Source organism: Microlunatus soli, assembly GCF_900105385.1.
GTDB lineage: Bacteria > Actinomycetota > Actinomycetes > Propionibacteriales > Propionibacteriaceae > Microlunatus > Microlunatus soli.
This window is the reverse complement of the sequence record NZ_LT629772.1, coordinates 2,978,411-3,036,081: the sequence shown is the minus strand read 5'-3', so window position 1 is coordinate 3,036,081 and position 57,671 is coordinate 2,978,411. Positions and strand designations below refer to the sequence as shown.

Annotated in this window: 51 protein-coding genes and 1 tRNA gene (2 of these 52 running past the window's edge); 27 read left to right on the top strand and 25 right to left on the bottom strand. The window is 68.2% G+C overall.

Going from position 1 to position 57,671, the window contains the following annotated elements; translation table 11 throughout:
• The 4 genes in view from BLU38_RS13935 to BLU38_RS13920 are tightly spaced (at most 46 nt apart) and all read right to left on the bottom strand, a layout consistent with a single transcriptional unit that may run on beyond the window.
• On the bottom strand, positions 1-513 hold the 5' portion of the coding sequence (locus BLU38_RS13935) for a sulfatase family protein (RefSeq protein WP_157683451.1). The gene continues 927 nt to the left of window position 1, outside the view; the window shows 513 of its 1,440 coding nt (coding positions 1-513); its start codon is at positions 511-513; its stop codon lies off the left edge, out of view.
• A gap of 46 nt (positions 514-559) precedes the next feature.
• A complete protein-coding gene (locus BLU38_RS13930; protein ID WP_231920336.1) occupies positions 560-1,465 on the bottom strand; it encodes a carbohydrate ABC transporter permease in 906 nt (301 codons plus the stop codon).
• Positions 1,462-2,436 (bottom strand): carbohydrate ABC transporter permease, encoded by a 975-nt coding sequence (locus BLU38_RS13925; protein WP_231920335.1) that lies wholly within the window; start codon positions 2,434-2,436, stop codon positions 1,462-1,464. Before BLU38_RS13925 ends, BLU38_RS13930 begins: the two co-directional genes overlap by 4 nt.
• Complete coding sequence (locus BLU38_RS13920) at positions 2,433-3,977, bottom strand: ABC transporter substrate-binding protein (RefSeq protein WP_091525695.1); 1,545 nt, start codon at positions 3,975-3,977, stop codon at positions 2,433-2,435. Before BLU38_RS13920 ends, BLU38_RS13925 begins: the two co-directional genes overlap by 4 nt.
• Positions 3,978-4,444: 467 nt before the next feature.
• On the opposite strand from BLU38_RS13920, the gene BLU38_RS13915 reads away from it, so the two are divergent.
• The 9 genes from BLU38_RS13915 to BLU38_RS13875 all read left to right on the top strand — a co-directional run bounded on the left by BLU38_RS13915 (position 4,445) and on the right by BLU38_RS13875 (position 14,193).
• Positions 4,445-5,224, top strand: coding sequence for a GntR family transcriptional regulator (locus BLU38_RS13915; RefSeq protein ID WP_172836142.1), 780 nt, complete (start codon positions 4,445-4,447; stop codon positions 5,222-5,224).
• A gap of 429 nt (positions 5,225-5,653) precedes the next feature.
• Positions 5,654-7,681, top strand: a complete 2,028-nt coding sequence (gene gyrB / locus BLU38_RS13910) for a DNA topoisomerase (ATP-hydrolyzing) subunit B (protein WP_091532425.1) — start codon at positions 5,654-5,656, stop codon at positions 7,679-7,681.
• Between the two features lie 125 nt (positions 7,682-7,806).
• Positions 7,807-10,527: a DNA gyrase subunit A gene (gene gyrA, locus BLU38_RS13905; protein ID WP_091525691.1), complete on the top strand. Its 2,721-nt coding sequence runs from the start codon at positions 7,807-7,809 to the stop codon at positions 10,525-10,527.
• Between the two features lie 2 nt (positions 10,528-10,529).
• Positions 10,530-11,609, top strand: a complete 1,080-nt coding sequence (locus BLU38_RS31720; protein ID WP_157683450.1) for a DUF3566 domain-containing protein — start codon at positions 10,530-10,532, stop codon at positions 11,607-11,609.
• A 145-nt stretch (positions 11,610-11,754) separates the two neighbouring features.
• Positions 11,755-11,831: transfer RNA gene (locus tag BLU38_RS13895), tRNA-Ile, on the top strand.
• A gap of 96 nt (positions 11,832-11,927) precedes the next feature.
• Entirely contained in the window at positions 11,928-12,482 is a 555-nt protein-coding gene (locus BLU38_RS13890) for a DUF1990 family protein (RefSeq protein ID WP_091525686.1), read from the top strand.
• Positions 12,483-12,526: 44 nt separating this feature from the next.
• Positions 12,527-12,973, top strand: a complete 447-nt coding sequence (locus tag BLU38_RS13885) for a DUF192 domain-containing protein (protein ID WP_197680114.1) — start codon at positions 12,527-12,529, stop codon at positions 12,971-12,973.
• A 163-nt stretch (positions 12,974-13,136) separates the two neighbouring features.
• On the top strand, positions 13,137-13,610 hold the full coding sequence (locus BLU38_RS13880; RefSeq protein ID WP_197680113.1) for a MarR family transcriptional regulator: 474 nt from the start codon (positions 13,137-13,139) through the stop codon (positions 13,608-13,610).
• 13 nt (positions 13,611-13,623) lie between these two features.
• A complete protein-coding gene (locus tag BLU38_RS13875; protein WP_091525684.1) occupies positions 13,624-14,193 on the top strand; it encodes a hypothetical protein in 570 nt (189 codons plus the stop codon).
• Between the two features lie 7 nt (positions 14,194-14,200).
• On the opposite strand, the gene BLU38_RS13870 is transcribed toward BLU38_RS13875, so the two are convergent.
• The 8 genes from BLU38_RS13870 to BLU38_RS30900 all read right to left on the bottom strand — a co-directional run bounded on the left by BLU38_RS13870 (position 14,201) and on the right by BLU38_RS30900 (position 22,128).
• Positions 14,201-15,121 (bottom strand): SDR family NAD(P)-dependent oxidoreductase, encoded by a 921-nt coding sequence (locus BLU38_RS13870; RefSeq protein ID WP_091525682.1) that lies wholly within the window; start codon positions 15,119-15,121, stop codon positions 14,201-14,203.
• Positions 15,118-15,582, bottom strand: coding sequence for a MerR family transcriptional regulator (locus tag BLU38_RS13865; protein WP_197680112.1), 465 nt, complete (start codon positions 15,580-15,582; stop codon positions 15,118-15,120). Before BLU38_RS13865 ends, BLU38_RS13870 begins: the two co-directional genes overlap by 4 nt.
• A 76-nt stretch (positions 15,583-15,658) precedes the next feature.
• On the bottom strand, positions 15,659-16,111 hold the full coding sequence (locus tag BLU38_RS13860; protein WP_091532420.1) for a DUF4913 domain-containing protein: 453 nt from the start codon (positions 16,109-16,111) through the stop codon (positions 15,659-15,661).
• Positions 16,112-16,116: 5 nt separating this feature from the next.
• Entirely contained in the window at positions 16,117-17,922 is a 1,806-nt protein-coding gene (locus tag BLU38_RS13855; protein WP_091525680.1) for a type IV secretory system conjugative DNA transfer family protein, read from the bottom strand.
• Positions 17,919-19,550 (bottom strand): type IV secretory system conjugative DNA transfer family protein, encoded by a 1,632-nt coding sequence (locus BLU38_RS13850; RefSeq protein ID WP_231920334.1) that lies wholly within the window; start codon positions 19,548-19,550, stop codon positions 17,919-17,921. Before BLU38_RS13850 ends, BLU38_RS13855 begins: the two co-directional genes overlap by 4 nt.
• A complete protein-coding gene (locus BLU38_RS13845) occupies positions 19,547-21,052 on the bottom strand; it encodes an SCO6880 family protein (RefSeq protein ID WP_172836141.1) in 1,506 nt (501 codons plus the stop codon). The genes BLU38_RS13850 and BLU38_RS13845 overlap by 4 nt, the downstream gene beginning before the upstream one ends.
• 64 nt (positions 21,053-21,116) lie before the next feature.
• The gene (locus BLU38_RS13840) at positions 21,117-21,425 is read right to left on the bottom strand and encodes a hypothetical protein (protein ID WP_091525678.1); all 309 of its coding nucleotides are present in this window, start codon (positions 21,423-21,425) and stop codon (positions 21,117-21,119) included.
• Entirely contained in the window at positions 21,352-22,128 is a 777-nt protein-coding gene (locus tag BLU38_RS30900) for a DUF6668 family protein (protein WP_157683449.1), read from the bottom strand. The genes BLU38_RS13840 and BLU38_RS30900 overlap by 74 nt, the downstream gene beginning before the upstream one ends.
• A gap of 234 nt (positions 22,129-22,362) precedes the next feature.
• Between BLU38_RS30900 and BLU38_RS13830 the strand changes: the two genes are divergently transcribed.
• The 3 genes from BLU38_RS13830 to BLU38_RS31215 all read left to right on the top strand — a co-directional run bounded on the left by BLU38_RS13830 (position 22,363) and on the right by BLU38_RS31215 (position 27,635).
• Positions 22,363-23,412, top strand: coding sequence for a C40 family peptidase (locus BLU38_RS13830; protein ID WP_091525674.1), 1,050 nt, complete (start codon positions 22,363-22,365; stop codon positions 23,410-23,412).
• Positions 23,409-24,092, top strand: coding sequence for a hypothetical protein (locus tag BLU38_RS13825; protein WP_091525672.1), 684 nt, complete (start codon positions 23,409-23,411; stop codon positions 24,090-24,092). Before BLU38_RS13830 ends, BLU38_RS13825 begins: the two co-directional genes overlap by 4 nt.
• A gap of 132 nt (positions 24,093-24,224) precedes the next feature.
• Entirely contained in the window at positions 24,225-27,635 is a 3,411-nt protein-coding gene (locus BLU38_RS31215) for an LAGLIDADG family homing endonuclease (protein WP_172836140.1), read from the top strand.
• Positions 27,636-27,655: 20 nt separating this feature from the next.
• Here BLU38_RS31215 and BLU38_RS13810 read toward each other — a convergent pair whose 3' ends face one another.
• The 3 genes from BLU38_RS13810 to BLU38_RS13800 are packed head-to-tail and all read right to left on the bottom strand — an operon-like array spanning position 27,656 to position 30,234.
• Entirely contained in the window at positions 27,656-28,438 is a 783-nt protein-coding gene (locus BLU38_RS13810; protein ID WP_091525670.1) for an ABC transporter permease, read from the bottom strand.
• 33 nt (positions 28,439-28,471) lie between these two features.
• Positions 28,472-29,239, bottom strand: a complete 768-nt coding sequence (locus BLU38_RS13805; RefSeq protein WP_091525668.1) for an ABC-2 family transporter protein — start codon at positions 29,237-29,239, stop codon at positions 28,472-28,474.
• Positions 29,227-30,234, bottom strand: a complete 1,008-nt coding sequence (locus tag BLU38_RS13800) for an ABC transporter ATP-binding protein (protein WP_091525666.1) — start codon at positions 30,232-30,234, stop codon at positions 29,227-29,229. Before BLU38_RS13800 ends, BLU38_RS13805 begins: the two co-directional genes overlap by 13 nt.
• Before the next feature lie 89 nt (positions 30,235-30,323).
• Here BLU38_RS13800 and BLU38_RS13795 point away from each other — a divergent pair, with 89 nt between their 5' ends.
• Positions 30,324-31,040, top strand: a complete 717-nt coding sequence (locus BLU38_RS13795; protein WP_172836139.1) for a MerR family transcriptional regulator — start codon at positions 30,324-30,326, stop codon at positions 31,038-31,040.
• 9 nt (positions 31,041-31,049) lie between these two features.
• On the opposite strand, the gene BLU38_RS13790 is transcribed toward BLU38_RS13795, so the two are convergent.
• Complete coding sequence (locus tag BLU38_RS13790; protein ID WP_091525662.1) at positions 31,050-31,853, bottom strand: SDR family oxidoreductase; 804 nt, start codon at positions 31,851-31,853, stop codon at positions 31,050-31,052.
• Positions 31,854-31,922: 69 nt separating this feature from the next.
• Positions 31,923-32,093 (bottom strand): aldo/keto reductase, encoded by a 171-nt coding sequence (locus tag BLU38_RS31715; protein WP_231920333.1) that lies wholly within the window; start codon positions 32,091-32,093, stop codon positions 31,923-31,925.
• Between the two features lie 621 nt (positions 32,094-32,714).
• Here BLU38_RS31715 and BLU38_RS13780 point away from each other — a divergent pair.
• The 7 genes from BLU38_RS13780 to BLU38_RS13750 all read left to right on the top strand — a co-directional run bounded on the left by BLU38_RS13780 (position 32,715) and on the right by BLU38_RS13750 (position 40,427).
• The gene (locus tag BLU38_RS13780; RefSeq protein ID WP_091525660.1) at positions 32,715-33,536 is read left to right on the top strand and encodes a M55 family metallopeptidase; all 822 of its coding nucleotides are present in this window, start codon (positions 32,715-32,717) and stop codon (positions 33,534-33,536) included.
• 80 nt (positions 33,537-33,616) lie between these two features.
• Complete coding sequence (locus BLU38_RS13775; protein WP_091525658.1) at positions 33,617-35,179, top strand: ABC transporter substrate-binding protein; 1,563 nt, start codon at positions 33,617-33,619, stop codon at positions 35,177-35,179.
• Positions 35,180-35,204: 25 nt separating this feature from the next.
• Positions 35,205-36,137, top strand: a complete 933-nt coding sequence (locus BLU38_RS13770; protein ID WP_091525656.1) for an ABC transporter permease — start codon at positions 35,205-35,207, stop codon at positions 36,135-36,137.
• Positions 36,134-37,066 (top strand): ABC transporter permease, encoded by a 933-nt coding sequence (locus tag BLU38_RS13765; RefSeq protein WP_091525654.1) that lies wholly within the window; start codon positions 36,134-36,136, stop codon positions 37,064-37,066. Before BLU38_RS13770 ends, BLU38_RS13765 begins: the two co-directional genes overlap by 4 nt.
• Complete coding sequence (locus tag BLU38_RS13760; RefSeq protein WP_091525652.1) at positions 37,063-38,112, top strand: ABC transporter ATP-binding protein; 1,050 nt, start codon at positions 37,063-37,065, stop codon at positions 38,110-38,112. Before BLU38_RS13765 ends, BLU38_RS13760 begins: the two co-directional genes overlap by 4 nt.
• Positions 38,109-38,954, top strand: coding sequence for an ATP-binding cassette domain-containing protein (locus BLU38_RS13755; protein WP_157683448.1), 846 nt, complete (start codon positions 38,109-38,111; stop codon positions 38,952-38,954). Before BLU38_RS13760 ends, BLU38_RS13755 begins: the two co-directional genes overlap by 4 nt.
• A 57-nt stretch (positions 38,955-39,011) precedes the next feature.
• On the top strand, positions 39,012-40,427 hold the full coding sequence (locus tag BLU38_RS13750) for a serine hydrolase domain-containing protein (protein ID WP_157683447.1): 1,416 nt from the start codon (positions 39,012-39,014) through the stop codon (positions 40,425-40,427).
• A gap of 42 nt (positions 40,428-40,469) precedes the next feature.
• Here the strand turns inward: BLU38_RS13750 and BLU38_RS13745 are convergent, their stop codons facing one another.
• Positions 40,470-42,290, bottom strand: a complete 1,821-nt coding sequence (locus BLU38_RS13745) for a DUF2207 domain-containing protein (RefSeq protein WP_091525646.1) — start codon at positions 42,288-42,290, stop codon at positions 40,470-40,472.
• Positions 42,291-42,513: 223 nt separating this feature from the next.
• On the opposite strand from BLU38_RS13745, the gene BLU38_RS13740 reads away from it, so the two are divergent.
• Positions 42,514-43,503 (top strand): RNA polymerase sigma-70 factor, encoded by a 990-nt coding sequence (locus BLU38_RS13740; protein ID WP_172836138.1) that lies wholly within the window; start codon positions 42,514-42,516, stop codon positions 43,501-43,503.
• 118 nt (positions 43,504-43,621) lie between these two features.
• Here BLU38_RS13740 and BLU38_RS13735 read toward each other — a convergent pair whose 3' ends face one another.
• Positions 43,622-44,245 (bottom strand): DinB family protein, encoded by a 624-nt coding sequence (locus tag BLU38_RS13735; RefSeq protein WP_407939684.1) that lies wholly within the window; start codon positions 44,243-44,245, stop codon positions 43,622-43,624.
• Positions 44,246-44,983: 738 nt separating this feature from the next.
• On the opposite strand from BLU38_RS13735, the gene BLU38_RS13730 reads away from it, so the two are divergent.
• On the top strand, positions 44,984-46,369 hold the full coding sequence (locus BLU38_RS13730; RefSeq protein WP_091525642.1) for an NAD(P)/FAD-dependent oxidoreductase: 1,386 nt from the start codon (positions 44,984-44,986) through the stop codon (positions 46,367-46,369).
• Positions 46,370-46,472: 103 nt separating this feature from the next.
• Complete coding sequence (locus tag BLU38_RS13725; protein WP_091525640.1) at positions 46,473-47,225, top strand: SDR family oxidoreductase; 753 nt, start codon at positions 46,473-46,475, stop codon at positions 47,223-47,225.
• An 80-nt stretch (positions 47,226-47,305) separates the two neighbouring features.
• Here BLU38_RS13725 and BLU38_RS13720 read toward each other — a convergent pair whose 3' ends face one another.
• The 4 genes from BLU38_RS13720 to BLU38_RS13705 all read right to left on the bottom strand — a co-directional run bounded on the left by BLU38_RS13720 (position 47,306) and on the right by BLU38_RS13705 (position 53,047).
• Entirely contained in the window at positions 47,306-49,810 is a 2,505-nt protein-coding gene (locus BLU38_RS13720) for an ABC transporter permease (RefSeq protein WP_091525638.1), read from the bottom strand.
• A complete protein-coding gene (locus BLU38_RS13715; RefSeq protein WP_091525636.1) occupies positions 49,810-50,565 on the bottom strand; it encodes an ABC transporter ATP-binding protein in 756 nt (251 codons plus the stop codon). The genes BLU38_RS13720 and BLU38_RS13715 overlap by 1 nt, the downstream gene beginning before the upstream one ends.
• 158 nt (positions 50,566-50,723) lie before the next feature.
• Positions 50,724-51,395 carry a response regulator gene (locus BLU38_RS13710; RefSeq protein ID WP_091525634.1) on the bottom strand — a complete coding sequence of 224 codons (672 nt, stop codon included), beginning with the start codon at positions 51,393-51,395 and terminating at the stop codon, positions 50,724-50,726.
• Positions 51,392-53,047, bottom strand: coding sequence for a sensor histidine kinase (locus tag BLU38_RS13705; RefSeq protein WP_172836136.1), 1,656 nt, complete (start codon positions 53,045-53,047; stop codon positions 51,392-51,394). Before BLU38_RS13705 ends, BLU38_RS13710 begins: the two co-directional genes overlap by 4 nt.
• 197 nt (positions 53,048-53,244) lie before the next feature.
• On the opposite strand from BLU38_RS13705, the gene BLU38_RS31710 reads away from it, so the two are divergent.
• Complete coding sequence (locus BLU38_RS31710; protein ID WP_231920332.1) at positions 53,245-53,373, top strand: DLW-39 family protein; 129 nt, start codon at positions 53,245-53,247, stop codon at positions 53,371-53,373.
• A gap of 15 nt (positions 53,374-53,388) precedes the next feature.
• Here the strand turns inward: BLU38_RS31710 and BLU38_RS13700 are convergent, their stop codons facing one another.
• Complete coding sequence (locus tag BLU38_RS13700) at positions 53,389-54,306, bottom strand: ketopantoate reductase family protein (RefSeq protein ID WP_091532412.1); 918 nt, start codon at positions 54,304-54,306, stop codon at positions 53,389-53,391.
• Positions 54,307-54,415: 109 nt separating this feature from the next.
• Between BLU38_RS13700 and BLU38_RS13695 the strand changes: the two genes are divergently transcribed.
• The 3 genes from BLU38_RS13695 (at position 54,416) to BLU38_RS13685 (ending at position 57,116) form a co-directional block, all read left to right on the top strand.
• On the top strand, positions 54,416-54,898 hold the full coding sequence (locus BLU38_RS13695) for a winged helix-turn-helix transcriptional regulator (protein WP_091525630.1): 483 nt from the start codon (positions 54,416-54,418) through the stop codon (positions 54,896-54,898).
• A 255-nt stretch (positions 54,899-55,153) separates the two neighbouring features.
• Positions 55,154-56,638 (top strand): sulfatase family protein, encoded by a 1,485-nt coding sequence (locus tag BLU38_RS13690; RefSeq protein WP_091532410.1) that lies wholly within the window; start codon positions 55,154-55,156, stop codon positions 56,636-56,638.
• A 229-nt stretch (positions 56,639-56,867) separates the two neighbouring features.
• Positions 56,868-57,116, top strand: coding sequence for a DUF2630 family protein (locus BLU38_RS13685; RefSeq protein ID WP_091532408.1), 249 nt, complete (start codon positions 56,868-56,870; stop codon positions 57,114-57,116).
• A gap of 23 nt (positions 57,117-57,139) precedes the next feature.
• Here BLU38_RS13685 and BLU38_RS13680 read toward each other — a convergent pair whose 3' ends face one another.
• Positions 57,140-57,671: the end of an MFS transporter gene (locus BLU38_RS13680; protein WP_091525627.1), read on the bottom strand. 671 nt of this gene lie beyond the right edge of the window; the window shows 532 of its 1,203 coding nt (coding positions 672-1,203); its start codon lies beyond the right edge, outside the window — the gene reads right to left on this strand; its stop codon occupies positions 57,140-57,142.

Here is a 57,671-nt window from a genome sequence, read left to right as displayed (position 1 = left end):
GCAGAACGGCTGCCCGTCGGGCTGCTGGTCGAGCCAGTCCAGGCTGAGATCGGTGACGATGTCGGTCGCGTAACCCGACACCTGACGCTCGCCTTCGGCGGTGATCATCACCGGATCGTTGTAGTCGCCCTGGCCGGGGAACACCTGCCAGGCATCGAAGTCCTCCGCCCGGGGCAGATTCTCCGGTCGATGGCCGAGATGCCACTTGCCGAACAGTGCCGTCCGGTAGCCGGCCTGTCGCAGGCAGCCGGTGAAGTTGGGCACCCGATACTCGATCTCGTCGAAGATCGACTTGACGCCGTTGACGTGGCTGTAGGTGCCGGACAGGATCGTCGCCCGGGACGGCGAGCAGATCGAGTTCGTGCAGTAGCAGGCGTCCAGCCGGGCGCCGTCGGCGGCGATCCGGTCCATGTTGGGGGTGCTGTTGACACGACTGCCGTAGGCACTGATCGCATGCGCGGCATGATCATCGGTGAGGATGAAGACGATGTTCGGACGGTCCGGGTCGGACACTTTTCTCCTTCGTGGCTGGTGATGACGGGTGGAACGGGAGCCTGGCTCACTGTTTGACGGCGCCGGCCAGGCCTTCGACGAAATAGCGTTGGAAGAACAGGAAGACCACGATCACCGGCACCAGGCTGATCGTGCTGGCAGCCGACATCTGCGCGTAGTCGGTCATGTTCTCCCCCTGGAAGCTGTACACCCCGACGGCCAACGTCTGCAGATCGGGTTGGCTCAGGGTCAGCACCAGCGGCAGCAGGAAGTCGTTCCAGCTGGCGATGAACTGCAGGATGATCACGGTTGCGGTCGCCGGTGCCGCCAACGGCAGGAAGATGGTGAAGAAGATCCGGAAGTAGCCGGCACCGTCGATCTTGGCCTGTTCCTCCAAGGCTGCCGGCAGCTGCGCGAAGTATCCTGCGTAGAGCAGTAACTGGATGATGTGGGCCGACCCGCTCTCGGCGATGATGATGCCGAACAGGGTGCCGTCCAGATGCAGCGAGTCGATCAGATCGAAGATCGGGATGATCGTGTAGCCCTGCGGCAGGATGGCCAGCCCGGCCAGCGTCGCGATGACGATCTTCTTGCCCGGGAAGCGATAGCGGCCCAGGACGTACCCCATCGAGGCGGTGGTCAGCACGACGATGATCACGCCGCCGACCGACACCACCACGCTGTTGATGAAGAATCGGCCGATGTTGCCGTTCACCCACGCCTCGGCGTAGTTGGAGAAGAAGAACTTGGTCGGGAAGATCCCCAGGTCGGCGAACACCTTGCTGTTCGGCTTGACCGAGGCCGACATCATCCAGATGAACGGGTAGATCCATATCAGGCTGACCGGGGTCAGGACGACATAGGTGATGATCCGACGGATCCTGCCCGGCCGCTTCCGGCGGCGCGGCGGCGCGTTGCCGGCGGACGACGATCGAACGGACTTCGGCGTACTCGCGATCGTGCCGGTGGTCATCGGCTCTCCTCCCGATCCGAGCCGGCGGCCCGGACCCGCCGGACGGCCAGCAGTTGGACGATGCCGAAGATCATCAGTGTGACGCCGAAGATCACGCCGGCCGCCGAGGCGTAACCCAGCCGCTGCACCGACTGGGCACCGGAGGCACCGAACGCATTGCGGTAGATGTAGAGCTCCATCAGCTCGGAGGCGAAGGTCGGTCCGCCGCCGGTGAGTGCCTGCAGGAAGGCGAAAACCTGCAGGTTGCCGATCGCGACGATCAGGGTGATCATCACCCCGAACGGCGTCAGCAGCGGTGCGGTGATGTTCTTGAACTGGCTCCACAGCCCGGCACCGTCGACCTTGGCGGCCTCGTACAGTTCGCTCGGGATGGTCTGCAGTCCGGCCAGCCAGTAGATCATCGGCTGCCCGCACCACTTCCAGATGAAGATCCCGATCGAGGTCCACAGCACTGTTCGCGGATCACCGAGGAAGTCGATCGAGCTGTCGGTGATCTTGAGCAGCATCAGCACCTGGTTGACCGGACCGTTGAAGGCGGAGAACACGAAGCTCATCACGATCGCCACGACGGCGGTGGTGGTGACCACTGGGATGAAGATCAACGTCCGGTAGACCGTCCGCAACCGGAGCGAAGCATCGTTGAGCAGCAGGGCGAATCCGAGTGACAGCGCGAGTTCGATCGGCGTGGCGACGGCGGCGAAGACGAGGGACCGGCCGAAGGCGTTCCAGAAGTAGCTGTCACCGATCGCCTCCCGGTAGTTCTGCAGTCCGATGAAGGTCATGTCGGAGGAGAACCCGTCCCAGCGGAACAGGGAGTAGTACCACGACATCACCATCGGATAGACGGAGAACAGCGCGACCAGGATCGCGCCGGGCAGCATCAGCAGGTAGCTGTGTCGCGCGTCCCAGAAGGCACTCCAGCCACGGTGCCGTTGGCCGACCTCACGGTCCAGGGCGAAGAAGGCCGTCACTTGTACAGGCCCACGTACGGTTTGGTCGGGTCCCAGTCGGAGAAGACGTAGTCGTCCCGGGAGACCTTGGCTCCGCTCTTCTTGGCGGTCGCGATGGCGGTGTCGATCGCCTTGTCGGCACGGTCCTGCAGAGCTTTCAATTCCTTCTTGATGTTGGTCGCCTTGCCGGTGAACAACGCGGTGCAGACGTCGTGCAGTGCCGGTTGGGGTGCGACGAGCGCCTGGCTGACCTTGATCATGTCGGGGTTGCGCACCGTGGGGGACGGGCCGAGCAGACCGTATTGCTTCATCCAGCCGTTCACCTTGGCGTCCAGCGGCTTGGGCTTCAGGCTCGGCGTCGGGAACACCGCCGGATCACCGGAGCCGGCGTAGTAGGCCCAATGGGTCTGGCCGTCGTCGGAGAAGATGTACTCGAACGCCTTGCCGGCAACCTCGGCGGACTTGCTGCTGGCCGCGACGCAGTAGTTGTTTCCACCGCCGGGCAACAGGTTGAACGGCGACACCTTGCCGGCTTCCTGGACCGGTGCCAGAGCGACGTCCAGCTTCAGGTCGGGGAACTCCTTGCCCCACAGCCCGATGTTCCACGGTCCCTGGAAGATGAACGCCGACTGACCCTGCGGGAACCGTTCCCGAGCACCGGGTGCATCGAGGCTGACCGACCCGGGCAGGAAGCAGCCGTCCTTCTGCAGCCCGAGATACCAGTCGATCACGTCGGCCAGGATCGGATCGGTGTAGGTGAGCTCACCGGTCCGGTAGTTGATCGAGCCTTCCGGGTTGTTGTCGACGCCGCCGACCATCCCGGACAGCCGGGCGATCATCGAACAGGCGGCGTTCATCCCGTTCGGCTGAGCGAGGTAGTCGACCAGCCCGTAGTACTTGCCGGCGCCCTTCTTGGTCGCGGCCCGGACGGCGCTGCCGAAGCTGTCCAGGGTGAAGTCCTGACCGGTGTCGACGTCGGCCTGGGCGGCGAGATCGGCGTTGATCAACACGATCGTCCCGAGCGCCGGTTTGGTGATCGGTAACGAGTAGGTCTTGCCGTCGAAGACGTTCACCCCGTTGGCGATCAACCCGGTCGGCAGCCGGTCCTTGATCTGCGGCCAGCCGGGAACCACGTCGTCCAACGGCCGCAGCCAACCCTCCTTGACCGCAACCGGCGTGGAGATCGTGGACGGCAGTTGGAACACGTCGGGCGCAGTGCCGTTGCGCAGTCCGAGGGTGATGCTCTGCTGGATGGTGTTCCAGTTGGTGCCCTTGTAGTCGACGTCGATGCCGCTGAACTTCTTACCGAAGGCGTCGAAGAACGCCTTGAAGTAGAGCGCCTTCTGGTCACCGCTGTCGACCCAGCGCAACGAGGCTGACTTCGGAGCATCGGACCAGTCGGGGATCGCGAAGTCGCCGACGCTGGACCGGGCCGTCGGCCCATCGGAGGAGACGTCACTGGTGTCGGTGCAGGCGGCCGCCGCGGCGGTCAGTCCGGCGGCGCCGGCGAGCTGCAGGGCGTGCCGACGGCTGAATCTCGGGCGGCGAACGGGTGTGGACATCGGGGAGTTCCTTCCTCCGTGCGAGGTGTGTACGCGGCGGGTGCGGCCGGATGCCGATGAACAGCACGGCCCAATACCCTTCAAAGCCTGGTGGCACGATAGGTTTTAGCGGAGCGGGACAACGGGTCGCCTTCCCGTCTTGAGGTGTGGTCGATCTCGGGTGTGGTTCCCGGCTGGATCACCCGGGGTGCTTCCCGTGAGCCACAGATCAGAGCAGGGAGATCTCGTACCGATCGCTCGGCCTGGTCGGCCGCGCTCATCGATGGCCCAGCTGCTGGCACCGGATCTGGCGGCGCCTGACGTCACGCTAGACCAATGTGATAAAGCTGTCTAGACCACTTGCCGCCTGACGCCGAGACGAGAGCGACCCGAAGACGATCCGGCGGATCGGAGCAGTCTCGCTCGAATCGCCCGACGATGCCCGGATGCGGCGAGAATGGACGGTGGTAGCCACCAGGAGGTACCAGATGCCCGAACGGCCGACCCCGGCCCATGAGGTGATCACTCGACACCTGCGGACCGTGATCGCGGCCGCTGCTCCCGGTGATCGGCTACCCAGTGATCGGGAGCTGAGCACGACCTTTCACGTCAGCCGGATGACGGCACGGCAGGCGATCTCGGCGTTGGTGGGGGAGGGCAGGCTGTACCGCGTCTCGGGCAGCGGCACCTACGTCGCCGACCATCCGGTGCACCGGCGGGTGACACGACTGCTGTCCTTCGCCGAACACATGCACCGGCAGGGCAGGCAACCGTCCGCCGTCGTGCTGGAGTCCGGCCGTCGTGCGGGCAACCGGCAGGAGAACGTCGATCTCGCTCAGGGCAGCGACGCGCAGGTCGGTGAGCTGAAGCGACTCCTGAAGGGGGACGGGATCCCGATCGGCGTCGAGGAGGTGCGGTTGCCCGACGATTGCTGTTCGGTCCTCGAGCTCGATCTCGGTACCGGATCGCTGTTCGCGGCACTGGCCGCGATCGGCCGGGAACCCACCCGCTCGAAGGGAACCGTGACCGCGGAATCGGCGATGCCGGAGCTGGCCCGACTGCTCGACGTCGCCGTCGGTGCGGCGCTGATCGTCCAGCGACAGATCGTGCTCGATGCCGACGACCGACCGGTGCAGCTGGCGGTGACCCGCTACGTCGGCGATCGGTTCGTCTTCGACATCGACCAGGAGAAGCACGCCTACGCCGATCCGGTCGACCATGAGGGTGAGCCGGCCTACGAGGTCGGCGCGCTCGTCGACCGACCCTGATCGCCCGGCTCGGACCATCCCGGCGAACGATCAGGCCCACGGACGGGTCGAACGGTCGGGTCGAACGTCCCGCCGGGCCGTCCTGGAGACCCGGGACAACATCTGTCAGCGGCCCGGGAACGCATCAGGAGGGCCGGGGTGCGTACCGGGCCTTGTCAACGCCCCTGGCAGCCGCGCCAAACCCGGCTAGCGCGCCTCCCAGAGGCATTCGGCTGTGGATAGTCGGCCCTGCAGAACCGGAAATCCGGGTGTTACGGGGTAGTATGGACCGAGCATGTGAAGAGCGGTCCGAGCACTCGGATCGCGGTGAGCAACTTGGCGCCGCCGCATCTCCGCGGAAGTCTGCGGATCCGGCGGCCCACGTGTGACAGGAGCCAGGAACCGGTGAGCGATACCCCGAACGAAGATCTCCCCGAGACCCCGCAGGATATCCCCGATTCTCTCTCCGCCCCGGACACCCCGGCCGATGCCGAAGCCGGCGACCCCACGTCGCCGACGTCGCCCGGCCTGCCTCCGGCCGGCGATTACGACGCCGAGTCGATCACCGTGCTGGAGGGCCTGGAGGCCGTCCGCAAGCGGCCCGGTATGTACATCGGCTCGACCGGTGAACGGGGTCTGCACCACTTGGTGCAGGAGATCGTGGACAACGCGGTCGACGAGGCGATGGCCGGCTACTGCGACACCATCGGGGTCACCCTGTTGGCCAACGGTGGGGTCCAGGTCACCGACAACGGACGTGGCATCCCGGTCAAGGAACATCCGACCGAGAAGATCCCGGCCGTCACGGTGATCCTCACCGTGCTGCACGCCGGCGGCAAGTTCGGCGGCGGCGGCTACAAGGTCTCCGGCGGTCTGCACGGCGTCGGCGCCTCGGTGGTGAACGCCCTGTCCAGCCGCTACGAGGTGGAGATCAAGCGTGACGGCTACCGCTGGACCCAGGCCTTCGAGCTCGGCGTCCCGACCGGACCGCTGGAGCAGCACGAGGCCACCGACGAGACCGGCACCACGACCACGTTCTGGGCCAGCGAGGACATCTTCGAGACCACCACCTACAGCTACGAGACCCTGGCCACCCGGCTGCGGGAGATGGCGTTCCTGAACAAGGGCCTGCAGATCTCGATCACCGACGAGCGGGAGGACCGCCCGGACTCCGAGGGCGGCAAGCACGCCGAGACCTTCAAGTTCGACGACGGCCTGATCGATTACGTCAAGTACCTGACGGTCGCGAAGGATCCGATCCACGCCTCGGTGATCGACATCGAGCTCGAGCGGGACGAGCTCGGTCTCGAGTTGGCGATGCAGTGGAACACCTCGTTCCAGGAGTCGGTGCACACCTTCGCCAACGCGATCAACACCCACGAGGGCGGCACCCACGAGGAGGGCCTACGGGCCGCGCTCACCTACACCGTCAACAAGTGGGGTGAGACCTGGGGGATGATCAAGAAGAAGGAGGATCGGCTCTCCGGCGATGACGTCCGGGAGGGGTTGACCGCGATCATCTCGGTCAAGCTGACCGATCCGCAGTTCGAGGGCCAGACCAAGACCAAGCTCGGCAACACCGAGGCCAAGACCTTCGTCCAGCAGGCCGTCAACGATCGGCTCGGCGACTGGTTCGAGCAGAATCCCCAGGAGGGCAAGGACATCGTCCGCAAGGGCATGGCCGCGTCGATCGCCCGGATCGCGGCCCGGAAGGCGCGCGATGCGGCCCGTGACCGCAAGGGTCTGCTCGGACGCTCCGGTCTGCCCGGCAAGCTGTCGGACTGCTCCTCGACCAACCCCGAGGAGTGCGAGGTCTTCATCGTCGAGGGTGACTCGGCCGGTGGTTCGGCCAAGGGTGGCCGTGATCCGCGGATCCAGGCGATCCTGCCGATCCGTGGCAAGATCCTGAACGTCGAGAAGGCGCGGATCGACAAGATCATGCAGAACAACGAGGTGCAGGCGATCATCTCCGCGCTCGGCACCGGCGTGCATGACGACTTCGACATCGAGAAGCTGCGCTATCACAAGATCGTGATGATGGCCGACGCCGACGTCGACGGTGCGCACATCCGGACTTTGCTGCTGACGTTGATGTTCCGCTTCATGCGGCAGTTGATCGAGGCCGGTCACGTCTACCTCGCCCAGCCGCCGTTGTATCGGTTGAAGTGGACCAACGCGACCCACGAACTGGCCTACAGCGATGCCGAGCGGGACGCGTTGCTCCGGGTCGGCGCCGAGGCCGGCAAGCGGCTGCCGAAGGAGGCAGCGATCCAGCGCTACAAGGGTCTGGGTGAGATGGATGCCGAGGATCTGTGGCAGACCACGATGAATCCGGAGTCCCGGATCCTGTTGCAGGTCACGATGGAGGACGCCGCCCGGGCCGACGAGATGTTCTCGATCCTGATGGGTGAGGACGTCGAACAGCGCCGGCAGTTCATCCAGCGCAACGCCAAGGACGTTCGGTTCCTTGATATTTAGCTCGCTCCGCTCGCGGGGGGCGACCCCCGGACCCCCGGGCGTGGTCGCCTTGAGGGTCGAGTTGGGCTGATCATCTTGGGTCGGTTCGGACACGTACATCGCTTGTAGGTAAGGAAAGTTGAGATATGACGGAAGTTACGCCGCCACCGGGGCATGATCGGCTGGAACCGGTCGATCTGCAGGACGAGATCCAGAAGTCCTACCTGGACTACGCGATGAGCGTGATCGTCGGCCGTGCACTGCCCGACGTCACCGACGGGTTGAAGCCCGTCCACCGCCGGATCCTGTACGGGATGTACGACGGCGGCTACCGGCCGGACCGTGGCTGGAACAAGTGCGCCCGGGTCGTCGGCGAGGTGATGGGCCAGTACCACCCGCACGGCGACTCCGCGATCTACGACAGCCTGGTCGGGCTGGCCCAGAGCTGGGTGAAGCGCTACCCGCTGGTGGACGGTCAGGGCAACTTCGGTTCGCCGGGCAACGACCCGGCCGCGGCGATGCGCTACACCGAGTGCAAGATGGCGCCGCTGGCGATGGAGATGGTCCGCGACATCGGCGAGGACACCGTCGACTTCCGGGCCAACTACGACGGCAAGACCCAGGAGCCGGTCGTGCTGCCGGCCCGGTTCCCCAACCTGCTGGTGAACGGATCGACCGGCATCGCGGTCGGGATGGCCACCAACATCCCGACCCACAACCTGCGTGAGGTCGCCGACGCCGTGCAGTGGGCGCTGGAGAATCCGGAGGCGACCGAGGAGGATCTGCTGGAGGCGGCGATCCAGCGGGTGCACGGTCCGGATTTCCCCAACGGTGCGTTGATCGTCGGCCGCAAGGGCATCGACGACGCCTACCGCACCGGTCGCGGCTCGGTGACGATGCGCGCGGTGGTCGACATCGAGGAGGACAAGGCCGGCCGTACCCAGCTGGTGGTCACCCAGTTGCCGTACATGGTCAACCCGGACAACCTCAGTCTGAAGGTCGCCGAGTTGGTCAACGCCGGTCGACTGGCCGGCATCGCCGACATCCGGGACGACTCCTCGGCCCGGACCGGCCAGCGGCTGGTGATCGTGCTGAAGCGGGACGCCCAGCCGCGGGTGGTGCTGAACAACCTGTACAAGCACACCCAGCTGCAGGACACGTTCGGCTGCAACATGCTGGCGCTGGTCGACGAAGTGCCGCGGACGTTGCGGCTGGACCAGTTCATCTCGTACTGGATCACTCACCAGCTGAACGTGATCCGGCGCCGGACCGAGTATCGGCTGGCCCAGGCCGAGGCCCGGGCGCACATCTACCGCGGCCTGGTCAAGGCGCTGGACGCGCTGGACGAGGTGATCGCGCTGATCCGCCGCAGCCCGACCACCGACGAGGCGCGGACCGGCCTGATCGAGCTGCTGGAGATCGACGAGCTGCAGGCCAACGCCATCCTGGACATGCAGCTGCGCCGGCTGGCTGCTCTGGAACGGCAGAAGATCATCGACGAGTTGGCCAAGATCGAGGCCGAGATCGCCGACTACCAGGACATCCTGGCCCGGCCCGAGCGGCAGCGGCAGATCGTCAGCACCGAGCTGGCCGAGATCGTGGAGAAGTACGGCGACGACCGGCGGACCGAGATCATCGCCGATGACGGCGACATGAGCGCCGAGGATTTCATCCCCGACAACGACGTGGTGGTCACCATCACCCGCGGCGGCTACGCCAAGCGCACCAACACCGACGCCTACCGGGTGCAGAAGCGCGGTGGCAAGGGCGTACGTGGCGCGTCGTTGAAGGCCGACGACGAAGTGGTGCATCTGTTCGCCACCAGCAACCACCAGTGGATCCTGTTCTTCACCAACAAGGGCCGGGTGTACCGGGCCAAGGTCTGGCAGTTGCCGGAGGCCAACCGGGACGCCCGCGGCGGTCACGTCGCCGGGCTGCTGTCCTTCCTGCCCGACGAGGAGATCGCCCAGGTCCTCACGCTGCGCAGCTACGAGGATGCGCCGTACCTGCTGCTGGCCACCCGTAAGGGCCTGGTGAAGAAGTCCCAGCTGTCGTTGTACGACTCGCCGCGGCAGGCCGGCATCATCGCGGTCAACTTCCGCGACGAGGACGACGAGCTGATCGGCGCCGAGCTGTGCAGCCCCGAGGACGACGTGCTGCTGATCAGCAAGAAGGGCCAGGCGATCCGGTTCCCGGCCACCGATGCCCAGCTGCGGCCGATGGGCCGGGCGACCTCCGGCGTCACCGGTATGAAGTTCCGCGACGGCGACGAGTTGCTCAGCCTGACCCGGATCTCCAGTGATCTGGCCGAGGACGAGTGGTACGTCTTCACCGTCACCGACGAGGGCTTCGGCAAGCGGACCGCGGTGTCGCAGTATCGTCAGCAGGGCCGTGGCGGCCTGGGTATCAAGGCGATGAAGCTGAACGACGCGCGCGGCGAATTGGTCGGCGGGCTGGTGCTGCGGGAGAACGACGAGGTGATCGCGATCAAGGCCAGCGGCCAGATCACCCGCAGCGCTGTCGCCGAAGTGCCGGTCAAGGGCCGGGACACGATGGGCATCAAGTTCGTCGGTGTCCGTGGCGGCGACTCGGTGGCTGTGATCGCGTTGAACCCGGAGACGACGCCGGAATTGGAGGAGCTTGAATCGGGCGAGGAGACTACTCCTGGCAGCGCGCCGGTCGAGGCCGGGTCGGAGCAGGACGGCTCCGCCCCGGACGCGTCCGATACGAGCGTCGATTCGGATCCTGCGGACGAATCTGGAATCGTGGAGGGCGAGTCCGCCACGACCGCGGGGTCTGACCAGGCAGAATCGAGTAGCCAGACTGACTCGAGCACAGACGCCGACGAGGATGAACCGGAGGAATGACGGTGAGCGAACGCAGCAGGGGACCCGAAGGGGCCTCCAGCCCGGCGAGCACTCAGAGCGGCCCCTCCGGCGGCGACGACATCTACGCCGCCGCAGCGGCCAGTGCCGCCGGACGGAACGCCAAGCGCAGCGCATCCGCTCGACCGGCACGCAGTGCGGGCTCGGCGCCGGAGGCACAGACCGACGGCACGTCGACGGCAGCCCGGGCTCAACCGGTCGATGACGACGCTCGCAGCGCGCAGGCCAACGGCAGCCGGAACGGCGGCGCTCCGGACACCGCGACGCAGCCCGCTGCCAACGGGAACGCCGCCGGTGCGACCGCCGGCACCGAATCGGGCGGCGAGCCGACCAGCAAGCTGAGTGCCGTGGCCAGCAGCGTGCTGGGCCGGGTGCGGTCGGGAGGCAAGTCCGACCCCGCGAAGCCCGACCCCGCGAAGTCCGACGAATCGAAGTCCGATGCGGCGAAGTCCGCCGGCCAGCAGCCTGCCACCGGCAAGACGGCTGCGGGCGCCGGGGCAACCGCCACTGCCGCCGCCGGTGCGACGGCCGCGAAGAACACCGCGACGACGCAGAGATCGTCCGCCGACCCGGCGAACGAGCCGACCACCGCGATGAACCGTGAGCCCGTCGGCCCGCCGGCCTCGGCAACCGCGGGCGCCGACAGCGCCGACCCGGCCAAGGCCGACAAGCCGAAGGTCGGAACGGCCCGCGGCACCCGTAAGGCGCGGCTGCGGCTGTCCCGACTGGATCCGTGGTCGGTGATGAAGACGGCCTTCCTGTTCTCCATCGCGGCCGGCATCGTGATGGTCGTCGCGGTCTACGCGGTCTGGCTGGTGATCGGATCGTCGGGGTTGTTCGACTCGGTCGACTCGATCGTCGGCAGCGTTCTGCAGAGCCCGGGCGACACCACGCCGTTCCGGATCGAGGACTACGTCAACACCCAGAAGGTGATGGGCGTGACGGCCTTCCTGGCCTGCATCGACGTGGTGATCTTCACCGCGCTGGCCACCCTGGCCTCGTTCCTGTACAACCTGGCCGCCACCATGCTCGGCGGCCTTGAGGTCACCCTCGCCGAGGACTGATCTTTTGCATCGACGTCGGCCGCCGTTCCGTTCACGCGGGGCGGCGGCTTTCGATTTGGAACGATGCCGCCTGATGGGCTAGCGTTGCGCTTCGGCGTGAGGCGTGCACGGACCGAGTCCGAGGCCGACCACCGCCACCGTTTGCGGGCCTATAGCTCAGTCGGTTAGAGCGTTGCCCTGATAAGGCAAAGGTCACTGGTTCAAGTCCAGTTAGGCCCACCACCGCATCCCTTGGTCGCATGACGCTGCCAAGGGTTTTTGCTTTCTGTGCGGCAGACTGGTCGACGACCGTTGCGCTGCCGATCGGAGAGGATCGTGATGACGACACCGGTGCTGCTGCCGCCGGTGACTGCGACCGAACTCAGCCGAGCGCCGTTCAGCTACCCGGAGGTCGGGGCAACCCGATCGGGCCCGTTGCCGACCGGCTACCGGCAGCTGCGTCGAGAGGTGATCCTCGGTCCTGACCCAACCGGCGAGGACCGGTTCGTACGGGTCGCCGAGGCGCTGCTGGGCTGGCGGATGCACAGCGCAGCCGGCCTGCAGATGCGGGTGTCGGCGCTGCGCGCCGAACCCGAGGTGGTGCTGATCGCGACTCTGGCGCTCGGCCCGTTCCCGGTCCGGACCCGCTGCCGGGTGGTCTATCTGATCGACGAGCCGGACGCGGTCGGGTTTGCGTACGGGACGTTGCCCGGTCATCCCGAGCGGGGTGAGGAACGATTCCTGGTCGAGCGACTGGACGGCGACTCCGTACGGTTCTCGCTGACCGCCTTCTCCCGGCTGTCCAGTCCGCTGGCGCGGCTCGGCGGCCCGATCAGCAGAGCCGTGCAGTCCCGCGTCAACACCCGCTATCTGCGAACCGTGCGGGCGTTGTGACGATGACGACTTCCAGTGCCGGCCCGCGGCCGCGTCATCCCCGGATGGGAACCGTGTTCGCCGTGCCGACCGCCGTCGTTGTGCTGCTGTCGACGGCGGGCTGTGGCATCGGCGTCCTGGACAAGGCAGAGGTGTCGGTCGACGGCCGGTCCTTCCGGGTCGAGGTCGCGCGGACCGGCCGCCAACAGCAACAGGGCTTGTCGGAACGATCCACGGTGCCGGCCGGCAGCGGGATGCTGTTCGACTTCTCCGGGCGCCGGGTGCAGAAGGTGTGGATGGCCGACACCCTGGTGCCGTTGGACGCAGCCTGGATTTCCGACGACGCGGTGGTCGCGATCCGGACGCTGAAACCGTGCGGGCGAGCCGAGGCATCGGATTGTCCGACCTGGATCTCCCCGCAACCTGTCGATGCACTGCTCGAGGTGCCCGCCGGTGCACTGGATGGGGTGCCGATCGGTGCCCGGGTGCGGATCAGCGAACAACACGGCTGAGCCGGGTCGTCGGCAGATTTGTCGCCCGAGAGGTCCGAAGGTGATCCCTCCACTGGCTATGTTGACGCCGTCCGGACCCTCTCGTTGGGAGCGCGAGATGCGGCCACGAGCCGATCGTCCCGGCCGACAACAGAGGGGCCAACAGCAGAGGGGGCGATGCAGTGTGGCCGAGACCTATCCCGATCCCGTTCTGTCCGGCGTCCGGCAGTTGCGGCACCGGCACATCCTGGACCGGCTGGACTACTTGCGCGGATTACGGCGGCTTGCTGACGGGATGACCCAGACCGATCTGGCGCGAGCCCTCGGGCTGACCCAGCCATCGATCAGCTCGGCGTTGAAGTCGGCGGCCAAGGTCGCCGATCTGCGACCCGGATTCTCCGGTGCCGGTCCGTACGAGATCGCCCAGCGCTACGTTGCCGGGGAGCTGGATCGCGACCAACTGATCGACGAGCTCGCTCGCTGGGTGCCGGATCCGACGGTTCGAGCTGTGGATAACCCGGCCGACCCCAACAGCGAGATGCGCAAAGCTGTCCGGGACGGGCTGCTGGACGAGGACGCCTACCGGATGGTTCTCGCACGCCAGCTCGAACTGAGCTCGGGTTCGACTTCGGAGAGAGCGGGCCCGGCTTCCGCCTGAGGAGTGAGAGCCGATGCCCGATCCCAACGATCCACCCGATCCCGGCCCGATCGACGAGCTGCAACGAGAGACCGAACGGATCCTGCGCACGCTCGCCGACCGATCTGCTGCGCGCGCAGCCCAACGCGAACGCGCCGAACAGAACACCCGGCAACCGGCCCGAAACGACCAGCGGCAACAGCAGCCGAGCGACGAGCGCCTCCGAGCCGAGCAGCGGGCGAGGCGTGAAAGCCGGCGGGCCGATCGGGTTGGCGGCCGATCCGGTACGGAGTCGTCCGACCTGGACCGGTCCGAACGGCCGCCCGCCCGCGCCGCGCATCCGGAGGGATCGGCCGACCCGCAGGCCCGTCGGTTGGCCGAGCGGCTGGCCGGCAACGGCATCGGTGGCCAATTGGCGGAGACCCGGATCCGCGCCGAACGCAGTCACGCCGCCCCGGCCAGTGCGATCAGGAAAAATGCGGCGGCCGGTCGCGGCACCTCGGTCTCGTCCGGCCGGCGGGCGCAACGATCCGTGCCGCAGCACGCCGCCGACCACCGGAACCGTCGCGAGCAGCCGCGTACCGGTCGAGGACGTACGCGGTAGCGCACTCCTAGTTGATCAACTCGAGTGCGAGCTCGAAGAGCAGTTCGGAGTACCGATGATCAAGGGCGAAAGCGGCGACACCGGTACCGAACCCGCCTGGCGCCCGATGACGGACCTCGGCCTCGGCGACGTCCTCGAAGTATCGGCCGCCGATGTCGTTGAGCAGCGGCGAAGCCGCCAGCAGGACCGAGGTCGCGGCACCCTGCTCGACGGTCTTGCGGCGCTCGACCGGTGTCTGCAGGCCGCCGGTGTGCTGCTGCAGTCCGGTGGCAATGGCGCCGGGGTTGCAGGCGTTGGCGCGGATCCCGTCCGCGGCCCATCGCCGATCGGCTTCGACGGCGAACAACACCATTGCGGCCTTGGCCTCGGCGTAGGCCGCCAGAGGATGATAACCACGGAAGTTGTAATCGAGATCGCCGAAGACCGGCGGCGAGTAGAGGTGCGCATTCGAGCTCAGATTGACGATCCGCGCGTCCGGCGCCGCGGCGAGAGCGTCCCGCAGGCCGACCGTCAGGGCGAAGTGGCCGAGGAAGTTCACCGCGAACTGCAGCTCATGGCCCTGCCTGCTGGGGGTGAGCTTCGGGATCGCCATCACGCCGGCATTGTTGATCAAGATGTCCAAGGGGCCCGCCCACTCGGCGGTGGCTGTCGCGACCGAATCGAGGTCGGCGAGATCGAGGACCAGGCCGTCGACGGTCGGATTGCCGGTGGCCGCGATGATCTTGGTGACCGCCGAGTCGACGGCCGACGGCTTGCGGCCGGCGATGGTCACCGAGGCCCCGGCGCCCGCGAGCGCCCGGGCCGTCTCGTAGCCGAGGCCGGCGTAGCCGCCGGTCACAATGGCGCGTTTCCCGTTCAGGTGCACGCCGGCGAGCACCTCGTCGGTCGTACTGGAGAAGCCGAACGGGGTTTTGATCCGCTCCGTCATGGCGTCACGGATCCCTTCAGTCGATGTGCCAGCTCCTCGGCGACCCGGACGGCCTCCTGTTCGCCGACCGCGTCGTCGTCCATCCGCGATCTCCACAGGTCAGCCTTGGCCCGGGCATAGTCCAGCCGCAGCGTGAGCGCCGCGATCTCGGACTCCAGATGCTCGGCGTGCCCGGCGAACGGAGCCGTCATCGCCGGAGCAGCCTTCCTGCCGGCCGCCAGTCCCGTGAGGTAGGAACGCAGCTGCTCGATGCTCATCCCGGTAGCCCGCAGACAACCGAGCGCCTCCACCCGTTCGGCGAGTGCCGGCGAGTATCGCCGGTGCCCACTGGACGGGTCGCGATCGACCGGCCCGATCAGTCCGATCTCCTCGTAGTAGCGCAGCGTGTGCTCGCTGAAGCCCGAGCGGTCGGCCATCTGGCGGATCGTCAGCGACGATCGGGAACCCACGACAACAGTCACGGGACCATGCTGCACAACTTCGAGCGCTCGAAGTCAAGCCCGCAGAAAGATCGATCCGTCGGGCGCGAGGTCTTCGTCACTCCGCGTCCCGAACGTCGGCGAACAGACCCTCCGGGGGCGGCAGGTAGGGCAGCGGATCTCCGCGGCGGTTGGTGTTCTCCGGTTCGTCGGCGGTCTCGGCGAACGGGCCGTCGGGGGAGAGCAGGATCGCCAGGTGGTAGTCGGCATGGTCGCGCCACCAGACACTCATCCCGGTGGACGGGTCCTGACGCAGGTACTCCCAGGAGCGCCACAACGCCTCCAGCCGGACGATCGCCTCGCCGACCTCCCACCAGCGGGCGGACCAGACCCGGTTGCGGCCGTCGATCCGGCGTTTGTACATGTGTCGCAGGTAGTCCCGGACGAACTCGTCCACGCTGCCGAACTGGAGCTCGATCTCCTCCTCGGGCTCTTCGTCGACAGCGAGGTTGTCGTCGATGATCAGCTCCGGTCCCGGTTCGGGCAGCAGCTGGGACAGCGATTCGGTCATGATGATCAAGCTCCTTGCGGTTGTTGATCTTGCTGCGGTGTTCCTGACGGCAGGTCGGTGCGCTCGACCTCGGCAGGTTCAGGATCGGACGGCGTCGTACGGCGTGGGCCGTGAGCGGCGATCGAGTCTCGGATCCTGCTCGCGTACGGGCCGGACATCCACGGCACGGTCCGGACCAGTGTCGGCCGCGATCCCGAGGCGATCACCAGGGCCCGGCCCTGCGGCATCGAGGCAAGATCGGCGATGTCCAGAATCCGTTCCCGCTGCAGCTGCTGGGAGACGGTCCGTTGCCCCTTGGTCACCGATGCCGAGGAGGACAGCCGGTCGTAGTCGCCGACGATCTTGGACAGGTCCTCCAGGAACTGCGCCTCGGCGACGCCGCCGCCGTACACCTTGATGTTGGCCGCGCTCCAGAGCTTCTTCATCCCGGACTCGCCCCAGACGTCGACACCCTGGGACCAGGACTGCAGGATCGTCATCAGCACGATGCCCCGGGAACCGTAGTGGCTGTAGAGGTCGGGCAGATCGCTCCAGCGGCACACGTTGGCCGCCTCGTCCAGCACGCCGAGCAGTGGCACCGGTAGCCGTCCGTTCGGTGATCGGGTAGCCAACTGCTCGGCGGCCTCGACCACCGCGACGGTCAGCGCGGTCACCAACGGCCCGGCCGTGCCCTTGCCCTCCTTGGACAGCGAATACAGCGTTCCGCCGGAGCGGACGAAGACGCCGGGATCGAACGCCCGCCGCTGATCGCCAGGGCCGGCGGTGATCCAGCGGGCGACCTTGCGGTTGGTCAGGCAAGCGGCCATCTGCTGGGCGGTGCCGTAGATCCCGCCGCGCTGGCGTTCCGGAGCGGTCACCACACCGGACACCTGATCGGCGGTCAGCGGGAAATCATGATCACGAAGGATGTCGACCGGGGTCTCGTCGGTCGGCCGGGTGACCCAGCTGTACACCTGCGTGATCGGCTTGCGTTCACAGGCCGCTGCCAACAGCAGTCCGGCCAGCAGATCCTGCCCGGCGGGATCGAAGAAGGCGTCGGTCTTGGCGCCGGGTTCTCGTGACCCAGCAGCGAAATGGCCGGCCAGTCGAGCCGCCTGCACCTCGTCGGTGACGTAGCTCAGCGGATCCCACCACCAGTCCGGTTCCTGCTCGGCGATCTGCTGCGGATCGAACACCCACACCGGACCGTCGGCGGCACGGACGTCGCGAGTCGCGTCCACCACGTCACGCTTGTTCGAGGTGACCAGGACCGCGCCCGGCGCATCCAGAATCGCCGGGATGGCCCGGCTGGTCGTTTTACCGGTCCGGGGTCCCCACACGTCGATGTGCATGTCCTCCCAGGACCCGACCAGCTCATGATCACCGGTGACGGTCCGCCCGATCGGCACTCCCGGGGACCCGTCGACCCCGAGCCGATCGGACTTCCGTTCGGCGCTGCGCCGGCTCAGGCCGGCGATGTCGGCGCCACGGCCGAGATAGCCGGCCGACCGGTCGACCCGGGACCGTGGCTTGTGCAGCCTCCGCCGGAGCAGGAACCCGGCGGCCGCGATTATGATCAACAACAACCCGGCCGCGATCAACACCAGGTCGCCCGACGCCGGCCAGCCGACGTCGCCGCGGATCAACCCGAAGAACACACCGAACGGATCATCCGGGATGGCCGGGTCGACGCCGTCGATCCGATTGCCGACCCGTACGCCCAGGTAGCAGATCCCGACGATCGCGGTGAGTAGCCCGAGACCGACGAACGCCAAGATCATCTCACCGGACAGGCCACCGGGGTCGCGCCGCCGGTTGCTCGGCCGACTCATGACGCACCTCCTGCTGCGGCCCCGGTGTCGGTGCCGTCGGGCTCCCCCACGGCCCGGCGGGCACCGACCCTGCTCTGTTCGTGCCAGAGCCGGTTGGTGTCGTTGATCGAGCGTTCGATGTCGGTCAGCTCGACCGAGACCGGGATGCCGGGCCGCCCGCCGACCTTGACCAGGAACTTGCCGCGCCCCGGCGGGTCGACCTCGCGACCACTGGCCGGATCCCAGGCGGGCGGATCCTGCCAGCCGATCAGAAGGTCCTGCTCGGCGGAGGAGAACGGGACGGCTGCGGTCAGCTGCGGCATCTCGGCCGACGGCAGGCCGCCGCAGATGACCATCCCGGAACGTTCAACGAAGCCTCGCGCCTTCATCCGATCCTCCTCCGAGGACAACGCCAGCAGGTCGCTCATGGTGTGGCTGATCATCGCCATCCCGACGCCGCGTTGCCGATTCAGCCGGGTCAGGCCGTCGACCCGGTCGACCATCCCGCGTCCGGCGCGGAGTGCCCGCCACAACTCGTCGGTGATCACGAAGTAGTGCCGACGTGGCTCCAGGCCGGCATCGGCGAGCGCGTTGGCCACGTTGACCGTGCCGAAGCCCGCCGACCAGCAGGCCAACAGCGTGGCCGCCTGCAGATCCATCTCCGAGTCGTCGATCGCCGACACGTCGTAGACCACCGGGGCGTCCCGGCGCATCGGATTGGTGGTCGGCGCCGCAAAGGTCTCACCCAGTCGGCCGCCACCGACCAGGCCGATCAGCGACGCCTCCAACTCCTCGGTGATCTGCTGATATCGGTTGTCGTCCCCACGGTCCAACGCCACCGCGCGGACCTCGTCGGGACCTTCCCGGATGACCCGCAACAGGTCACCCAGCACCGGTACGCCGTCATGTCTGGAGTCCAGCACTTTCAGCGCCCGGTCGATGATCGTCTCCTCACGATCGCTCGGCGGCGCCGACCGCATGATCGTCAACAACGCCGAAACCATCGTCTGCCGCCGGCCGTGGGCATCGGCCAGCACCTGCGCGGCTTCCCGCCCGTGGCCGGCCGCGTGCAACCGGTCGGCGGCCTGCCCGGCCTCGCCGGGGTCGAGGACGTTGAGGTGTCCGCGGCCACGACCGAGCGAGATCACCTGACCGCCCAGCGCCCGGATCAGATCCACGTAGTCGGGTTTGAGGTCGCCGAGGACCAGCGGCATGACGCCGTACCCGGCCAGACCGGTCGCCATCCGACGGACGATCGTCGACTTGCCCAGACCCGGCTTGCCGAGTACGAAGACGCTCGGGTTGCTGATCAACTTCGCCCGCTGGAACCAGGAGATCGGATCGCAGCACAGGGTGGCACCGGTGTGCACGTGCCGGCCGAGCGGTACGCCGACCATCGGGGTGCCGGTGCCGACCGCGTACGGCCACATCCCGCAGACCTGGACCGTCGTGCCCCGCCATTCGGCGGGTGCCTGCAGGTAGCTCGACCCGCCTCGGCCTCGGCCGAGCCAGCCGCGGGTCGTCGGTCGAAGCGGACGAACGCCCTTGCGCGGTGTGGATCCGGACCGTTGATCACCGCTCTCGATGTCCCGTTCCGGGCCGTCGCCCCGACCGTCCTTGGCGTTGCGACGGCGGCTGCTGATGATCACAGCTTCTCCCTCAGTTCGGCGGGCAGCCGCAGGTGTTTGGCCAACACCAGACCGAGTGGCAATGCGGCAGCGAAGGCGCTGTCCTGGCTCCCGTAGACCGGACGCACCCGGAGCCGGGCGGTGGCCGACAGATTGTCGATGGCTGCCAGCGCGTCGGCCCGCTGGTCGGCACCGGTGACCGTCGCCGTGATCAACATGCCGAAGTTGATCAAGCCCGCACCGCCGGCCTCCTCACCGGCCGTCGCTGCCGCGGCGCGCACCGCGAGCACGTCGCGGGCCGCCGGCTTGTTGGTCGATGTCTGCCGGAACTCTGCTGCTCGCAGATCGGCCTCCACCATCGCCGCTGCTCGGGCGGCATCGATCGGTCGGTACAACAAGGTGACGCGCTTGCGGGCGATGTCGCGGTGCGGTGCCAGTAGTCGGCCCAACACCGAGGATTGGACGTTGCCCCGCGGCGCCTGGGTCATCGCCCAGGTGCAGGAGTAGGCGCCGTCGTGACGGTAGCCGTCCCAGCCGGCCTCCGCCGCGGACGGGCCGATGTCGGTCCAGGACAGCTCCGGATCGTCACCGTTGGCGTGAGCCTGGTCGATCAGCAGCGCCGCGGACGGGTCGTAGGCGACCCGCACCGTCTCGCAGAGCTCGCGGGCCGACAACGGATGGGCCGCACCCGCACCGGTGGCCTGGAGCCCTGCGGTCAGCCCCGGGAGCCGGGAAGCGAGCTCGCGCGCCATCTCGTCGGTCGACCGCCTCTTCGCGCCCGCTCGCGGCACGGCGGAGTAGGTGATGCTGACGAACGCCTTGACCGTGGAGGAGCCGACCGGATAGCGGAGCACGGTCTCGGCGAGCATCGCCCGGGCGAATTCGGGAGCGTCCGGGTCGGTGTTGGCCGCGACCTCTCGTTGCAGCCGGGTGCCCGAATCCGGCGCGGTCTCGATGGTCACGGCGGCCCCCTGGATGCCGAGTTCGTCGCCCAGGTTGGCCAGCCAATGACCCCAGTCGGCCACCCAGTCGTCGACCTGTTCCTGGTCGACCAGCGCGGCACCGTCCGGCTCGGTGCCGATCACCACCGAGAAGCTCCCGGTGGCCGGCGTGTACAGCAACGCGAACGGGCGGCCGTAGGAGTCCTGATGTTCACTGAGTCGGGTCGGTGCGGCCAGACCGGGGAGCTGGTGGCTGCCCCACGGCGCGGCACCGAGCGGACCGGATCGGTAGAGGTGCTGACCACGGGTGCGCGTCGACCACCAGCCGACCCGGGCACCGGCGCGGGCCAACAGACTCAGGCCGTGCGCGTCCTTGAACACCACCAGTCCCAGCGTCCCGACCAGGGCGGCCGCGACGATGCCGGCGGCGACGATGCCGGCCGTCATCACGGTCACCACGACCATGATCAGACCGCCGAGCAGCACCGCTGTGCCGATCGAGCCGAGGCCGAGCAGGCCGGCGGAGCTCGGCCGGCGCCAATTGCCGTACGATCGCGATGCCTTGGCGGTGAGATCACTCATCGGCGGCTTGCCTCCTGTCCATGATCAACAATGCGGGTTCATGATCAACAATGCAGGGTCGCGGTCAGGCGCTGACCAGGAAGCCGACCAGTGATCCGGCCGCGGAGATCACCACAACTCCTCCTAGGGCCATTCCGATCTTCCCGACGTGCTCGCCGCCCTCACCGCGTCGGGACTGGATGGCCATCAGGGCGCCGGCGATCACCAGGCCGAGGATGCAGACCGCCAGCGCGATCCATTTGGCCCAACCCATCACAGCGGTGATGCCTTCGGTTCCGGGCGGCTGCTTGACCGCCGGATCACCGGGGATCTGCAACGGGACGAACGCCGCGATGTGTTGGGTCAGCGGGATGATCGTTTCGAGAACGTGCATGGTGGATTCCTTCCAGGCTTACAGAATCGGGAAATTCGGGTTCGGGCGCGGGTGGGATGCCGGCAATGCTGGGTGGAGCGGGCGCGTCGGACGAGCCGACCAGCGCGTCGAGGTCGCTGAGCAGCCGACGAACCGGGCGCGGCAGCTCTGCGGGCGGAGGGTTCTCACCCATCCGCCAGGCCTCCGACCACGGCAATCGCCAACACCTCGGCGCGCCCCCTGCGACGACCGTCGCCAGGTCGCGGGCGGGTTTGGGCAACGTTCCGGGGGCGTCGGCGATGATCACCAGTCCGAGCAGCTCCAACCAGCCGATCGCGCCGCCCGCCCACTGGATCAGCGCAGCCTGCGCCGCCGACAGACCCGGCACGTGGGAGCGACAGGTCAGCACCAGCCGGTCCGGTCCGCCGCTCCTGTTGATCGACGGTATCGTCGCCGGGAAGCCGTGCCCGGCGGCGGACCAGCCGGGCCGCAAGGCGGCGATCGTGGATTCGCCTGCACCGCCGTGAACGCCCAGCACCCACAGCGAAGCCGGCGGTCCGTGCTGTTCATGGACGCCGATCCGGAACGCCGGATCGGGGACCCGGCCACCGCGTTGCGGTCGGTCAGGACCGGTCCGCAGCGGCTCACGATCAGAATCCTGTCGGTCCGGCGACGGCGACGACGGCGCTCGCCGCAACAACCACGGGTTGATCTTGTCCGACACGTCGATGACCTCCCTACTCGCTCGCAGCACGTACGGCAACGTGCGACAGGGACAACAACAGCACGATTCGCCACCGGTTCCGGCCGCCCATGGGGTGATCGGCCGATATCTGTGGATAACTGCCCGGATTGCCTTCAGGACCGGGCCTAGCCTGAATCCACCGGCGGCAACTGCGCGACGCCGCAGATCGGTGAATTCAGGCTGAGCGTTGACGATCATGAGGGAGGAACAGTCGTGCTGCGTCTGCGCATCATGATCTGGATCGGCACCGCGGTGCTGCCGTTGTTGATCATGCTGCTGATGTTCGTGCTGGTGCTCGCGGCCGGTGTCCCGGCGGTGATGTATGGCGGCGACGACGAGGCAGATCTCTTACCTGGAAGCGTTCCCGATCAGTTCCGATCGGCCATCAGCTTGGCCGGGACACGTTGTCCGGAGGTCTCGGCGCCCCTGATCGCGGCGCAGCTGAAACACGAATCGGAGTTCCGCTCCGACGCTGTCAACGCCAGCACCGGAGCCCGTGGGATCGCGCAGTTCATGCCCGCGACCTGGTCGGCCTGGGGCAAGGACTACGACGCCGACGGCAGGGCCGATGCCGGCAATCCGCTCGATGCGATCGGCAGCGAAGCCGACTACCTGTGTGCGATCGGCGGACAGATGAAACAGTGGCTGGCGGACGGATCGGTGCATGGTGAGCTCACCGACCTGATCCTGGCCGGCTACAACGCAGGTCCGGGCGCGGTGCTGGCCGCCGCAGGGGTGCCGGCGATCCCCGAGACCACCGACTACGTCCGGTCGGTGACTGCCACGATGGCGACCCTGTCCACGCCCGCCACCGGTGACCCGCTGGATCCGGGAGCCGCCGCGGACGCGGGCGCAGCAGCTGATGCGGTACCGGATTCGCTGGCAGGCAAGGCGATTGCCGCCGCTCAGGCCGAGCTCGGCAAGCCGTACATCTTCGGATCGGCCGGCCCCGACACCTGGGACTGCTCATCGCTGATGCAACACGCCTGGCAGTCGGTCGGGGTGCAGATCACCCGGACCACCTTCACCCAGGTCGAGTCGGCGCGGCTGCGACAGATCCCTTACCGACAACGACGAGCGGGCGATCTGATCTACTTCAAGATGAACGGAGCCGGCGGGCCGTTCGACCATGTCGGCATGGTCTTCGACGCCCAGAAGATGATCGAGGCGCCCCGCACCGGTCTGAACGTGCGGTACCAGGTCTACAACGACGACTACTACCGGTCCCGCAGCCCGATGATCATGCGTGTGGTGGCCGGATGATGACGGCGAGCCGTCTGCTGGTGATCCTCGTCCTGCTGACGTTGGCCGCCGGCTGTGCGCGAGGGCAGTCGGCCGACGACCGATCGGGGGAGCGTCCGTCGCCGATCGCAGCGCCGTCGCCGGCCGCGTCGGCCGCGTCGGCCGAGGGGGCGCGGCCGTTCCCCGGCGGTCACCCCTCGCGCGGCAGCTCGGGATCGGGGCCTGCTGTTGCCGATCCCCGGTCGACCGAGCCGGACGCGGCCCGCGGGTTGACCGCGAGCCAGCGTCGGGTTGACCGACGCGATGCCGATCAGGTGGCGACAGCGTTCGTCGTCCGCCTCGAGGCGTGGGACACCGCACTCGACCGTCGCCCCAATGATGCCGTCCGCCGTGCCGTCGCGTTCGCGGATCCGGTGCTGCGGTCCCGGTTGCTGGCGGCCGAGCCGCGGTCCGGCCCCGGGGCGCGCTGGAACCAGTTGGCCGAGCACCGCGGCTGGACCTCGGTACGCACCCGGCTGGGCGGTCTCGGTCCCCCGCCGACCACGGATCGGTCCGCCGTCCGGGCCGTGTCCGTCACCCCGGTCGACCACGGCGCCGGCGACTGGATCGCGTTCCCCGACACCGGTTCGACCTACATCGTCACCCTCCGGCGTCAGTCGCAGGATGCCGGATGGACCGTTGTCGGCTATACGATCCAATGACTCGTTCCAGCACGCGCCCCGGCACGTTGGAACCTGGGGTCCTTGTTCCTGCGTCTGATGTCCAGCGTCGGATCATTCCTGAGGCGGGGGTGCTACGTCGGCGCTGGGCGGGAACAAGGGGAGAAACAGGCAATGAGTAATGAAACGGTGCCCAGCTGGCCTCGCATCGAGGCAGTGGCTCGGGAGGACGGTACCGGCGAAGTCATCGTCGGCGGCGCAACCTTTCCGGTCGCGGAACCGGACCTGGATCGGGCACGGGTCGCGATCATCGGCAAGGTGACCGAGACCGCCGAGCGACTCGGTCGACCCGTCCGGGTCAGCACGAACGGCCCGGACGGACACTGGCCACTGGTCGTGCACCCGAACGGACACGTGGCCGCCGACGACAGTCCGGTCGTCGATGACGCCGCGGAGACCGTCGAGCCGGGAGTGCCGACCTTGCCGAACCGCGAGGCGTACAACGGATCGCCGGTCCCGCAGTCGCCGCGGACGGCGCTGCGCCCGCCGGCGCCGGCTGCCGAGGAATCCGAAACCGAACCGCCGGCGCCGGTCGCCGACGAATCCGAGACCGAGCCACCGGCCGAGCCCGGGTGGGATCAGGACAGCGAGGACGATTCCTTGGTCGGCGAGTTGTTGGCCGGAGATCAGCCGAAGCCGGACTCCGCCGTCGAGGTGACCGAGTCGCGTCGGCTGGACTGGAAGTCGGTCTGGGAGCCGTCGGAGCGTTGGAACCGGCGCAAGACGAAAAAAGAAGACCTGCCGAAGCTGCGCTTCCACGAGTCGGCCCCGTCCGAGAAGTCGGCCCCGTCGGCACCCGAGGTCGGGACCCGGTCGGATCCGCAGCCGAAGGAAGCCTCGGCGGCTGCTGGGGGAATCGAGGGGGCACAAGCGAGCTCTGTTGCGTCCGGTGCTGTCTCGTCCGAGGCCACCAAGCCGGGTGCCGCCGAGCCTGGTGCAGTCGAGTCGGCAGTGACCGAAACCGAGGTCGCCGGAGCCGACGGGTCGAACGCGGCTCCGCGGCCGGTCTGGCAGACCAGCGCTGATCGCGGCGAGCCAGCCGGCGGTCCGGCATCGGCCGAGAACAACAAAGATCAGGCCCAGCACGATCAGGCCCAGTTCGGGGCAGCCCAGCCCAATCAGCCGCAGTTCGGCCGACGACCGTTCGGCCAACCGCAGTCCGATCAGCCGCAGGTCGCCCAACAGCACTCCGAACAGTTGCCGGCAGCTGCGGCCCGGCGCGACGGGGCAGCCACTGATTCACCGGCGTCGACGTCGGAGCGGACGCTCACCCAGCAACAGGCAGCACCGGTCGGTGCGGGGCGGCCCGCGCCGATCGAGAACGGAGCCACCGTGCCTGCGCAGGCCGGGGCCGAGGGGTTCGCGGCCGGCCAGCAGCCGCCGACCGAGAACGGCATCCCGGACGGTCCGCAGCAGCGTCAGTCGTTCCTGGTCCAGGAGTCGAGTGAGGAACCGGCGTCACGAGGGTTCCGCGGCTTCCTGTCCCGGGCCGGCTTCAAGGTCGCTCCGAGCGAGCTGGAACGCTCCGAGCGCAACGACATGATGGCGGTCAGCCAGCATTGGCCGGGACCGCGGACGATCGCCATCGTCAACGGTAAGGGCGGGGCGGGAAAGGCGTTGGCCGTCACCGAGCCGGTTCTCACACCCAGTGGGTATCGGCCGATCGGGTCTCTGGCCGTCGGTGATCAGGTCTACGGACGGGACGGTCGACCCCATGCCGTCCTCGGCGTCTTCCCTCAGGGTGAGCGCGAGCTCTTCACGGTCACGTTCACCGACGGCACCTCGGTGCTGGCCGATGGCGACCATCTGTGGGAAGTCGAGGGAGTCAATGACCGCGGCCGACACCAGGATTGTGCGGTCGAGGTCTGCGATCGAGAGGCGATCGCCAGCGGATTGTGCCACCCGCACTATCGCCAGCAGCGCCGCAAGCCGGCGGCCGTTCTTTCGGCGGTCGGTCCGGCGCGGACGGCGACGACGGTTGTCCGCGCGGAGTCCGGTGCGCGGATCATGACGACGGACCAGCTTCGCGATGCCGGGCTGCACACCGATCGTGGTCCGCGCGGTCGACGCCACAAGTTCTTCGTTCCGACGGCCGAGCCGGTTCAATTCGCCGGCAGCCCGGTGCCGCTCGATCCGTACCTGATCGGTCTGTTGCTCGGCGATGGCAGCATCAGCAGTCCGGCACTGTCGTTCTCGACCATCGACCCCGAACTCGTCGAAGCGGTGGAGCAGACGCTGCCGGCCGGCGTGCGGATCCGCTACAAGGATCGCTGTGACTACCGCCTGGTCCGCTCAGCGCAATCGGGGCCGAACCCGCTGCGCAAGGCGTTGGTCGATCTCGGTTTGTACGGGCTGACCAGTGAGCACAAGTTCATCCCGCGGGTCTACAAACTCGGCGACATCCCGACCCGGACCGCTGTGCTGCAAGGGCTGCTGGACACCGACGGGAGCAGTGAGCGCGGAGTTGCCGCGTCGTTCACCTCGACCAGCGAACGTCTCGCGAACGACGTCAAGTTCATCGCCGAGACCCTCGGCTGCGTGGTGACCATGTCCTTGCGCGGGACGAGCGCGTACACCTACGGCGGCGAACGGCGATCGGGCAAACCGTCCTGGACGGTGCGGATCAAGGCACCGGTCGGACTGGAGCTGTTTCGGCTGAAACGAAAGCGCTCGCAGACCCGCAACGGTCAACGCACCGCCTACCGAGGCATCGCCAGCATCGAACCGGCGGGCCGGGGAGAGGCAGTCTGCATCGCCGTTGCCGCCGATGATCATCTGTTCCTCACCCGATCCTGCGTTCCGACCCACAACACCCCGACCACGATCCTGCTGTCGGCGGTGTTCGCGCTGTTCGGTGGCGCAGGGGTGGCGGCCTGGGACAACAACCAGACCCGCGGCACGCTCGGTTGGCGGACCGAACAGGGTGGGCACGAGGCAACCCTGCTCGACCTGCTGCCGGAGGTCCCGCGACTGCTCAGCACCGGTGCCCAGGCAGCCGATCTGGCGCACTTCGTGCACCACCAGACCCGGGATCGCTTCGACGTGCTGCGATCACAGCCGATGGTGTTGGCCCATGAACAGCGGATCGAGCCGCGGGACGTGGATGCCATCCACTCCGTGCTCGGCAAGTACTATCGGCTGATCTTCATCGACAGCGGCAACGATGAGTCTGATCCGATGTGGTTGCGGATGATCGATCATGCCGACCAGTTGGTGGTCGCTACCACGACCCGTAATGATCATGCCGAGGCCGGCGCGCTGCTGCTGGAGGCGCTGGCATCCAGGGACGAACGATCGGCCCGATTGGCCCAGCAGTCGGTCGCGGTGATCACGCAGGCCGACTCCAACGCCGCCGCCAACGACGTACGCCGAGTCCGGTCCGGCTACCAGGCGCTGACCCGGGCGACGGTGCCGATTCCGTTCGATCCCGGCATGGTCGACGGTCAGTTGCAGTTCGCGCTGCTCAAGGCGGAGACCCAGCGGGCCTGGCTGGCCGCCGGTGCCGCCGTAGCCAACGGACTCTAGTGCTTCCCTGAGTCTCGGGCTCAGCTTGTCGCACTCGTGTAGCGGGACAGCCCGACCCGCCAGATCGAGACGGCAGCGGCGGAACTGATCACCGCCACTGCCGGTCCGGTCAGCGTCCACCACGGCGACAGCGTGCCGGCCAGGACGGCGGCGGGAACGGTCGCCAGGAAGGCGACCGGCAACAGATAGGTCAGCACGAAGCGGACCGGCCGAGCGAAGATCGTCGTCGGGTACGGCGCCGTCTGCCAGACGGCGTCATAGGCGACGTCCAGGGTCAGCCCGAGGGAGAAGAACACCGTCGCGGCGATCAGGCAGCGGGTCGCCCACATGATCACCGCGGCCGAGATGATCATCAGCAGCCAGCAACCGATCAGCGGCACCGACGGGGCGCGGTCCAACCGGGAGACGCCGAGCACCGCGGCCACGATCCCGATCAGGGTCTGACTGAGCGCCAGTGGTGCGACCCCGCCGAGGCTGACCAGGAACAGGATCGGCGCCGGCTGCAGCAGTTGCTCGTCGAAGCTGCCGTCGCCGACGTCGCCGGCGATGAACCGCAGGTTGGGCTCGACCAGGGCCCGGCGCAGTCCGGTGACGATGTGGAACGTCCCGAGCAGCAGGATCGCGGCGGCAGGGCTGAAGCCGCCGATGGTGTCGACCCGGGTGAAGAGCACCAGCACCGCCGCTGCCGAGCTCGCCACCGTCGCAACAGTTGCGATCACCTCGAACGCCAGATCGGTCCGGAAGCTCAACTGCCGCCGCAACGACATCGAGACCAGAGCGCCGTAGAGCCGCAACAGATGCATGATCAACTCCCTCCGTGGTGTGTCGGCGAGCTGCTAGGCGCCGACGGCGGAGAAGCGACGCAAGCCGGACCGCCAGGTCAGCCGGGCCAGCACACCGGCGACCAGCAGCCATCCCAGCAGCACCAGATGGCCCGCGATCAGCTCCGATCGCGGCAGCACGCCGGCCGCGATCTCGGCCGGCAGACCGAGCATGGCCCAGAACGGGAGCAGCCGGGCCACGTCGGCCAGGCCGGACGGCAGCAGGAACACCGGCGCCGCGATGCCGCCGGCCAGGGCGATGATCGTGTTGGCGAATCCGACGACATTGCGTGCCTGGTCGGTCCAGAACGCCGTCAACGCGACGGTGGTGGTGAACAGGAAGCGCAGCATGCCGGCCAGCAGCAGTGCCGGCAGCGCGGCCAGTAGGGTGGCCGGCCGGGGCGCCGTCCCGGTGAGCAGGCCGAGCACGATCACCAGCGGGACACCGATCACCAGATGCCAGAACCGCAGCGCGAGATTCGTACCCAGAAAGGGGATCAGGATCGGCTGCGGTTGGAGCAGATCACCGGCGAGGTCGCCGCTGAAGATCGCCGAGGCTACGGTGTGGTCCTCGTAGCTGACCGTGGCCAGCTGGATGATCAACAGCGCCAGGAAGTAGTTCGCGATCTCCGGGTCGCCCGGGGTGACGGCCCGCCAGACCGCGAAGCCGATGATCGGCGCGACCGCCTGGTTGATGATCAAGGTCAGCAGGAACGATCGCCAGGTCCATTGGTCGAGACAACTGCGCCAGGCCGACAGGCCGAGCAAGATCAGGATCCGCACGGTCGGCTCCGGTAATAGGCGTCGAGCACAGTCTCCAGCGGCGGATCGACAACGGACAGATCCAGCGGTTCGGCTTCGGCGAGGACCGCCGCCGTGGTCCGGGCGACCGAGGCCCGCGGCACCCGCAACGAGATCTGATCGGGCTCCGGACGGTCGACGATCTCGCCGTGCCGACGCAGGACCTCCCGATCGGTGCCCGGCGACAGGGTGAGCCGCAGCTCCTTCCACGGGGACAGGTTCGCTGCCAGGTCGGTCAGGGTGCCGTCGTAGCGGATCGTGCCGTCGTCGATCAGCAGAATCCGCTGACACAGCGCCTCGACCTCGGTCAGGTAGTGGCTGGTCAGCATCACCGTCGCGCCCGTCGTCGCCGCGTATTCGGCGATGTAGCGGCGAAACGTCAGCGCGGCCGACGCGTCCAGACCGATGGTCGGCTCGTCCAGGAAGATCACCGCCGGTCGATGGACCAGGGCCAGCCCGAGCGCGACCCGCATCCGTTGACCGAGAGACAGCCCGCGGACCTGTCGGCCCATCAACGCGCTGAGGCCCAGAACCCGTTCCAGTTCGGCGATCCGGTCGTCGATGACCGACCGCGGCACCCGGTAGAGCAGGCAGCGGTAGCGGACGTGGTCGGCGACGGTCAGCTCGCTCGGTCCACTGATCGGCTGGCTGCCGCGGAGCAGCGCGATCTTCGACAGGAACTCCGGCTCCCGGCGATGCGGCTGATGGCCGAGCACCTGGGCCACGCCGGCCGTCGGGTGCAGGATGCCGGTCAGCATTTTCATGGTGGTGGTCTTGCCGGCGCCGTTCGGTCCGATGAATCCGACAACCGATCCGGCGTCGACACCGAAGGACAGCTCGCTGACAGCCCGGACCGTACGGTGTCGGCGGCGAACCAGAGACGTCGCCGCTGCTCGCAGTCCGGCGGCTCTGACCGGCGTCCTGAAGCTCTTCGTCAACCGGTCGACGCTGATCACCCGGTCGCGGATCGCTGTCATGGTCGCTACGCTACGAAAGTGATGCAAGCCTGCAAGATCACGAGTAACCCGGCCATCACCACCGCCTGATCATGGCCGAGAATCTTGCAGTGGCTCCTGAAGATCCAACTGCAACCCTGCGACCGATCGATCTGGCCCGCGGCGCCGACATCAGCCCCTCCTCGGTCCGGATGTACGAAGCCGAAGGATTCATCCCGCCGGCGGTTCGGACGGCCACCGGACACCGCCGCTACACCCCGAGCCAGCTGCGCCGGCTGCTCGTCGCCCGCACCCTGCGGACCGGCTACGGATGGTCCGACGCGCGAGTGGTGATGCGGGCGGTCAATGCCGGCGACATCGACGGCGCACTGGCCGTGACCAATCGGCGCCACGCCGACCTGCATCGGGAGGCCGAACGCCTCGGCCGGGCGATCGACGCCATCGATGACGCCCAGCTGGAGCAGCGGTCGACCGGGGACACGATCCGACCGCTGAGCATCGGTGCCGCAGCGGCCCGGCTCGGCGTGACGCCGGCGACCTTGCGGCACTGGGAGTCGGTCGGGGTGATCGATCCGCCGCGCGCCGCCAACGGACGTCGGCACTACCGTCCGACCGACCTGGGTCAGCTCGAACTGGTGCAGGTGCTGCGCAGCGCCGACTACAGCTTCGCCGCTATCGCCGAGCTGCTCGCCGGCCTGAAGACCGACGACCCTGCCCAGGCCCGTCGCGCATTGGCCACCCGGCAGAGCCAGCTGCGACACCAGAGCCGGGAGGCCGCCCGGGCGACCCACGAGCTCTACGGACTGATCGCCGAGCTCCAGAGTTAGCTGCGCCAGTCAGCCGCGGCCCACGTACGGCATGGCGGTGGCCATGATCGTCAATTCCTGGACGTTGACGTCCAGCGGGAGCAGTGCCATCCGGACAACGGCATCGGCGGCATGTCGGGCGTCGAAGGTCGGCTCGGCACGCATCGACCCGTCCGCCTGGCGTGTCGAGGTCCCGATGCCGGCGGTGATCGCCGTCGCCGCATTGCCGATGTCGATCTGGCCGCAGGCGATGTCGTACGGCCGACCGTCCAGGGACAGCGTCTTGGTCAGCCCGGAGATCGCATGTTTGGTCGCGGTGTAGGCCGCGCTGCCGGGTCGCGGGGAGTGCGCGGAGATCGAGCCGTTGTTGATGATCCGACCGCCCTGTGGACGCTGGCGCTTCATCTGGGCGAACGCCGCCCGCGAGCACAGGAACGTCCCGGTCAGGTTGGTGGCCACCGACGCCAGCCAGTCGTCGACCTCGACCTCGTCCACATCACCGGTAGGTCCGAACCGGCCGGCATTGTTGTAGAGCAGATCGATCCGGCCCCACTCGGCGACGACCGCTGCGAACGCCGACTCGACCTCCTCGGGGCGGGAGATATCGGTCGGGAGCACAATCGTCGATCCGCCGGCCAATCCCGCGGACTCCTCCAGCGTCTGCCGGTGCCGTCCGAGCAGCGCCACCCGGAAGCCGGCCGCAACCAGCGCCGTCGTCGTCGCCCGCCCGAGCCCGGAGCCGGCACCGGTGACGACCGCGACCGGGTGATCCGGCGGCACGTCACGGGAATCGGCGGGCAACGCAGCATCCTGAGGGAGATCGTCATCGGGCATGCCGAGATGATGTCACGGCGGCTCCGCGTCCAGATCTGCCTGATCGCCGACCGGGCAGCCGACCCCTGATCAACCGATCAGGTCCAGATCGTCGGCGGTCAGCCGGATACCGGCCGCGGCGACATTCTCCTCGAGGTGCGCTGGATCGCCGGTCCCGGGGATCGCCAGGATGTTGGGTCGATACTGCAGGGTCCAGGCCAGACGGATCTGTGCGGCGCTGGCGTGGTGCCGACCGGCCATCGGCCTGCATTTCGGTGAGCCAGCCGAACCGATCACCGATGGAGTCGTGACCCGGCTTGCGGACGATCCTCAGATTGACCAGGTCGAGCCGCTCGACACCGAGTCGCCGCAGATTCTCCTCCACCTGCCGCCGAAGTTGATCACGGGTGTCGGCGTGCTCGAAGCCGCCGGCGGTGATGCCCGGTCCGACCTTGGTGGCGATCGTCAGGTCGACGGCGCGTCGCAGAACCCGATGAGCGGTGCTCGGATCCGGATCGACGGTGAGCCGCATCGACCCGAAACCCATCCGATGAACGACCCGGTCACCCAGTTGCCAGGTGCCTGCTTCGGCGGCTGGAAGAGCCATGATCGGTTCAACCTATGCCGTCGGCGGACGACCGGCAGCAGCGCGCCGGCTCGCGCTGCGACGGTCGGCGCGAACAGATCGACGCAGGTCGACCGAGCTCCCGGCCGCGGTAAAGCTTCCGTTACGGATTGGGCGGGTCGGTATCGATGATCTTGCCGTGCTGGGCAGGATGTTGCTGAGTTACCTGACAGCTGTGTTGATCGTAAATCCTTCCACTGCTCGTCGGGTGCCCGTATTGTCAGTTCGACGCGAGCGAAACGAGGTCATGAACAGCGATGCAGGTGCTCATCTCGGCCGACATGGAAGGGGCGACCGGCGTCACCTACCCGCGCGACGTCCGGCCACGTAGCGAGGAATGGCACCGCTTCCGCCACCTGTTCACCGCCGACGTGAACGCGATCTCACTCGGGCTGCTCGACGTCGGCGCCGAGGTGTTGATCAACGAAGCCCACGCCACCATGCGCAACCTGGTGCTGGAGGAGTTGGACGAACGGGTCCGGATGCTCACCGGCAAGCACAAGCGGCTCGGAATGATGGAGGGCATCGATCAGGCCGACGGCGTGGTGTTCGCCGGCTATCACGCCGCCGCCGGTCAGCGGGGCATCCTGGCCCACACCTACCTGGCCAACTCGATCACCTCGGTCTGGTTGGACGGAGTGATCGCCAGCGAGGGTCGATTGAACGCCGCGCTCGCCGCCGAATACGGCGTACCGGTGATCTTGGTGACCGGCGACGACAAGACCTGCCAGGATGCCGCCGACTACGCGCCCGATGCCGAGGTCGCGGCGTTGAAGACCTACATCAGCAGATACTCGGCGATCTGCCTGCCACCGGCGCGAACCCAGGAGCTGCAGCGATCGGCGGCCCGATCGGCCGCCACCAAGATCGGCAAGGTCGCACCGATCACCGGCCGGCACCGGATCGAGGTCGAGTTCGACGCCGTCCAGCTCGCCGACGCGACGGCGATCATCCCGACGGTCGAACAGGTCGATCACCGACGGGTCGGCTACAGCGCAGCGACGATGACCGAGGCGATGACCACCTTCAAGATCGTCACCGCGATCGCCGCCGGTGCGATGGAGGAGTCCTACGGCTGATCAGCCGGCGGAGGCCGTGACCCAGCCGACAGTTTGAACCCGGACCACACCGGCCGGGGCCATCGGGGAGAGGGAACATCATGAAACGCACCAAGATCGTCACCCTGATCGCGGCCGCCGTCCTGCCCATCGCGGTGGCCGGCTGTGGCGGGGGCAGTCCCGGCGGGACGTCCGGAGCCGACGGGTCGAAGCCGCAGGCCGGGGGTGATCTGGTGATGGCCCGCGCCGAGGAGCCGACCAGCCTGGTCCCCACCGTGCCGACCGACAACGCCGCGATCTGGACGATGGAGGAGATGTACGACACGCTGCTCGCGCCGTCACCGGACGGCAAATCCTTGAAGCCGTCACTGGCCACCGAATGGAAGCAGTCGGACGACAAGTTGTCCTGGACCTTCACGCTGCGTGACGGTGTGAAATTCAGCAACGGCCAGCCGATGACCTCGGCCGACGTCAAGTTCTCCCTCGCGCAGGCCAGCAAGTCCGACGCACCGTTCTCCTTCATCAACAGCGTGATCGCCTCGGTGACGACCCCCGACGATCACACCGTGGTGGTGAAGACCAAGAAGCCGTGGTCGCCGCTGCCCTCGGACATGGCGCTGTACGCCAACTCGATCGTGCCCAAGGACTACGCGGGCATGAGCCAGGACGAGTTCGCCAAGAAGCCGATCGGCACCGGACCGTTCAGCTTCGATCACTGGACCAAAGGCCAACAGATCAAGCTGGTCAAGAACCCCAACTACTGGAAGCCCGGGCGGCCCTACCTGGACTCGGTCACCTTCAACGTCGTCGGAGACAGCAACACCCGCGCCACCCAGGTTCAGAGCGGCCAGATCCAGATCAACGAGGGCCCCGCCTACTCCACCATCAAGGGGCTGGAGAATCAGAGCGGCGTCAAGGTCGGCAAGTTCGAGTCCAGTTGGGTCAGCTACCTGACCATGAACAATGAACACAAGCCCTTCGACGATCCGAACGTCCGCAAGGCGATCGCTCAGGCCGTCGACCGGCAGGCGTTGATCAAGACCGTGCTGTTCGGCAACGGCAAGCCGGCGACCTCGTACCTGACCCCGGCGCTGTGGGCGCATGACGATTCGGTCAAGCCACCGGCCTACGATCTCCAGGCGGCCAAGGCGACACTGGCGAAGTCCTCCAAGCCGAACGGTTTCAGCACCACCCTGTTGATCAGCTCCGGCGATTCGGACTCGGCGACGTCGGCGCAGTTGATCCAGGCGTCATTGGGCAAGATCGGGATCAAGGTCAAGATCAAGACCCTCGACGCGTCGGCCAGCTACGCGGCCCGGCAGGCCGGCGACTTCGACATCGGCTTCACCGGCTGTACCACCGACATCATCGACCCCGACGAGATCATCCGGTTCGCCGGTCTCTATGACGGCGGCTCCCACGCGGTCTACTCCTTCTACAAGAACCCGGAACTGGACAAACTCGCCGACCAGGCGACCAAGATCACCGATCAGACGGCACGGAAGAAGATCTACGACCAGATCCAGCAGAAGGTGAACCAGGACATGCCGCACGTGCCGCTGTACTACACGCCGGGGCTGTACACCTACTCCGACACCGTGCACGGCTTCAAGCCGTTCCCGACCGGCAACTACAACCTGGTCGACGTCTCACTGTCGAAGTAGCCCGTCGGGCGGAGAGGGCCATCTGGTGGCACGGTATCTGGGCAGGCGGCTGCTGCTGCTGTTGGTGGTGATCTACGGCGTGATCACCATCGCGTTCATCCTGATGCACCTGACGCCGGGCGACCCGGTGCTCACGTTCCTGGGCGACAAAGCCACCCCGCAGGCGATCGCAGCGCTGCGGCACCAATGGGGACTGGACCAGAGCCTGGGCAAGCAGTATCTGCGGTTCCTCGGGGAGACGGTCACCGGCCAACTCGGTGACTCGGTCTACTTCCGGACACCGATCGTGCAACTGTTCGCGGTCCGACTGCCGGTGACCCTGTCGCTGATGGTCCTCGGCGCCGTCGCCGGCGTACTGATCTCGGTGCCACTGGCGATGCTGGCGGCCACCCGGCCCGGTGTGCCGGCGCAGTTCGTGCGGATCTTCAACGCGGTCGTGCAGGGGATGCCGTCGTTCTTCATCGGCAGCATGCTGATCGTCCTGCTCGGGCTGCGGATCCGGCTCTTCCCGGCCGGCGGCTACGGCGACACTCCGCTGACGAAGCTGTATGCGTTGATCCTGCCGGCGATCACCCTCGGCATCGCCCTGGCACCGTTGCTGGTGCGCAGCATGCGGGCATCGATGACCGAGGTGTTGTCCAGCGAGTTCGTCGCCTTCGGCCGGTCCAAGGGGCTTGGCCGCAAGCGGCTGATGATCAGCTACGTGCTGCGCAACAGCAGCATCTCCGGGGTCAGCATCCTCGGCATCCAGGTGGGAGGCCTGGCCGGCGGAGCCCTGGTCACCGAGCAGGTCTTCGCGCTGCCCGGGATGGGATCGATGCTGATGACCGGGATCCTGAATCGGGACTATCCGGTGGTCCAGGCCTGCACCCTGGTGTTCGCGATCTTGGTCGTCCTGGTCTACCTGGCGACCGACCTGGTGTACGCGTTGCTCGACCCGCGGGTGAGGCTGTCATGACGGCACCGGAACAGCGGCCGCTGGACACGCTGGAACCGGCGTCGGCCGCCGCCGGCGTCGCGCAGCCGACCGTTGCCGAGGTCGGAGTGTCACCGCTTCGGCTGTGGACCCCACGGTTCCTGCGCGGCGGCGGCCTCGGGATGTGGATCGGGTTGCTGATCATGGTGATCATGGTCGGCGCCGCCGTGTTCGCGCCGCTGCTGACCTCCTACGACCCGGCGCAACCGGACCCGAGCGCGGCACTGCAGCCCTTCTCCGGCAAGCATCTGCTGGGCACCGACAATCTCGGACGGGACGTCTGGTCCCGGCTGCTGTACGGCGCCCGGCAGGACCTGGCGATCGCCACCATCGCGGTGCTGGTGCCGTTCGTGATCGGTGTCATCGTCGGCACCATCAGTGGCTACGTCGGCGGCTGGCTCGATGCGATCCTGATGCGGATCGCCGACATCGTGTCGGCGTTCCCGTTCTACGTCCTGGTGATCACGCTGGTGTTCGTGCTGGGCAGCGGCAAGACCAGCATCTTCATCGCGATCAGTATCGTCAGCTGGGTCGCCTATGCTCGGATCGTCCGGGCCGAGGCGCTGGTGCTGCGGGACCGGGAATTCATCCAGGCCTGTCGGGCCGGCGGCATCGGCGGGCCGAGGATCGTCTTCCGGCACCTGATCCCCAACGTGGTCACCCAGGCGATCGTGTACGCGATGAGCGACATCGTGATGAACATCGGAGTGATCGTGACGCTCAGTTACTTCGGCCTCGGCATCACCCCGCCGACGCCGGACTGGGGACGGATGATGTCGGACGGGCAGCAGTTCCTCGCCGCCGGCTATTACAGCCTGACCCTGGTACCCGCCGCGGCGACCGTGCTCAGCAGCCTCGGGCTGTCACTGCTCGGCGACGGTCTGGCGCATCGACTGAGGATCAACCGATGACCGCGCATGACCGAGGTCCGCAGCTTGTCGACGGACCGCTGGCCGCCCCAGTCGGAGATCCGCTGCTGGAGGTGATCGATCTGTCGGTCGCGGTCGATCTGGGGGACCGCCGCGAACTCGCGGTGGACCGGGTCTCCTTCACCGTGGCGGCCGGCGAGGCCCGCGGCCTGGTCGGCGAATCCGGATCCGGCAAGAGCCTGACGCTGCGCGCGATCATGGGCCTGCTGCCGACCAACGTGACGGTGACCGGGGGACAGATCCTGTTCCAGGGAAGGGATCTGCTCGCCGACGGCGGACGCTGGCAGCAGCAGATCCGCGGTACCGGCATCACGATGATCTTCCAGGAGCCGGCCGTCGCGCTGAACCCGGTGCTGCGCGTCGGCGACCAGGTCGCCGACGGTCTGCGCGAGCATCGAGGGCTTTCCCGACGGGCCGCGCGGGAGCAGGCCGTCCGGTTGTTGGAGCTGGTCGGCGTCCCGGATCCGGGCCGCCGGGCGAACGCCTATCCGCACGAGCTGTCCGGCGGCCTGCGGCAGCGGGTGATGATCGCCGCCGGGGTCTCCTGCGAGCCGGAGCTGATCCTCTGCGACGAACCGACGACGGCGTTGGACGTCACCATCCAGGACCAGATCCTGCGGCTGTTCGCCCATCTCCGCGACGAGCTCGGTGCCGCGCTGCTGTACGTCACCCATGATCTCGCGGTGGTGGCACAGCTGTGCGACACGATCAGCGTGCTCTACGCCGGCAGGGTGATGGAGGACGGGCAGCACCTGCAGTCGGTGTTCGAGCATCCGGCTCATCCCTACACCGGCGCGCTGCTGGCGGCCACGCCACAGATCGACGGCCCGGTGCGACGGCTGGAGGCCATCCCAGGAGCGGCGCCGGCGCTGGCCGACCGGCCCGCCGGCTGCCCGTTCCATGATCGATGTCCGCGGGCGACGGAGGAGTGTCGACAGACCGACGTACCGGTCGAGCCGATCGCCGCCGGGCGACTGGTCGCCTGCCTGCATCCCTTGCTGGGAAGCGAAGTCGAGGTGCCGTCATGACGCTGTCGGACCAGCCCGGCGCCGGTGCCGGACGAGCACCGCTGCTCGAACTGACCGACCTCAGCCAGACCTTCCGGACCGGGCACGGTCGGCACGCGCAGACCGTGCACGCACTGGACCGGGTATCGCTGCGGGTCGACGACGGCGAAGTGGTCGGCCTGGTCGGCGAGTCGGGATCGGGCAAGTCGACCCTGGCCCGGGTGGTCTGCGGCCTGCAGGGCTACGACGGCGGTGAGGTGCGCTTCGACGGGCGGGTCCTGGGCCCGCGTCGTCGGACCGTCGACCGGAGGGCCATCCAGCTGGTCTTCCAGGACCCGTACGCCTCGCTCGACCCGCGGATGACGATCCGGCAGACCCTCGGTGAGGTGCTCGGCGTCCATCGGATCGTCGACCGTCGGCAGTTGCGGACCCGGTCGGCCGAACTGCTGGAACTGGTCCAGCTGCCGTCCCGGCTGCTGGATTCCCGGCCGTCGGGGATGTCGGGTGGGCAGCGGCAGCGCGTGGCGATCGCGCGGGCGCTGGCCGTCAACCCCCGGTTGTTGATCGCCGACGAGGCGGTGGCGGCGCTGGACGTCTCGGTGCAGGCGGGCATCGTCAACCTGCTGGACGATCTGCGGACCGAGCTCGGGTTGACCATTCTGTTCATCGCGCATGATCTTGCGGTCGTCCGGTCGTTGTGCGATCGGGTCGCGGTGATCTATCAGGGAGTGATCGTCGAGGACCGTCCGGCAGCCGACCTGTTCGCCGACCCGCAGGACGACTACACCCGCAGGCTGCTGTCAGCGGTGCCGCGACTGGACGGCCGCCGCACCACCGCCCTCGGAGACGACTACAGCCGCTGAACCGGACTCCCGCCGGGAAGGAACCGGGCCGGTCGCAAGATCATCTACGGTAGGGCTGTGGGCTACTTCAACGACCGGGTCTCACTGACCCGCAGCGCCGTCCGGGAACTGTTCACCGAGCGGATCGAACAGGGTCGGGCGCCGGGCAGCGTCTACGCGGTCTTCGATCGATCCGGGATCATCTACGCCGACGGGCTCGGCGACCGAGGCGACGGTCGGCCGCCGACCGCCGACACCGCCTTCCGGATCGCCTCCTGCACCAAGAGCTTCACCGCAGCGGCGCTGCTGATCATGGTGGAACGCGGCCTGGTCGGTCTGGACGATCCGATCGACACGCTGGTCAAGGTCGGGCCGATGATCGGCCCGGACGGAGCGCCGTCCGCGGCGCCGACCCTGCGGCAGTTGGTCTCGATGGCCGCCGGACTGCCCACCGACGATCCCTGGGCCGATCGCCAGGAATCCTTGTCCGCTGAGGCCTTTGCCGCGATCATCGCCGACGGCATCCGATTCAGTGGGCGGCCGGGTCGGCAGTACGAGTACTCCAATCTCGGTTTTGCTCTGCTCGGTGCGGTGATCGAACGCGTGACCGGCAGGGGCTACGTCGACGTGGTGACCGAGGAACTGATCAAGCCCCTCGGACTGTCCGGGGTCGGCTACGACACGGGCGTCGAGGGCACCGACGGGTTGGCAACCGGATTCGTGAAGGTCGACGACGAGTGGGAGTCGCAGGACTTCTCAGCACCTGGTGCTTTCTCACCGATCGGTGGCGTGTTCGCCACCGCACGCGGACTGTCGCAATGGATCGGCTGGCTGACCGAGGGGTTCACCGAGCTCGACGATCATGATCAGCCATTGGGTCGACTCAGCCGGCGGCTGATGCAGACGCCGCAGACGACGATCCCCTCCGGTGCTGTCGATCCACAGTCCTACGGGATGGGCCTGGTGATCGAGGACAACGGCAGGCACGGCACGATCGCCGCCCACTCCGGGGGCTACCCCGGCTTCGGCTCCCACATGCGCTGGCATCCGGAGTCGGGGATCGGCGTACTGGCGTTCGAGAATGCGCGCTACGCCGCACCGATCGCACCGGTCACCCGAGCTCTGCAGTTGATCTTGGACGAAACCCTTCGCCCGGACGCCGAGCCCGGCCTGTGGCCGGAGACGATCGCAGCGCGGGACGCGGTCGAGCAGCTGTTGCGGCGCTGGGACGATGCCGCGGCCGAGGCCCTGTTCGCCGACAATGTCGATCTTGACGAGGCACTGTCCCGACGGGCGTCGGCGATCGCCGACCTGGTCGCCGAGGTCGCGCCGGACGACGAGGCGTTGGCGTTGATCGACTCGGCGCCGGTGAGCAGGACCCCGGCCCAGCTGGCGTGGACGGTTCCGGGCCGCCACGGCTCGCTGCGGTGTGAGATCCGGCTGACCCCGACCAACCCGCCGAAGGTGCAGACCCTGACCGTCCGTCGCGGCTGAAGCTGCCGAGGGTCGCAGCAGTGGTTCCCCAGCGCGCTGGTCTCACCAGCCGCCGCCACCACCGCCACCGACACCGCCACCGCCGCTGAAGCCGGATCCACCACTGGACGATGCGGTCATCGCCGTGGTGGCAGCGGAATCAAAGCCGTTGATCGCGTCCACGAACGGCGAATCACCCGACCCGGAGAAGGACCAGACCGCGGCGCCGACGTACCAGTTCGGTGTGGGCACGTCGACACCGCGGCGGGCCAGCTCGGCGAAGATCTTGGTCCATCGCTCGGCCAACCCCCAGATCATCGCGTACGGCAGATAGCGGGAGAAGATGTCGACCCCCTCCTCGAACTTGATCTGATCGGCCTCGGCGGTCTTCAGATACTCCTTGAATCCCAGCGCCTGATCATGAACGGCGGTGCCGACCGCGGTCCGCCCGGGCGCCCAGATCGCCATGATCGCCACCAGGACGCCCAGGAGGGCAACGCCGAGGCCGACGAACCCGAGACGCAGGGTGAAGCCGAGAGCGAAGATCAGGACGATCCCGATCACCAGGATCCCGACGCCGGCCAGGATCCAGCGGCTGCGGACCGTGCTCGGATTGCCGCGGTACCAGCCCAACTCGTCGGTGACCTCGCGGTACAGCGCCTGCTGACACTTGCCTGACGCCTTGACGATGCCGCCCCGCTTCAGGTTGACCACCGTGTCCTTGGCGAAGATGTCGGCGAGCAGCCGGGACTCGTAGGGCCGGAGGCCATCCCGGGCCTTGTCCGTGGCGACCAGCTGCCAGTCGTCGGCGTCCTCGCCGGTCTCCTCGATCCGCAGATAGCCGCGGGTGGCCAGATCGATCACCGTCGCGGTGACATCCTTCTGGTCCGCCGTGGCATCGGTCAGGACGCCGATCTGTCCCGGCGTCACCCCCTGCGGTGGGTGGAACTGCACCGCCACCGGATGCGCCCGGTCACGTTCGATCGAGGCGGTCTCACCGGCCGCCGGCTGTTGCCCGGGTGCAATGCCGGCGAACCGTAGATCACCGCCGATCCGACGAACCAGCCGGACGGCAAGGATCGCGCCCGCGGCCAGCACCGCAACACCGACGCCACCGGACACCGGATTGAGCCCGAACACCCGGGCGGCGGTGTACCGCTCGGTCAGGATCGGTTGTACTCCGGGGAAACTGCCGGCCGGCATTCCCGCGACGACCTGCAGCCCGTCGCCCGGCTCGAGATCGACGCCGGGGGCGAAGGTCGCCGACCGACCCGACTTCGTCGGTTGCTCCCGGCACGGCGTGCCGTAGTCCGACCCGGTGAAGCAGCCGACCCGTTCGATCTCGGCAGGCGTGGTGATCGTGACACTGACGTCGGACAGCGGGATCTCCCATTGATCACCGACCGCGTTCCAGCTCAGCTCGTCCAGGCCGCTGCCGGTGGCCTTCGGGTTGACGACACCACCGATCGTGTACGTGACGTGATAGGTCTGGGTGCCCTTCACCTCGACATCGGGATCGCCGATCTTGATCAGTACCGCACCGCCTTCGCGTTCGATGTCGGTCTGGGCCGGAGCATTCTTGCTCGATGCCGTGATCTCACTGATCGGCAGCGATCGCCAGTGATCCCGGTCGCCCTCGATCGCCATCCGTTCCGGCAGCACCAGGTAGGGGCCGTGGCCCTCATCGGACCCGAAATCGAAATCGAAGTCCAGCGTGACGTCGAGCGACCCGTCGGTCCGCAGCGTCCCGCGGACGTCGTAACGGGTGATCGAGTCGTCGTCGCTGCTGTCGGCCCGGGCAGTGGGCGAGATCGCGATCGACAGCGCGACACCGACGACCAAGACGGCCAACCAACGGAACACGTTCCGGAGCACAGCGGACACCTACCTCGTCGACGACATTCCGTCCAGCCTAGGCAAGGTGTGGGTCGATCGCCTCCGCCGTACGGATGAGCCGCGGCTCCGCGCCACGGAGGACATCGGCCTGCTGCCTCTTGGTGTCGACGGGCACTCGGCTGCCGGACGTCGCGGGTTCGCAGGCCCGGCGATCGCAGTGCCGGATAGGGTTTGTCAGAGTGCCCAGGGACGGCCAGAAAGGATCTCGGCGATGCCGGAGACCAGCGCGACGGGTGTTGACGGGCTATCCGAGGACGAGGCGTCCGGGGGTGCTGTCTCCCCGTCGGCCGACCGGCCCAACGGGCTGGACCGACCTGATGCCGACGCCGTCTTCGCCGAAGTCCGGCCACGGCTGTTCGGGATCGCCTACCGAATGACCGGAAGCGTCGCCGACGCCGAGGACCTGGTGCAGGAGGTCTGGATCCGCTGGCAGGCCACCGACCGGTCCGCCGTCCGCAACCCGCCGGCCTACCTGGCGACAGCCATCACCCGGCTGGCGATCAACACGCTGACGACTGCACGCGCCCGACGCGAGAGCTACGTCGGGCCCTGGCTGCCCGAACCGGTCGACACCTCCGCCGACCCGCAGCTGGGCGCGGAGCGAACAGCAGCGCTGGATGCGGCGTTGCTGCTGCTGATGGAGAAGCTCACCCCGACCGAGCGCGCCGGCTACGTCCTGCGGGAAGCCTTCGACTACCCGTACGAGCAGATCGCCGAGATCGTCCAGACCTCCGAGGTCGCGGCCCGCCAGTTGGTCAGTCGGGCCCGGAAGCGACTGGCCGAACAACGACATCGGCCGGTCGACGCCGGACAACACCGGCGACTGCTGGAATCCTTCATCACCGCGGCGCGCACCGGTGACCTGCCGGAGCTGGAGCGGCTGTTCCGCGCCGACGTGGTCAGCTACTCCGACGGCGGCGGCACCCGGGTCCGCGGTGTCGCGCCGATTCCGGTGTCCGGTGCTACGACAGTGGCCAGGTTCCTGCGGGCGTTCGCGCCACGCTTCTGGCCCGGCGTCACGGTCGACTACGTCGAAGCCAACGGCGGTCCCGCGGCACTGCTACGACGGGACGGTGCAGTGGCGGCGATGGTGGTGCTCACGGTGTCCGACGGCGGCATCGAGCAGATCCTCTGGCAGCTCGCACCGAGCAAGATCAACGGGTTCACCGACGACGAGGTCAGCGGGCGGCCGGTCGAGTGAGCCGGACGACCAGAATGACGACCGGCTCGACCTGGAGCGTCGATTTCCGCCCCGGAGGAGTGAGCCGGGCGTGAAAGGCGTCGTGTGGATACGCGGATCGCGCTCGATGCCGTGTCCGTCAGCGAGCATCCTGCGCCTCGATCAGGTCGAGGTCGCGGACGCAGAAGCGATGGTGCTCGAAGGTCTCGTTGAGCACCGTGCCGAGGCACTGCCGGACCGAGCGGCCTCGGGCGTAGGGCGGCCAGACATCGTCATCGGGCACCGGCGCTCGAGCCGCCAGTTGCGCGGGCGTCACCTGGTCGAGCCAGACGTGCAGCTCCTTCGTCTGCCTCGCCCGCACCGTCGCGATCCGGTCGATCGTCGGTTCCAGCGACAGGTCGATCCCGTTCGCCTCGCGGTAGGGCTCGACGTTCGGTCCGATGCCGATCGGGGTGAACGGCTCGGTCGACCCCAGGCAGCAGCGGCGGAACCACGAGTCATGGACAAAGACCAGATGGCGCATGGTCTGCGCGGCCGACCATTCGTCGTTCACGGTGCGATTCTCGATGCCGGGCCGCTGGCGTATCCGATCGGTCGTGGCGGCCCAGGCAGCGTGAAGCTGGCGCGACGCGTCGCGGAGATCGGCTGGATCCTCGGAACGGATCAGCGCCCGGACAGGATGCCGCCGGTCGAGCTCGGCCTCGACATAGGAGGTGACCTCGACACCGTTCACCACCAGGTTGGACACCAGCCCGTCGATCACCGCATCCTGCATCACCACGCCGATCAGACGTGCCCCGGTCAGGTCGCACTCGCGGAACTCCGCACCGTGCAGGTCCTGATCGACGTAGCGCGTCATGGTCGGCATGCTAGTGGGTTGCAAGCCGGACAACTTGACGTTCGGCGGCGTCCAGGTGCGTGCAGCGCAAGGACGGCGAGGGAAGGGCTACCGGACGTAACGCAACCGAGCCGGACGCCGCGATGTGCGCGTCCGGGCGCCGCTCAACGTCAAGGAATCCGGCATCCAGCCCACTAGTCTCCTGCGCCAGGAATCCGGTGCATGAGTCGGGAGGCTGAAGTGGTGAGCTGCAAGGCGGCGGAGGGTGCGGTTACCGGGTGTATGCCAGCTGACGCCAACGCAGCAGATTGCCGCGTCAGGTGGTCGAATGATGTGCCGGATTCCTGGCGCAGGGCACGAGGGAGCGCTGATCTCTACGGGCGTTCCGAGGAGCCGCGATGCGTGTCCGCATCACGGGGCACACGAGTGCAGGCGGTCCGGGGCCCGTCAAACGAGCGCAACGCAGCGAGCGGGCGGGCATCGCGGGCCGCAGTAGCCCGAAGAGATCGGTGCCCCGCGGCTGCGGGCCGCTGCTCGCGTGCCCGGTGATCGATCCGGCACTTTTCGATCCGGACCGTGGAAGTGTTCGCGCGGCTGGTGTCACAGAACGACCCGCTGCCTTGTCCTGCTGATGAGGGAACATCCCCAGGACAAGAGGTTCAGATGAAACGCATCCTGATCGTCGGTGCCGGCTCGGCCGGCTTCAACGCGGCCCGCGAGTTGGAGAAGCGGCTGCACCCGGGAGAAGCCGAGGTGACCGTCGTCGACCCGCGTCCGTACATGACCTATCAACCGTTCCTGCCCGAGGTCGCGGCCGGATCGATCGAAGCCCGACACGCCGCCGTGCCGCTGCGTCGGCACCTGCGCCGGACGACGATCGTCTCCGGCACGGTGACCGCGGTCGACCACGCGCACCGACAGGTGACGGTCCGGCCGATCGCCGGCGAGGACTATCGGCTCAGTTACGACATCATCGCCGTGACCGCCGGGGCGGTCACCCGTCGGTTCCCGGTGCCCGGGATCGCCGACCAGGCGATCGGGATGAAGCACGTCGAAGAAGCGGTCGCCATCCGGGACCGGCTGCTCACCGCGTTGGATCGGGCCGAGGAACTGCCGGCCGGCCCGGAGCGGGACAAGCTGCTCACCATCACCTTTGTGGGCGGCGGGTTCGCCGGCGTCGAAGGGTTCGGTGAACTGCTCTCGCTGACCGCGGCGATCGTGAAGCGCTACCCACGGATCACCGCGGATGAGCTGCAGTTCCATCTGGTGGAGGCATCCGGCCGGATCCTGCCCGAGGTGTCGATCGACTCCGGGCGATGGGTGCTGCGGTCGCTGCAGCGGCGGGGTGCGGTGATCCATCTGAACACCCAGGTCAGGTCCGCCGTCGACGGCCACGTCGAGCTGTCCGACGGCGCGGCGTTCGACTCCGGACTGATCGTCTGGACCGCCGGGAACGCTGCCAATCCGGTCGTCCACCGGCACACCGACCTGCCGACCGACGAACGCGGCCGGCTGATCGCCGCCGCCGATCTGCGCATCCTGGCCGACGGCGAACCGGTCCCCGACGCCTGGGCGGCCGGCGACGACGCGGCGGTGCCGGACCTGGCCGCGGACCAACCCGGCCCCACCACCGTGCCGAACGCTCAGCACGCATTCCGCCAGGGCAAGCTGCTGGCTCACAACCTGCTGGCCGATCTGCGTGGCCGACCGACCCGGAGCTATCTGCACCACAGCCTGGGATCGGTTGCCACCCTGGGAGTCGGCCGCGGGATCTACCAGCGCGGACCGATCGTGATCAAGGGTCTGCCGGCCTGGCTGATGCACCGCGGCTATCACGTCCTCGCCGTGCCCAGCGTCGAACGGACCGTACGGGTGTCGGCGGTCTGGTTGGCCGCGCTGATCTTCGGCCGGGACACGGTGTCGTTGGCCTCGGTGGAGCATCCCCGGGACGCCTTCGTCACCGGCGGTGAGATCGGTGCACCGGCGGCTGTCACTGATCATCACCCGGCGGACGCCGCTCATCATCGCCCGTCGGTTGTCACGAAGTAGTGGGCCGTCCTGTCTTCCTGACGGGACCGTCTTCTCAGCACGAACGGGTCTTTCATCACAAAGCTCGGATGCCCGGACCAGGGCACCACAACGGAAGGAAACCATGAAGATCATCGTGATCGGCGGCGCCGGACTGATCGGCAGCAAGGTGGTGCAGAACCTCACGCAGCAAGGACATCAGGCCGTCGCGGCGTCGCCGTCGAGCGGAGTCAACAGCTACACCGGTGAAGGGCTCGACGAGGTATTGGCCGGGGCGCAGGTCGTGGTCGACCTGGCCAACTCGCCGTCCTTCGAGGATGCCGCGGTGCTGGACTTCTTCCGGACCGCGGGTGGCAATCTGCTCAAGGCCGAGGCCAATGCCGGGGTCGGACACCACGTCGCGCTGACCATCGTCGGCGCCGACCGGGTGCCGGACAGCGGCTACATGCGAGCCAAGATCGCCCAGGAGCAGGTGATCAAGGACGGCGGCGTGCCGTACACGATCGTCCGCGCGACCCAGTTCATGGAGTTCATGCGGGCGATCGCGGACTCTGCGACCGACGGCAGCACCGTCCGCGTACCGGCAGCCCGACTGCAGCCGATCGCCGCGTCCGACGTCGCCGCCGAGGTGACCAGAGCGGCGATCTCCCAACCGGTCAACGGATTCTTCGAGATCGCCGGCCCGGAGCGGATCGCCTTCCCCGACCTGATGCGCGGAGTGTTGGAGGCCGATCACGATCCACGGACCGTGCAGGCCGACGAGCACGCCCGCTACTTCGGCACCGAACTGACCGACGATTCGATCACCGCCGGTCCGGACGCACGACTCGGCACCGTGACCTTCGCCCAATGGCTCGCCACCGACGGCCGGAAGTGACTCGATCCCGTCAACAGCGGCAGGCAGGCGACCCGGACCATCTCGCCGGGTCGCCTGCGCTGCTCGTCTCTACGATCCTGTCAGGTCTCCACCAGGGCGGAGACCGGTGTGGCTCGCGCGGCGCGGCGGGCCGGTAACACCGACGCCAGCACGCCGGCCATGATCGCGACCGCCGCAACGGCTCCGGTCTGGGTCGCCGACATCGAGAACACCGTGGTGCTGTAGTCCAGTTCCGACCCCAGCGCGGCGGTGCCGACCCAGCCGAAGAAGGCACCGGCGGCGATGCCGATCAGCGCCCCACCGACGGCCAGCAGCACCGCTTCGACGGCGAGCATCAACCGCAGTTGTCGACGGTGCAGACCGAGCGCACGCAACAGCGCGGACTCCCGACTCCGTTCGATCACCGACAGGCCGAGGGTGTTGCCGACACCGATCAACGCGATCACCACGGCGACCGCGAGCAGCACGGTGGCGACGGTGAGCAGCGTGTCGAGCAGGGTGGCGTAGGCCGCCTTCATCGTCAGTGACCCGCTGAGCTGCAGGCTGCGATGATCATCGGTCAGTGCCGTCAGCGCACTGTTGATCTTGGCGACGTCGGCGCCCGGACCTGCCTTGGCCCAGACCGTCGTGACCGGAGCGGACGGCGCGATCTCCGACAGCACGGCGGGCGTGACCAGGGCGATGTTGTCGGCGGCGATCCGGCTGGGCCGGGCGATCAGCGTCCGGGTCGTGCCGCCGTGCTCGACGGTCACCCGATCGCCGTCCTTGATCCCGGACGATCGGGCCAGATACTCGTCGATCAGGACCCGGTCGGCAGGGACGCCGCCCGCACCCGGGTTGATCACCCGGCCGACATCGGCGCCGGCCTGCAGCGGCAGCTCGATCCGGTCCTGGCCGTGACGCAGGGTCACATCGGCGGAGCGGAGGGTCGCGGTGGCAGCGATGCCGTCGGTCCGGCCGACCTGACCGACGACCTCCGCCGGCAACGGATCCGGGCCGGTCACGGTCACGTCGACCGGGTAATGCTGATCGAGGGTGAGGTTGGTGGACGCCTTCACGCTCGACGCGCCGACCTGCAGGGTGACGATCAGGCCGGTGGCCAACATCAGAGCCGCGCCGGTCGCTGCGGCCCGGCCGGGATTACGGGCGGTGTTCGCGGTCGCCAGCCGGCCGACCGGACCGAGGCCGCGAGTCAGCAAGCCGATCAACCGGAGCACCAGCGGGAAGTAGATCTTGGCGCCGAGCAGGACGGCGATCGCGATCAGCATCGAGCCGGCGATGCACAGCAGCAACGGCTGCAGCGTCGTCCGCAGGCCGAGGATGATCAGCCCACCGCCGAGAACAGCGAGGACAGCAGCCGCGACGGCGCTGCGGGCCGAGCCGCGGAGCGCGGTGGCGGCGTCGTCGACCGGACGCAACGCCTCCAGCGGACTCACCCGGGTGGCCCGACCCGACGGACCGATCGCCGCCAGCAGGGTGACCAGCAACCCGACACCGGCTGCGATCGCCACGGTCGGTGGGATCACCAGACCCCCCGGCAGACTCCCGGTGAAGGCCGTCGCCGCAGCCGTCGCGGCAACCCCGAGGCCGACCCCGAGCGCCGACCCGATCGCACCGGTGAGCAACGCCTCGACCAGCATGCTGCGGCGCACCTGGGCGCCGCTGGCGCCGACCGCCCGCAACAGGCCGACCTGACGGCGCCGCTGTGCCAACAGGATCAGGAACGTGTTCACGATCAAGATCGCACCGACCAGCAGGGCGATCGCACCGAAGATCAACAACAGGCTCTGGAACACGTCGGCACCGGCGGTCAACGACGTGACCCGTTCCGCGCCGTAGGCGGCCTGGGTCTGCACCGTGACACCGGACCCGAGCACGTGAGCCAGGCGGTCGGCGAGTTGTTGATCACCGACGCTGCCGTCGCCGATCACCAGCAGCTCGACCTGCGGCTGCCCGGTCGGGGAGTGGTCCGCTGCGTGGATCAAGCCGTCGGTGACGAACCCGGTCTGGGCCTGGCCCGAGAACAGCGACTTGGTCTCGTCGGTGATGCCGGTCACGGTCATGGTGCGGGTCTTGTCACCGACCTCGACCGAGACCCGGTCGCCGACGCCGACCCGATTGGTCTCGGCCGCGGTCCGGCCGAGCGCGAGCTGATCGGTCTGCCGGGGCCACTGTCCCGAACTCAGCCGCGCCCAGCGCAACCGGTCGTCGGACGGCAGATTCTGCAGGTCGATCGAGGACGACCGGTCGAGGCTGCTGCGCAGTTCGTAAGCAGGTTCGGCAGCGGTTACCCCGGCGGTCTCGCGGATCGCCGGCAACCGCTCGGTGAGCTCGGCCGGATTGAGTCCGTCGGAGCTGATCACCACATCGGCACCGGCCGTACGGGCCGTCACCTGGCTGGTGATGGCATGGGTCTCGGTCGCCATGAATCCCAGCGTCGCCACCAGATAGCCGACGCTGATCGTCACCGCCAGCAGCACCGCCACGATCCGTCCGGGGTGCCGGCGCAGCTGGCTCGCTGCAATGCTGATCATGACCCGCCGGGTCGGTCGGGCGGTCCCGGCCGCCGGGGAGAGTGCGGGCATCAGGCTTCCAGCCGCTTCATCGCGGCCAACACGGCATCGGTGTCCGGGTCGGCGATGGCGTCGGTGATCCGGCCGTCGCTGAGCAGCAGCGCCCGGTCGGCGTACGACGCGGCGATCGGGTCGTGTGTGACCATCACGATGGTCTGACCGAGCTCTCGACAGGAATGCTGCAGATATCCGAGCAGGGTGGCGGCCGTCCGAGAGTCCAGCGCACCGGTCGGTTCGTCGGCGAAGACGACCTCCGGGCCGGTGATCAACGCCCGGGCGATGGCCACCCGCTGCTGCTGTCCGCCGGACAACTCGCTCGGACGATGATCAAGACGGTCGGACAGGCCGAGGGAGTCGACCAGGGTGCCGAACCGCTCGGCGTCGGCGCGCCGGCCGGCGAGGTCGAGGGGGAGCAGGACGTTCTGCCGTGCGGTCAGGGTCGGCAGCAGATTGAAGGACTGGAAGACGAAGCCGATCCGGTCCCGGCGGACCGTGGTGAGGTCCCGATCCCGGAGCCCGGTCATCTCGATGTCGCCGATCGTGATCCGACCACCGGTCGGCGTGTCCAACCCGGCCAGACAGTGCATCAGGGTCGATTTGCCCGATCCGGACGGTCCCATGATCGCGGTGAACGTCCCCGTTCCGAAGTCGACGGTGACCCCGTCCAGGGCGGTCACGGCGGTATCACCACTGCCGTAGATCTTGGTCACGTCCTGACCGCGGGCTGCCACCCGGGTCGTGGTCGGTGTCATCGCGGGTGCGGACATCGGATTCCCTTCGTACGTTGGGGTTCGCGTCGGATCGACGAGCCAACACGAACGTACGATTGGGGGCACGGTGATCACATCGGAGCGCGGTGCCTTCCGACTCCGCCCGTACTACCCCCAGGGTCCGACCCGGCTGGGAGTACGGGCTCAGCTGCCGATCAGCGCGGCGCGTACGGGTCGGCGAGCCCGGCCTCGAACGCGAAGAGCACCAGGCTGACCCGGTCCCGGCAGTCCAGCTTGGACAGCAGCCGGCCGATGTGGGTCTTGACCGTCCCCTCCGCCATGTACAGGGTGCTCGCGATCTCGGCGTTGGTGGCGCCGGCGGCGATCTGCTGCAGCACCTCGACCTCACGGGAGGTCAACAGGTCGACCTTCTCACCATGATCGGCACTGCCCTCACCCGGCAGCGACCGGACCACGTGGGCCAGCAGTCGCCGAGTGGCACTCGGGGCGACCACTGCATCACCGCCCGCGACATTACGGATCGCGGACAACAGGTCCTCCGGCCGGGCGTCCTTCAGCAGGAAGCCGGAGGCGCCGGCCTTCAAGGCCGCGAAGACGTACTCGTCGAGATCGAAGGTGGTGAGGATCAGCACCCGGGTTGCCAACCCGGCCGACACCAGCCGGCGGGTCGCCTCGACGCCGTCCATGATCGGCATCCGGATGTCCATCAGCACGACATCGGCGGGTCGCTGCTGCAGCATCCGTACCGCGCTGGCACCGTCGGCCGCCTCACCGATCACGTCAAGATCATCTTCGGCCTCGATCAACATCCGGAAGCCGCCGCGGACAAGTCCTTGATCATCGGCCAGGAAGACGGAGGTGGTCATCGCCGTGCCCCCTCCCCGCGGTAGGGGTCGGTCGGGTCCGGCTGCGAGCTTCGCGGATCGGTGATCATGGGTCCTGTCGCGGTCTGGTGGTGGTCCGGGCGTGGCCGGTGGGCCGGTCGTTCAGGGTAACCGGATCGTTCGGGAAAGCCGGGTTGCGCGGGGTATCCGGGTTGTTCGGGGTAGCCGGGTTGTTCGGGGTAGCCGGGTTGTTCGGGGTGGCCGGGTTGTTCGGGGCGTCCGGGAGCATCGGGACGCCCGGGAGGATCGGCAGGGCGCCGGGGATAGCCCGGCTGTTGGGCCGGATGATTCGGGTAGGGCAACCAGGCCAGCACCTCGAAGCCACCACCGGCACGGGGCAGGGCCGACACGGTGCCGCCGTGCAGGGCGACCCGTTCGCCCATCCCGCGGACGCCATGGCCCTTGCCGTCGCTGGTGGCATCGGGTCCCTTGCCGTTGTCGACCACCCGGATGCCGATCCCCTCCGGCGCATAGGTGACACCGACGGCGGCATGCGCGGACGGCCCGGCGTGCTTCAACACGTTGGTCAGCGACTCCTGCACCACCCGGTAGACACTGAGGCCGAGCGCCTGGCTGACCGCCGGTCGGGCGCCGTACTCGGTCAGGTCGAAGCGGTCGCCGGTGCGTGCGACCAGGTCGGGCAGATCGTCCAGTCCGGGGGTGGGCAGATAGCTCTCCGGGCTGCCGGCCCGGCCGGTCTCACCCGGCGCACCGCCGCTGCGCAGCAGACCGACCATCTGCCGCATCTCGGCCAACGCCTCCCGGCTGGTGTCGGCGATCGTGCTCAACACCTCCGGCGCCTTCTCCGGCCGCTTGGTCGCCAGCGCTCGTCCACCCTCGGCCTGCACCACGATCACCGACAGCGAGTGCGCGACGATGTCGTGCAACTCGCGGGCGATCCGGTTCCGCTCGTTGATGGTTGCAACCCGTGAGCGCTGCTCCTGCTCGGCGGCCATCAGCCGTTCGCGTTCGATCCGGGTCTGCACGGCCTGGTGCACGCGTTCGGCGCGTTCCCGGCGGCGGCTGCCGATCACGTAGGCCAGTGCGACCAGCCCCGAACATGCCAGCGCGGTGACCACGAAGACACCGATCGATGCCGGGGAGGTCGGTAGCGCCCAGCGGATCGGGCCGAGGAAGGCGCCGGCCAGCCCGACCGCCAGCCCGGTCCGGGCGAAGGTGCGATTGGTCCAGCGGGCGAACGTGTAGATCAGGGCCGGCACGGCGACGATCGCGAACAGCGGCTGGTCGGAGACCACCAATTGGAACAGCGCGGCCAACGTCGCCACGATCAACGCGACCAGCGGCCACCGCCGCCGGACCGCCCAGGGCAGCGTCAGCCCGAGCGAGGCCAGCAACGTGGCGCCACCATAGGTGCTGTCGAGGAGTCCGCAGGACGCGGCCAGCAGCAGCCCGGTGGCGACGTCGAACAGGAACGCCCGATCCGGGTCGCTGCCGCTGGCGTGCGGGAGTCCACCCTCGGACCGGCCGGTGCCGGCCAGTCCGAGCACGGTACGGACGGCCCCGGTGAACCCGGTGCGGTGCGCCGCACCCTCCGGATCGCCCGATGAGGGTTCGGCGGCCGGCGTGGGGGCGGCTCCGGGCATGCCGGCGGACCGATGCTGCTGGTGGGTCATGACAACAGCCAGCGTAAGCCGGGCCGGACTCCGACCCATCGGACCTGGGTCTGAGGTTGCCGCCGCCGACCCGGACCCGTGTCGTACGGGTGTGGTGGTCGTGCGGGTGTGGTGCTGCCGGCGATCCGGCCGCACCACCAGGCCGATCCTTGCTGTCGTCCGGCCGATCCGTGGTCGGGAGTCGGTAGGCTGGTGTGATGAAGAAGTTCCTGCTCGCCCTCGCCGTCGCCGGAGGTGTCGCGGTGTTGGTCCGGCAATACACCCGCAAGACCGCCGAGGCCGACCTGTGGGCCGAGGCCACCGATCACGTCAGCCCTGGGGTCTGAGAACGCCGCGCCCGGTCAGCACGTCCTGCGCTGCTCGTAGCCGGTCAGCGTGACGTTCGCCGCGGTCAGCAACGGCAGCGCCAGGCCGGCGGCCCGGCCGCGGTCGACCAGATCGCCGATGATCTGCTCACGCTCGATCGGCAGCCCGTCCGCGCGATCGCGGAACATCGAGGCGGTGAAGGTCGACCCGGCAGTGGTCAGCACGCTGCGGGTCCGTCGATCGGAGGCCGGTCGGGGCGGCCGCCCGGCAGCCCGCGCGACCGCCGTCGCCTCGTCGATGATGGCGTGCACGACCCCCTCGCCGCCGGCAGCGGCGATCTCCCCGATCGTGCCGTCGAGCAGACACGTCGTCGCCGCCGCTGAGCTCAGGAAGACCCACTTCTCCCAGAGGTCGGTGAGGATCGCCTCCGACAGCGTGACGTCGAATCCGGGCACCGTGAACAGCGCGCCGATCTCTTGTGCCCGTGGTGATATCGGACCGTCGAGTTCACCGAACCGGAGCGACGGATCCATGCCCAGATGTCGGATCGTGCCGTCGGCGTCGAGCTGGGCGGCGATCACGCAGACGCCGCCGAAGACCCGCTCGGATCCGAAGCGGCGCTGCAACTGATCGATGTGCGCGATCCCGTTCAGGGTCGGGATGATCACCGTCTCCGGACCGACGGCCGGCCCGAGATCATCGAGTGCGGCGGCCAGTCCGTAGGCCTTCACGGTCAGCAGGATCACGTCGTAACTGTCGGTGATCTGCTCCCGGGTGAGCACCGTGGGGGAGACGACATCGTTGCCGGCCGGCGAGGCGACGGCCAGGCCGCTCTCGCGAAGCCGCTGCGCACGCGCCGGCCGGACCAGGAAGGTGACGTCGCGGCCGGCCCGGGCCAATCGCGCACCGAAGTAGCCGCCGACCGCGCCGGCACCGACGATCAGGATCCGCATCAGCACTCCTCCGCGTAATAGCTATCGTGAAGAAAGCTACAGTATGGGTGTTGCCGCGGACAGCGAGTCTCGGAGAAGGAGACCGATGGAGATCAGGAGGTGGTCGCGGATGGCATTGCGAACGAACTGGTCGGAGCAGGTCTGCCCGATCGCGCGCGGCGTCGATGTGCTCGGCGACGCATGGGCGCTGCTGATCCTGCGCGAAGTGTTCGCCGGGAACCGGCGATTCGATCCGATCCGATCCGATCTCGGGATCTCCGATGCGGTGCTGAGCCGGCGGTTGGCCGAACTCGTCGACGCCGGACTGCTGGACAAGGTCGCCTACGCCGGATCGGTGCGGCCGCGCTGGGAGTACCGGCTGACGCCGTCGGGTGCCGACACCTTGCCCGTGCTGCACGCCGTCGCGCGTTGGGGTGCCGGCCACACCACCAGCCCGGACCCCGGACGGATCATGACCGTCCGCTGTGCGGACTGCGGAACCGACGCCCGATCGGCGGACTGGTGTACCGGCTGCCGCCGCCCACTCACCCGGAGCAACACGATCTGGTTCCGTGCCCGCGATCCGAGGACCCCGATCTCGCTCGCGGAGTGACCCCAGGAGGGCGCTGAACAACTCGCTCTGCAGCGCGCCACGCCGCACGCACACGGGCGGCGCCGCGCTCGCCCGACAGGCCGCGGCCCGCCGTCGCTCCCGCGACGTGCCCCCCGCACGCACATCGGGCGCTCACGACGAGCCAATTGTTCAGGCCCCTCCGCGGCGCCGTCCTTGACCGAGTCGGCGCAGATCATGAGAAGGTTGGTCGAGGACCGGAGCCAGGACCTGAATCCCTTCCAGACAAGGACATCGATGCCCGACCAACCCGACCAGGGTCGCCCCAACATCCTGCTGATCTGCACCGACCAGCAACGCTTCGACACCCTCAAGGCCTACGGCAACACCGAGATCGACACCCCGAACCTTGATCGGTTGGCCGCCCAGTCGGCGGTGTATGAGAACTGCTACGTGCAGGCACCGGTGTGCGCTCCGTCCCGGGCATCGCTGATGAGCGGGCAATATGTCCACAACCATGGCTTGTATGCCAACGGCGTTCAGATGCCCACCGGCACCCGCCTCCTCCCGCAGGCGCTCGCCGAAGCGGGCTACGACTGCGGACTGATCGGCAAATGGCACCTGGACGCCTGTTTCGCCGGCCGCACCGAGGAGAAGTCGCCGGGCTTCCGGGTCTGGCAATGGGCCCATGATCCTTACCGCGGAAGCTCGGAGAACGCGTACCACCGGTGGTTGTCGGTGGCCCATCCCGATGTGTACGAGGACGTGCTGGGTAAGCGTCGGGACGACCCCAACCGGGGGAAGACCGCCGGCGTCGGCGGTTCGCCGATCGACGTGGTACCGACCGAGGCGCACTACTCGCATTGGGTCGGCGAGGAGACGGTACGGTATCTGACCGGATCGCGACCGCCGGAAGAGCCGTTCTTCCTGATCGCGAACTTCTTCGATCCGCACCACTCCTTCGGCGCACCGAAGGAGTATCGGGACCGGTACCGCCCCGACCAGTTGTCCCGGCCGAACACGGTCGATGGCGAGCTGGCCGACAAGCCGCCGATCCTCACCGAGGCCTCGGAGAGGTCCTACGGCGGTCACGCCCCCGGCTATCGGGACTACTCCGCCGACGATCTGCAGGAGATCAAGGCCAGCTACTACGCGATGGTCAGTCTGATCGACGACGAGGTGGGACGGATCCTGGACACCCTGGACGCCGAGGGCCTGGCCGACGACACGATGGTGATCTTCACCTCCGACCACGGCGAGATGCTCGGTGATCATCAGCTGATGCTGAAGGGTCCGATGATGTACGACTGCGCGATCAAGGTCCCGCTGCTGATCAGGATGCCGGGGCGAATCCCGGCCGGGACCGTGATCAGTGAGTTGGTGGAGTGGATCGATCTGACCGCCACGCTGACCGAGGTCGCCGAAGCGGAGCTGCCCGCCTGCCAGGGCATGTCGCTGCTGGGCCTGGCCGACGGCAGCACCACCGGCCACCGCGGCTGGGCGCTCAGCGAATACCGCAACAGCGGACACCCGTACGATCCGCCGGTGCACACCACGATGGTGCGTCGCGGCGACATCAAGATCGTCACCCACCACGGACAGCCGAGCAGTTCCCGGGAACGGACCGGCGAGCTCTACGATCTCGCCGCCGACCCGCAGGAGTTGATCAATCTGTGGGATCGGCCGGACAGCGCCGGTTTGCGGGCCGAGATGACCGAACTGACGCTGGACGTGCTGGTCGCCACCGAGGATCGCAGTCAACCGCGGAAGGCGTTCTGGTGAGCTGAGCCTCGATCCGTGGACGGGCGCCTACTGCGCGGCCCCAGAGCGGCGCGCTGGCGGCGTTGCCGACGCTCAATGGTCAACCAGACCACCCTCACGCCGGCGCCTTGCCAGCACACCCCTCTGGTGCCGCTCGCTACGGCGCCCGTCCACGGATCGAGGCTGAGATCCCGCCCGCCGTCGGCATCGGTATCCGCAGGGCGCACTATGTGAGCAGGAGGCGATGGAGATGACCGACGGACAATCGATCCTGGACCGAATCCGCGAGCTGGTGGAGGAGGAACGACAACTGCGCGAACAGCGGGCCGAATCGGAGATCTCTGCCGATGATGAACGCTCCCGGCTGTCGGCGGTGGAGGTCGAACTCGACCAGTGTTGGGACCTGCTGCGACAACGACGGGCGCTGCGCGAGGTCGGCAAGGACGGCGACGACGCGGCCGTCCGGCCGGCGTCGGAGGTCGAGGGTTATCTGGGCTGAGCCCGGACCGGAGAATTCCGTCGTCAGACCCGACGGGAATCGACCCGCGTCCGACCCAGTCCGAGCAGGACCGATGCCGTGATCAGCACCATCAGCACGCTGAGACCGGCCAGCCCGGTGTCCAGGCTGACGGCGTGGGTCGCGACGCCGAGCCCGACCACTGGGACGACCAGGCCGAGGTAGGCGGCCAGGAACATGCCGGCGATGGCTTCGGCCCGGACCGCCGGTTCGGCCAGCTCCCGTGCCGAGGCCATCGCGCCCTTGAAGGCGAGACCGGCGCCCACGCCGCCGACGGCAGCGCCGGCCAGGAACGCGATCACCGAGCCGGTCGCACCACTGGTCAGCAGCAGCGCGAAGGCGACGGCGAGTCCGACGAGTCCGAAGCCGACCTGTCGGGCTCGGTCGACGAAACCGAGGACCAACTGGCTGATCACGGCCAGCAGGAACACCGCGCCGGACACTGCCCCGGTGATCGCCGTCGCGTGCAGCCCGAGCGAACTGCCGAGGATCTTCGGGCCCAGTGCGCTGAACAGCCCGAACAGGGCGAACGCGACG

Excerpts from the sequence above, each read along its gene's own strand:
- BLU38_RS13800 (WP_091525666.1), bottom strand. The coding sequence starts at position 30,234 with ATGACAGCGATCCGCGACCGGGTGATCAGCGTCGACCGGTTGACGAAG.
- BLU38_RS13845 (WP_172836141.1), bottom strand. The coding sequence starts at position 21,052 with ATGAGTGATCTCACCGCCAAGGCATCGCGATCGTACGGCAATTGGCGC.
- BLU38_RS13875 (WP_091525684.1), top strand. The coding sequence starts at position 13,624 with ATGCCCGATCCCAACGATCCACCCGATCCCGGCCCGATCGACGAGCTG.
- BLU38_RS13730 (WP_091525642.1), top strand. The coding sequence starts at position 44,984 with ATGAAACGCATCCTGATCGTCGGTGCCGGCTCGGCCGGCTTCAACGCG.
- BLU38_RS13775 (WP_091525658.1), top strand. The coding sequence starts at position 33,617 with ATGAAACGCACCAAGATCGTCACCCTGATCGCGGCCGCCGTCCTGCCC.
- BLU38_RS13890 (WP_091525686.1), top strand. The coding sequence starts at position 11,928 with ATGACGACACCGGTGCTGCTGCCGCCGGTGACTGCGACCGAACTCAGC.
- BLU38_RS13705 (WP_172836136.1), bottom strand. The coding sequence starts at position 53,047 with ATGACCCACCAGCAGCATCGGTCCGCCGGCATGCCCGGAGCCGCCCCC.
- BLU38_RS31215 (WP_172836140.1), top strand. The coding sequence starts at position 24,225 with ATGAGTAATGAAACGGTGCCCAGCTGGCCTCGCATCGAGGCAGTGGCT.
- BLU38_RS13915 (WP_172836142.1), top strand. The coding sequence starts at position 4,445 with ATGCCCGAACGGCCGACCCCGGCCCATGAGGTGATCACTCGACACCTG.
- BLU38_RS13690 (WP_091532410.1), top strand. The coding sequence starts at position 55,154 with ATGCCCGACCAACCCGACCAGGGTCGCCCCAACATCCTGCTGATCTGC.
- BLU38_RS13760 (WP_091525652.1), top strand. The coding sequence starts at position 37,063 with ATGACCGCGCATGACCGAGGTCCGCAGCTTGTCGACGGACCGCTGGCC.
- BLU38_RS13725 (WP_091525640.1), top strand. The coding sequence starts at position 46,473 with ATGAAGATCATCGTGATCGGCGGCGCCGGACTGATCGGCAGCAAGGTG.
- BLU38_RS13685 (WP_091532408.1), top strand. The coding sequence starts at position 56,868 with ATGACCGACGGACAATCGATCCTGGACCGAATCCGCGAGCTGGTGGAG.
- BLU38_RS13765 (WP_091525654.1), top strand. The coding sequence starts at position 36,134 with ATGACGGCACCGGAACAGCGGCCGCTGGACACGCTGGAACCGGCGTCG.
- BLU38_RS13700 (WP_091532412.1), bottom strand. The coding sequence starts at position 54,306 with ATGCGGATCCTGATCGTCGGTGCCGGCGCGGTCGGCGGCTACTTCGGT.
- BLU38_RS13720 (WP_091525638.1), bottom strand. The coding sequence starts at position 49,810 with ATGCCCGCACTCTCCCCGGCGGCCGGGACCGCCCGACCGACCCGGCGG.
- BLU38_RS31715 (WP_231920333.1), bottom strand. The coding sequence starts at position 32,093 with ATGGCCGGTCGGCACCACGCCAGCGCCGCACAGATCCGTCTGGCCTGG.
- BLU38_RS13810 (WP_091525670.1), bottom strand. The coding sequence starts at position 28,438 with ATGCATCTGTTGCGGCTCTACGGCGCTCTGGTCTCGATGTCGTTGCGG.
- gyrA (WP_091525691.1), top strand. The coding sequence starts at position 7,807 with ATGACGGAAGTTACGCCGCCACCGGGGCATGATCGGCTGGAACCGGTC.
- BLU38_RS13920 (WP_091525695.1), bottom strand. The coding sequence starts at position 3,977 with ATGTCCACACCCGTTCGCCGCCCGAGATTCAGCCGTCGGCACGCCCTG.
- BLU38_RS13755 (WP_157683448.1), top strand. The coding sequence starts at position 38,109 with ATGACGCTGTCGGACCAGCCCGGCGCCGGTGCCGGACGAGCACCGCTG.
- BLU38_RS13885 (WP_197680114.1), top strand. The coding sequence starts at position 12,527 with ATGGGAACCGTGTTCGCCGTGCCGACCGCCGTCGTTGTGCTGCTGTCG.
- BLU38_RS13870 (WP_091525682.1), bottom strand. The coding sequence starts at position 15,121 with ATGACGGAGCGGATCAAAACCCCGTTCGGCTTCTCCAGTACGACCGAC.
- BLU38_RS13715 (WP_091525636.1), bottom strand. The coding sequence starts at position 50,565 with ATGTCCGCACCCGCGATGACACCGACCACGACCCGGGTGGCAGCCCGC.
- BLU38_RS13780 (WP_091525660.1), top strand. The coding sequence starts at position 32,715 with ATGCAGGTGCTCATCTCGGCCGACATGGAAGGGGCGACCGGCGTCACC.
- BLU38_RS13710 (WP_091525634.1), bottom strand. The coding sequence starts at position 51,395 with ATGACCACCTCCGTCTTCCTGGCCGATGATCAAGGACTTGTCCGCGGC.
- BLU38_RS13855 (WP_091525680.1), bottom strand. The coding sequence starts at position 17,922 with ATGAGTCGGCCGAGCAACCGGCGGCGCGACCCCGGTGGCCTGTCCGGT.
- BLU38_RS13840 (WP_091525678.1), bottom strand. The coding sequence starts at position 21,425 with ATGCACGTTCTCGAAACGATCATCCCGCTGACCCAACACATCGCGGCG.
- BLU38_RS31710 (WP_231920332.1), top strand. The coding sequence starts at position 53,245 with ATGAAGAAGTTCCTGCTCGCCCTCGCCGTCGCCGGAGGTGTCGCGGTG.
- BLU38_RS13930 (WP_231920336.1), bottom strand. The coding sequence starts at position 1,465 with ATGACCACCGGCACGATCGCGAGTACGCCGAAGTCCGTTCGATCGTCG.
- BLU38_RS13695 (WP_091525630.1), top strand. The coding sequence starts at position 54,416 with ATGGCATTGCGAACGAACTGGTCGGAGCAGGTCTGCCCGATCGCGCGC.
- BLU38_RS13790 (WP_091525662.1), bottom strand. The coding sequence starts at position 31,853 with ATGCCCGATGACGATCTCCCTCAGGATGCTGCGTTGCCCGCCGATTCC.
- BLU38_RS13860 (WP_091532420.1), bottom strand. The coding sequence starts at position 16,111 with ATGACCGAATCGCTGTCCCAGCTGCTGCCCGAACCGGGACCGGAGCTG.
- BLU38_RS13740 (WP_172836138.1), top strand. The coding sequence starts at position 42,514 with ATGCCGGAGACCAGCGCGACGGGTGTTGACGGGCTATCCGAGGACGAG.
- BLU38_RS13825 (WP_091525672.1), top strand. The coding sequence starts at position 23,409 with ATGATGACGGCGAGCCGTCTGCTGGTGATCCTCGTCCTGCTGACGTTG.